Here is a 53,549-nt window from a genome sequence, read left to right on the forward strand (position 1 = left end):
GGCGATCGGGTCCCACGCGGGATCGCCCACAACCCGGGGCCGGTTGTCGAGGACAGCGAGGAAGTCGTCCGGATAGCCGACGGCTCCGACGTGGTGGAGCCGATCGCCCTCGATGACCTGGACCATGAGTCCCGCGGCGGCGAACGGCGGCAGCACGCGTCGGGCGACCACGTCCACCACGTCCTGCGAGGTGGTCGCCTTGGCGAGCTCCGCGGTCAGTTCGGTGATCCGGGCCGCCCGCTCGGCCGCCGCGCGCCGGGCCGCCTCCCGCTCCTCGGCCAGGCGCCGCTTCTCGGTGACGTCCTGGAAGTAGAGCGTGCGCCCGTCGGGCCCGGGCACCAGCCGCAGGTGGAAGCGCTGCCCGGAGTCCGGCATCAGTACGTCGAAGCCGGCCGGCTTCTCCTCGGCCGCGGCCCGGCGGCAGCGGCTCTCCAGGCCGGGGACCTGCCGGGCGGAGGGCAGGTCCCACAACAGGCGCCCGAACAGCTCCTCCTCCGAGAAGCCCAGGAAACGTTCCGCTTCCAGGTTGGCGAAGGTGATCCGCCACTCGTCGTCCACCGCGAGGAAGCCGTCGCTCATGTGCCTCAGCGCCCGGCCGAGCGCATCGCGGGCGCTGCGCGACTCGTTGGTCTCCCAGGCCACGCCCACCATGCGCAGCGGTTCGCCCTGTTCGTCGTACGTGGTCCGGCCGCGGGCCAGCGTCCAGCCGTACGTGCCGTCCGGGCGCCGTACCCGGTACTCGGCCTCGTACACGGCGCGGTCGAGTATCGCCCGCTCGGTCGCCGCCAGGGCCGGAGCCAGGTCGTCGGGGTGGACGATCCTCATCCAGCTCTCGATCCGGCCGGTGAAGTCGGCCGGCCGCATGCCGTACACCTCGAAGGCCGCCTCGTCCCAGACGAGTTCGCCGGTGCGGATGTCCCAGTCCCACGAGCCGACGCTGACCTCCTTCAGCGCCTGCCGCAGACGCTCCCCGCTCAGCTCAGTCCGCGCGGGCGAGGACGGTCGCGGCGCCTGCGCCATGCGGTCCTCGGTCCAGGCGACGACGGCGCGCAGGAACTCCCAGTGCTCCGGGGCGGGTTCACCGCGCTCCCCGGCCAGGACCGTCAGTGCGCCGATGCTGCGGTTGCCGCTGAACAGGGGCAGGGCGGCAAGTCCGGTGCCGGGCCAGGCACAGTCTGCCGCGTCCGGTTCCGCGGAGGGCAGCGGCAGCCACACGCCGCTGCCCCGGTGCAGGGCGCGGGCCGGGGCCAACGGGCTCTCCTGGTCGAGGATCTCCCAGGAGCGGGTGAGGGCGGGCGGCAGGCCGACGGCCGAGACCAGGCGCAGCGCGGACATGTGGCCGCGCAGGTGCAGGGTGCCGCCGAGCGCGCCCAACTCGCCCACCGCGTGCTGGAGTGCGAGCCGGAAGACCTCGCTCTCCGTCAGGCCGGGGGCCACGGTGTCGAGGAGAGCGAGGCGCGCGTTCATGTCGGGAACTTATCGTTCCTGTTTTCGTCCGAAACCTTTTTCACGGATTCTGACGTGCGGGTTCGCCGAGAGCGGGCGCAGGCATGCGGGGCGTGAGTGCGGGGTAACCCTCAGTCCTCCGCGGGCGGCTCCTGGAGCTTGGCGAGGGTCAGGACGTCGCCGCCGATGCCCCAGCCGCCGTCGGTGACCTCCTCGACCAGAACCATGGTGTTGGCGCGGGCGCGTTCGCCGTAGATGTCGACGTACAGCTCGGTGGTGCGGGTGACGATCTGCTCCTTCTGCTTCTCGGTGAGGGTGCCGGCGGGGATCTTGAAGTTCGCGAAAGGCATGGGCTGTTCTCTCTTTGAAGGGGTCAACAGGGGGGTCGGGGCGGTCAGATGATGCCGCCGTTGGCGCGGACGACCTGGCCGTTGAGCCAGTGGCCGGCCGGTGAGGCGAGGAAGGCGACGACCTCGGCGATGTCGGCGGGCGTGCCGAGCCGCTCCAGCGGGGGCATGGCCGCCAGGCGGGCGACGGTCTCCTCGTCCTTGCCGTCCAGGAACATGTCGGTGGCCGTCGGACCGGGCGCGACGGCGTTCACGGTGACGTCCCGGCCGCGCAGCTCACGGGCGAGGACCAGGGTGAGCGCCTCCACTGCGCCCTTGCTCGCGATGTAGGCGCCGTACGCCGGGAAGGCGAGCCCCACCTGGGACGTGGAGAACGTGACGATCGTCCCGCCGGGGCGCACCGTGCGGGCGGCCTGCCGGGCGACGACGAAGGTCCCGCGGATGTTGGTGCGGTGCAGCGCGTCCAGCTCGTCCAGGTCCAGGTCCGCGATCGGGCCCAGGAGCATCCGTCCGGCGGTGTGGACGACGACGTCGACGCCTCCGAACTCCGACTCGGCCCGGTCGAACAGCGCGGCCACCGCCTGTTCGTCGGCGACATCGGCCTGGACGGCGACGGCCCGGCCGCCGGCCGCGGTGATCTCCTTGGCGGCGGCTTCGGCCGGTTCGGCGCCGCCGGCGTATCCGACGACCACGGCGAAACCGTCCGCGGCCAGACGGCTCACGGTCTGCCGGCCGATGCCGCGGGAGCCGCCGGTGACGATGGCGACACGGGGGCGGCTCGGGTCCTGGGCGGGCGTGGTCCGGCTGTCCGCCGGAGCGGTGGGGGAGGGCATGCGGGCTCCTGTGAGAGTGCGTGGAAAGAGGGGGCGGCCCTGGTGTTGTCGCCGGGCTCGCCGTGTCCTCCACGATCGGCCCGCCGGCCGGCCGCAGCCAGGGCTGCGCTTACCCGGGGGTTGTCATCCCCTGGCTCCGCACCGCCGTCCGGGCGAGGATGGACGCGTGAACCTTTCCGCACTCGCCGCGTTCCTGAAGTCCCGCCGCGACCGGGTCCGCCCGGCCGACGTCGGCCTGCCCGCCGGCCCGCGCCGCCGGGTGCCCGGCCTGCGGCGCGAGGAGGTCGCACAGCTCGCCGGACTGTCCGCGGACTACTACACCGAGCTGGAACGCGGCCGCGGCGCCCAGCCCTCGGCCCAGGCCCTGGCCGCCCTCGCCCGGGCACTGCGCCTGACCGGCGACGAACGCGACCATCTCTTCCACCTCGCCGACCGGCCCCTCCCGCCCACTGCACAGGGCCCGACGGCACACGTCCAGCCCGCCCTGCTCGGCCTGCTGGACCGGCTCGGCACCACCCCCGCACGGGTCATCACGGACCTGCACGAGGCCCTCGTCCAGAACCAGGCGGCCACCGCACTCCTCGGTCCCCTGCCGACGGGACGCGGCCCGGCCGCGAGCTTCGTCCACCGCTGGTTCACCGACCCCGACGCCCGCGCGATCTATCCCGCCGACGACCATCCGCGCCACTCCCGGTCCTTCGTCGCCGACCTCCAGGCGACCGCCGCCCGACGCGGCAACGACACCGAGGTGGCCCGCATGGTGACGGCACTGCGGCGACGCAGCGAGGAGTTCGCCGCCCTGTGGGACACCCACGACGTCGCCGTGCGCAGGATCGAGCGCAAACGCATCGTCCACCCCGCGCTCGGCGTCATCGAGCTCGACTGCCACAACCTCTTCAGCGAGGACGGACGCCAGCGCCTGCTGTGGTTCAGCGCCCCGCCCGGCACGAAGGGCGCCGCCCAGCTGGAACTGCTGTCCGTGATCGGGACGCAGGACATGACCGGTGCGCACGACGTGGTGGCCGAGAACGAGCTCTCCGAGGGCACATCCCGGTACTGATCGATCACCCCACCTGCGGCACAGCCTTCCCGACCGCCCGGTCCCAGGTACCCCCGGTGACGCCCCGCTCCCGCAGCACCGCCTTGCGCACCTTGCCCGTCTCGGTGAGCGGCAGCGCCGGGACCGCCTCGACGTACCGGGGCACCGCGAACGCGGGGAGTCCGTGCGCGCAGTGCCGGGTGAGGTCCGCGGGATCCAGCACCATTCCCGGCCGTACGACCACCGCGACCATGACCTCGTCCTCGGCCAGTTCCGAGGCCACCGGGAAGGCGGCCGCCTCGGCCACCGCCGGATGGGAGCGGACGGCCGCCTCCACCTCGTAGGAGGAGATGTTCTCGCCGCGCCGCCGGATCACGTCCTTGATCCGATCGACGAAGCGGAACCGGCCGTCGGGGTCACGGACCACGCGGTCTCCGGTACGGCGCCACGAGTCGGGCTCCGGCTCGGGCCCTCCCAGATAGCCGGTCGAGAAGGCGTACGGCTGATGGGTGCGCACGAGGAGTTCGCCGGGCGTGCCGTCGGCGACCGGAGCGAGCGCCGTGTCGACCACGCGGGCGGAGAAGCCCGGGCGCACCGTGCCCATGGTGCCGGGGCGGCCCTCCTCGGCGGTGGCGCCGATGACCAGGTTCGTCTCCGTCGAGCCGAACCCGTCGACGACGGTGACGCCGAAGCGCTCGCGGAAGGGTTCCCAGAGGGGGCCCGGGGTGGCAGGGGCGAGCGCGCGCGTGGCCCGGTGTGCCCGGTCCTGCGGGCCCGGGGGCTGGGCGAGCAGCATGGGCACCATCGCGCCGAGCAGATAGGTGGTGGTGGCGCGCGCGTCGGACACCTGCGACCAGTGGCGCGAGGCCGAGAAGCGACCGCCGACCACGCAGCTCGCGCCCACCGTCATCGCCTGCGCCAGGGTGTTCAGCGCGTTGGTGTGGAACAGCGGCAGGCAGGTGAACAGCACGTCGTCGGTCGTGAGGTGCAGCGCGGACGAGACGTTACGACCCCACCAGACGAACTGCGCGTGCGGGCAACGCACTCCACGTGAGCGTCCCGTCGTGCCCGAGGTGAACAGGACGGCGGCGGTGTCCCGCGGACGGATCGGGGCGGGCGGCAGGGCCTCGGCGACTCCCGGACGCGGGACGTCCTCGTTGCCCGCCACCCACACGGGCCCGCGATGTCCGGACGCCACCGCCTCCCGGGCCAACTCTCGCTCCACGTACAGGAAGTGGGGCTGCGCCGTGTCCAGCGCCTGCCGCAGTGAGCCCCCGCGCAGAGCCGTGTTCAACGGCACCACGACCGCGCCGAGCCACGCGCAGCCGAGGACCAGATCGACGAGTTCGATCCGGTTGGACAGCAGCGCCGCGATCCGGTCGCCCGGGCGGCAGCCGTGCGCCGCGAGGGAGCCGGCCATGGTGGCCGCCGCATCACGGGTCTCCGCGTACGTGCGGGTCGTGTCGCCCACGCTCAGGAAGACCCGGTCGCCGAACCGCTCGGCCGCCGCCTCGACCAGACCCGGCACGGTCAGGCCGTTCATCGCAGGACGCCCGCCTCGTGCAGGTCCCGGACCCGCTCCGGGGACAGGCCCGCCATCTCGCGCAGCACCTCCTCGGTGTCGGCGCCGAGCAGAGGCGCCGGCCGGCGGATCGAGCCGGGCGTGCGGGTGAGGCGGATGGGCAGGCCCTCGTGCAGGAAGGCGCCCGCAGCCGGGTGCTTCATGCGGACGTAGAAGCCCCGCGCCCTCAACTGCGGGTCGTGCTCGACCAGTTCGCGGCCGTCCTGCACCGCTCCCGCCGGAACCCCCGCCTCCTGGAGGAGTTCCGCGGCGACATCGGCGGGCATGGCGCGCGCCCAGTCGCCGAGCGCCTCGTCGACCACCGTACGGTCCTGCCTGCGATCGTCCGCCGTGGGCAGGCGCTGCGCCAGATCCGGACACCCGATCACCCCGCACAGCGCCGTCCACTCCTCGTCCGAACGGACGCTGACGGCCAGCCAGCGGTCCGCGCCGAGGCATCGGTACACCCCCTGCGGGCTCCATCGCGGGTGCGTGTTGCCGACCGGAGTGCGGGCCGCCGTGAGCAGGCTGGTGCCCATGTGGGCGGCGATCGCCTCGAGTTGGGACAGGTCGATGTGCTGGCCGCGGCCGGTCTCCTCGCGGTGTTCGAGTGCGGCGACCGTCGCCAGCGCGGCCTGCAGCCCGGCCACGATGTCGCCGTGGCCGTAGATCACACCGACCACGTCGTCCGGTCCCCAGCCGGTCAGGCCGGTGAGCCCGGAACTCGCCGAGACCGTGTCCGCGTACGACACCCAGCCGGAGCGCGGTCCCGTGTGGCCCATGCCCGACATGCTGACGTAGACGAGACGCGGGTTGATCTCGCGCAGGGTGTCGTAGCCGAGGCCGAGGCGGGTCATGACCGTGGCGCTGAAGTTCTCCACCAGGACATCGCAGTTGGCGATGAGGTCGCGGAGTACCGATATGCCTTCGTCGGTGCGGGTGTCGAGGGCGAGGCTGCGCTTGTTGCGGTTGACCTCATTGAAGTAGCCGTTGGTGTCCGGGTTGTTGTGCGGGCCGCGGGAGAGGTGCATGAAGGGGGCGAAGCGGGTGGGGTCGGGACGGGAGACGGACTCGACCTTGACGACGTCCGCGCCGTGGTCGGCCAGCACCTTCGTGCAGTACGGGCCCGCCAGCACCCAGGTGAGGTCGAGGACGCGTACGCCGTCCAGGGCGGGGACGGCGGTGGAGGCGGTCGCGGCCGTGCGCAGGGGCGGCTCCTCGTCCAACAGGGCCTGATCGGCGCCGAGTTCGGGCAGCGACAGCTCGGTCACCCGGCGGCCCTCCGGGAACGCGAACGGGAAGCCGAGGTCGGTGCGGTCCCCGACCCGGGTGAAGAAGTCCCGCGCGGCGAGCTGCGGGTTGTCGGGCAGCTCGCACGGCAGGTCGACGGCCGCCCAGGGAAGCTTCCTGGCCTGGGCTCGCTCCGCGAACTCGGCCTTCGGCCACCGGCCCACGAAGTCCTGGACGACCTTGAAGACATGCTCCTGATGCCGCTTGCGCTCGACCGGGTCCTGCCACCGGGACTCTCCGAGATCGGCCTGCGCTCCCTCCTCCGTCATCCAGTCCAGCAGCGCGTCCCACATACGGGGGCTGCCGCCGAGCCCGCCCCCGAGGTGGCCGTCGGCCGCCCTGAACAGCCCGTGCGGGACCAGCGGATGCACACGCCCCGGCCGCGGCGGTACCCGGTCCTCGTGCAGGTAGGCCAGGGTGCCCGCCTCCAGGGCGGCGGCCACGCAGGCCTGCGCGGAGACGTCGATCAGCTGGCCCCGTGTGCGCCTTCCCGCTCTCAGACCCAGCAGAGCGGCGATCGCCGCGTTGACGCCCGCGAGGTGCTCCGCCTGGTTCTCGGGCAGGTGCAGCGGAGGACCGTCGGGGTCGCCGACCTGCGCGAGCATCCCGCCCAGCGCGGCCACGACCAGGTCGGTGCCCTGCCATTGACTGCGCGGGCCGACCAGGCCGAAGGGGGTCACGCGCACATGGACGAGATGGTCGAGGCCGGCCGTGTCGGCTCCGTCAGGCGTCCCGTCGAGCAGGACGTCGGCGCTCGACAGCAGGCGGCGCAGCGCGTCGGAGTCGGCGGGGTCCAGGGTCACCGAGCACTTTCCGGCGTGCCAGTGGGCGAAGGCGTCGGCGTCCTGGTGCCGGTCCGGGTCGCCGCCCGGGGGTTCCACCAGCACCACCTCGTGGCCGAGCCCGACCAGCAGGCGGCCCGCGAACCGGGCGAAGGGGCCGGTCAGTTCGACGATGCGCGGGGTCGATGCGCTCACTTGTCCTCCGTCAGCCGTGCCGCTGGTTCAGGAAGCCGCTGACCACGCTGTAGTAGTCGTACGGCCGTTCCTCCTGGGGGTGGTGGGAGGCGCGGTCCATCACGTGCAGACTGCCCCGGGGGATCATGCGGGCCAGCATCAGCGGATAGTCCGGGGTGAGGAAGGCGTCGTACATCCCCCACAGGAACAGTGTGGGGGCCTGGATGCGGCCGAGCTCGGCGGAGAGGTCCTGCCAGTCGCCGCGCGGGTTGTCCGAGGCGCCGGCCAGCGCGGTCTCCTCGGGGTCGAGGCTCTGCTCGTAGCGCAGGGTCACGGTCCCGTCGGGGACGGCCTCCGGGTCGTACCACTCCAGCCGTGCGATCAGTTCCCGCATCTTCTGCCGTGAGGGGCCGTCGCCGCCGTAGTACACGTCGCGGGCGTTGCGTCCGCGGCGGCCGCCCTCCGGGAGCGGGGCGAGCGGGCCGTGGAAGACGGGCATGCTGCCGGTGATGACCAGCGACCGTACGCGCTCGGGGTACTTGGCGGCCAGGTTGAGCGCGATGGTTCCGCCCCACGAGTTGCACACGAAGTCGGCCCGGTCGACGCCCAGTTCGTCCATCAGGGCCACCGTCTTGGCCGCGTGGTAGTCCCACATGGGGCCCTCGATGACGGGCTTCGCCGACTTGCCGTACTGCAGGATGTCGACCAGGAAGCAGCGTCGGTCCGCGGCGAACAGCGGGGCTGCCTGCCCGAAGTCCGACCAGCCCGTGCAGCCCGGGCCGCCGCCGTGCAGGAAGATCGTGGGGGCGCCCTCGCCCAGCTCGACGTAGTGGTACTTGACGCCGTCCGCCTCCGCGTAGGCGCCCTGCGGAGGCGCCTGAATGTCCATGAGATCCATGGGCGGATGGTGTCCGGTGCCGGATGCCGGTCCAAGCGGAGCGGTCCGCTGAGTGGGCCGGGTCCGTGGTTGGCCGGTGCCGTCGGGTCTAGCGTCGACGGCATGCTGGATCTTGCGGAGAAGCGGGCACGGGCGCTGCTCGGCCGGTGGCAGACGCGCTCGCTGGGCGTCGTACGGGCCGGGGCCGCCGCGGAGTTCGCGCGGGCCGTGGGGGAGTCCGCGCCGCGCCTGGTGGATCCGGCGCATCCCGCGTTCGTGGTCCATCCGATGTACGTCGTCAGCGTGCTGCGACCCGAACCGGGCGCGGACGCCGGGGAATTGAGGCGGGACGGCATGTACCGCGACGAGGTTCCCGGGACCGACGGGCTCGACGTGCGTCTCATGGCCGGTGGCCAGGAGGTGCGCTGGGCCGATGACGTGCGTGTCGGCGACCGTGTCGAAGTGCAGCGCGCTCTCACGGGGGTTGAGCGCAAGCACGCCGACTTGCTGTTGCTCACCGTCGTCAAGAAGTACTTCGCCGAGCGGGGGATTCTCGTCGAGGTCACGGAGAGGTTCATCGTGCGATGACGGAACACACGGACATACGGCAAGTGCGACCGGTCGAGCTCGTGCCCGACGAGGTCATCCTGCTGCGCTTCGGCGCGGTCACCCGCAACACGCACCGCATCCACTACGACACCGCGTTCGCGCAGTCGGAGGGGCTGGACGGGCCGGTGGTCATGGCACAGCTGCACGGCTGCCTCTTCCATCGGGCCGCCGCCCAATTCGCGGGGGAGACGGGACGGGTGCTCCGCGTTGGCTGGCAGAACCGTTCGCCCGCGTATCCCGGCGACCTGCTGCGTGTGACCGGCACCGTGCGCGAAGTCGACCCGGCCACCGGCGAGATCACCCTCGATCTCGCCGAGCACCGCATCGGGCTCGGCGACGGGGATGGCCCCGGCAACACTGTCTGTTGCCGGGGCCAAGCGGTGGTCGTCCTGGGCTAGGGGCCGTCCGGCGGATCGCGCCGGAGATGCGGGCAGGCCCCCGCGCGTCACGCCAGGTCGAGCACCGCCCTCCCGACCGCGGTCCCCTTCCGCAGTCGCTCCACCGCCTCGGGCAGCCGGTCGGGGCCGTACCGTTCGATCGGCAGGCTCAGTTCGCCTGCCGTCAGCTCGGTCAGCAACCGTTCTGCATCCGCGGCGACTTCCTTGCCCCGCGTCATCAGGTTCACGGGCACCAGGGACACGTCGGCCAGCAGAAAGTCCGCGAGGTCCACGGTGAACTCGCGCCCGGCGGTGTACCCGACCAGGGCCACTCGTCCGCGCGGGCGCACCAGCGGCAGGGCATCCCGCAGCACCGGCCCACCCACGGTGTCGATGACCGCGTCAACAGGCCCTCCCACGGCCTCTGTTGGCATGTCGGCCGCCAGAACCGCCTTGGCGGGCACGGGTACATGGTCCAGTTTCTCCGCGCGGCCGACCACGCCGATCACCTCGGCCCCGGCCCGCGCCGCGACCTGCACGGTGAGCGAACCGACCGCGCCCGCCGCGCCGGTGACCAGCACCCGCTCGCCCGGCTGGACGGCCGCCACCGAGTGCACGGCCGCCCAGGCCGTCCCGGCCGGTGAGAAGAAGCTGCACGCCAGAGCAGGGTCCGTACCCTCCGGAACGGCGATCACCGCCGCGTCGGGCACCAGCGCGTGGTCGGCCCAGCAGCCGTCCCGGCGCAGGCCGAGCCCCTTGCCGTTGACCCGCAGCAAGGACCCCTCCGGATGGGTGTCCGAGGCGAGCACGATCCCGGCCCCGTTGGTGCCGGGCACCGCCGGCAGCTCCGGCAGGATCCCGAACTTGCCGTCCACGACGTTGAGATCGAGATGTGCCACCTGCGAGGCCAGCATCCGCACGAGCGTGTGGCCGGGCTGCGGCTCGGGCACCGGCCGCTCCACCAGCCGGGGCAGCGTGCCGAATTCCTCCAGCACCAACGCCCGCGACATCTCACCGCTCACCGCCGCACGCCGTACCGACCCGCTCACAGCTTCACTCCATATCGACGCAGCACCCGAGAGGCCACGATCCGCAGCACCCGGTCGAACACGAACCCCAGAATCCCCAGCGTGATGATCCCGACGAACACCCAGTCGATGCGGCCGTAGTTGCGCGACGTCCAGATCAGCGAGCCCAGCCCGACCTGCGCGGCGACGATCTCCGCCGAGACGATGGTCAGGAAGCTGTTGCCCATCGCCAGCCGCGCCCCGGTGATGATGTACGGCACCGTCGAGGGCAGCACCACCCCGCGCAGGATCTGCCGTCGGCTCGCGCCCAGGCTCGCCGCCGCGCGCAGCTTCGACTCGCTCACCGCCATCACCCCCGCACTGGTGTTGAGGATGACGATGAAGACCGCCGTGTAGAAGATCAGCACGACCTTCGACGACTCCCCGATGCCCAGCCACACCACGGCCAGGGTCACGAAGGCGATCGGCGGGATGAACCGGAAGAACTCGATGTACGGCTCGAGGAGTTGGCGGACGATGCGGATCTGTCCGACGAGCAGGCCGGCCGGGACGCCCACCAGCAGGCCCAGGCCCCAGCCGATCAGGATGCGGCGGCTGGAGGCGATGATCGAGTTGGTGAGCGTGCCGTCGCGGGCGAGGTCGCCGGCCGCGGTGAGGGTCGCGTGCGGTGAGGCGACCAGCGAGGGGCCGTAGTGCGTCGCGAGCAGCTGCCAGATACCGATGCCGACGAGGACGGAGACGGCGTACAGGGCGAGGGTGCGCAGCCCGAGGCCGGCGGCCTGCAGGGCGCGGCGGTCGGTGCGCGGTTTCGCGGTGGCGTCGACGGTCACGGTCGTCATCGTTCGTCCTCCGGGTCGAGTCCCTGGTCGCGCAGGGCCTTGCGGACCTCTTCGCCGATGTCCTGGCGCAGCTTGTGGCGCAGTTCGAGGGCCGCTGGGTCGGACTCGTCGCGCGGCCGGGGCAGGTCCACCTCGTACACGGACTTGATCGAGGCCGCGGGGCCCGCCGTCATCACGGCGACGCGGTCCGCCAGCAGGATCGCCTCGTCGATGTCGTGGGTGACGAACACGACCGTGCAGCCGGAGGCCTGCCAGATGCGGGCCATCTCCTCCTGCATCACCTGCCGGGTCTGCGCGTCCAGCGCCCCGAACGGCTCGTCCATCAGCACCACTTGGGGCTGGTTGGCCAGCACGCGCGCGATCTGCACGCGCTGGCGCATACCGCCGGACAGCTGCCCCGGGAAGCGGTCGGCGCAGTGCCGCAGCCCGACCAGGCTCAGGTACTCGTCGGCGAGCGCGGTCTGTTCGGCGCGGGACTTGCCGCGCATCCGCGGGCCGAAGGCGACGTTCTGCCGGACGGTCAGCCAGTCGAAGAGCGCCTCGCTGCTCTGGAAGACCATGCCGAGCTCGGGGTCGGGTCCGGTGATCGGCGTGCCGTCGACCGTGAGGGCGCCCTGGTGCGGCCGTACGAAGCCGGCCAGCGCGGACAGCAGGGTGGACTTGCCGCAGCCGCTCGGGCCGAGCAGACAGAGGAACTCACCTGCGGCGATGTCCAGTGATATGTCACATACCGCGTGGAAGGAGCCGAACTTGATGTCGACGCCGTCGACACGCACGGCCGCCCCCCGCCCCCCGCCGTCCTGCTTCGCGGGCGGCAGATCGGCCTCGATGGCCTTCGTCATCACGATCCCTTCGTCTGCTGAGCGCTCTGCTGGGTGAACCAACCGCGCAGCGCCGTCCTCGCCACGTCCGCCGGGGACTTGGCGGTACCGGTGTCGACGTAGAACTTGGCGGTGGCGGTGTACGTCTTGAGGTCGGCCGAGGTGATGTCACGGACCCCGAAGTCGATGTCCCTGATCGCCTTGAGGGTCTGGGCGGTGGGGATCTTCGCGGCCTTCTGCGTGGCCGCCGCGGCGGCGTCCGGATCCGACTCGGTGCGCCGCGCCGCGTCCTGCAGCGCCTGCGCCACCTTCACCGCGATGCTCTTGTGGCCGCTCAGCCACTTGTCGTCCGCGATCAGCCATTGCGCGTACGACACCCCGTAGTCCCCGGTCGTCGACACGATCCGCCCGCCGAGCTCGACCCCCTTGGCCGGCCAGGGCTCCCACAGGACATAGGCGTCCACGTCGCCCTTCTGCAGGAGCGCCGGGATCTCGGGCGGGTCGGCGGTGACGAACGTGACCGACTTGGTGTCGATGCCCTTCGACTCCAGATAGCGGGTGGCCGCGAGCTGGGACAGGCCCGGTACGACGGCCATCTTCCGGATCTTCGACGGTGAGGTGACCTTCGGGCCGAGGACGACCTTGAGGTAGCGGCCGGACTGCTCGTAGACGAGGAGCGAGCGCAGGGCGGGGTTCTGCTGGAGCTGGCCGATGGTGGTGGTGTCCGAGTTGCCGGCCAACTGGACCTGGTTGCCGGCGAGCGCGTCGACGCCCTCGCCGCCGCGCCCGAACTGCACGAGCTGGACGTTGACACCGTGCTTGGCCCACAGCCCCTGGGCGTCGGCGAGGAAGAAGGGCGCGAAGGACGGGTCGATGCCGACGGCCACGCGGACCGTCGGTCCGGAGGCTCCCTTCGCGGCCCCGGCGGACGAGTCGGTGGTGGCCGCGCTGCAAGCGCTGAGCAAGACCAATGCGGCGGTGACGAGGGCGACGACGCCCGTCACGGGACGTCCTCTGCTGGCCTGTGGCTCCATGAGCACCTCGGGTGGTTTGGCGGAGACCGCCGATTCCGGCTGGTACGTCGGCAGGGTGCGGGCCCTTGGACCGGCCCCTTGGACCGGCCCTGTGAACTGGCCTGAATTGGCGCGATTCGCCGCACCGTAGAACGCCGCCGGGCGGACGCGCATGAAGGACGGTCCGCTCAGCGGGACGTACGGGCCTAAGAACCAAAGCCGCGCCGACGGTCTGCTCACCGGAACGGTTCCGTAGGCCCCCGCCGTCCGCCCCCTCGATGCTCGAGGCCATGCATCGACGCCGGCAGGAGGTCACGCACCATGACGACGGGTGAAGGCTCGCTCGCCCCCAAGAAAAGAAGCCGATCGGCGCCCGGTCGGCAGGACTGGGCGTCGTGGCCCCACTACGACGGGGCGGCCGAGGGATTCCGCGGCTACTGGTACCCGGTCACCTGGGCCGGCCACATCACGAACAAGCCGCAGCCGTTCACGATCTGCGGCGAGAAGATCACGCTGATCCGTGACGGCGGCACGGCCTACGCCCTGCACAACCGCTGCCCGCACCGCGGAGTGCCGCTGTCCGAGGGCGACCAGCAGTTCCCGGGCACCGTCAGCTGCCCGTACCACGGCTGGACGTTCGACCTGCCCACCGGCAAGCTCGCCGCGGTCATCACCGACGGCCCCGACTGCCGGCTGACCGGCAAGCTCGGCGTGCAGACGTACGCGGTGGAGGAACGCCTCGGCATGGTCTGGGTGTACATCCCGATCGCCGACGAGGAACCGCACGACATCGACTCCCAGCTCCCCGAGGAACTCGTCGACAACCCCTTCGTGATGGGCGGCCGCATCGAACCCCGCGGCGGCAACTGGCGCTTCGCCTGCGAGAACGGCTTCGACGAGGGCCACGCCAAGTACCTGCACCGCACGGCCCTTTGGCGCCTGTTCAAGCCCATGCCGACCTGGAACATCACCCGGATCGTGCCCAAGGGCCGCTGGATCTTCCGCGTGCAGGACGAGGTCCACTGGGAGGCCGACTTCCCCGGCCTGGGCCGCTGGTCCAACAAGCGCTGGTGGAAGCTGCAGCCGCCGAAGGAGACCTTCAACATCGGCAACACCGGCGCCGCGGACAGCATCAACCCGACGATCGAGGCCCAGGACTTCCCCGGCTTCGCGTCCCTGTCCATGCCGGGCGTGCTGCGGATCGTCTACCCCAAGTTCATCCACTACGAGTTCTACGTCCCCGTCGACGCCGACCACCACAACTACGTCGGCGTGATGGTCAACTTCACCGAGGGCTGGAAGACGCTCGGCTTCTACGCCAAGTACCTGGGCGCCATCCGCTGGCTGTTCCACGGCCAGTTCTCCGGACAGGACGCCTGGATGGTCGACGTCACCGACGCACCCCCGGAGAAGCTCTACCGCCCCGACGTCTCGCTGACCGCCTGGCGGAACCTCAGCGAGGAGGAGTACGGCAAGAAGCTGGCCGCGGCGGGCGTCAATTCCCCTGCACAGGCAGGCGCCAACTCCCCTGCACCGAAGGAGGCGTGAGCATGCGCCGCACCCTGTTCGCCGTCCTGGCCGGAGTCGCCCTCGCCATCGGGCTGCCCCGGGCCAGGAAGCGCTTCGAGCGCACCACCATGACCCAGGTCCACAGGATCAACCAGTGAGCGGCGACGGCCTCGCCGGACTGGACGCGCAGCGCGCCACCTGGGTCCAGGAGGCCTGGCGGCACGTCACCGCCGACCGGCTGCGCGAGCTGATCATCGGGCTCGTCGACATCCCGAGCCCGACCGGCGACGAGGGCCCCCTTGCCGCGCACATCGCGGAGTCCCTGAAGGCCGCCGGATGCCGTGCCGCCGTACAGCCCCTCGACGACCGCCAGGCCAACGCCTGGGCCCGCCTCGACGGCGACGGCACCGGCCCCGACCTGATGCTCTACGCCCCGATCGACACCCTGACCGTGGGCGAGGAGAGCGAGGATGTCCCGTGGATCGGCCCGGAGTTGAGGGACGACATGCGCCCGCAGGCCACCGTCTACGACGACCTCGTGACCGGCCTCGGCGCCTCCAACCCCAAGGGCCACGCGGCCTGCGTGATGATGGCCGCCGAGGCGATCGCCCTCGCGGGCATCCCGCTCACCGGCGACCTGGTGGCCGCGTTCGGCGCGGGCGGCATGCCCACCAACGCCCGCCCGGACAGCACCAGGCTCAACACCGGGCAGGGCGCGGGCTGTTCGTTCCTCCTGGAGCAGGGCGTGTGGACCGACTACGCGGTCATCGCCAAGCCCGGCTGGACCGTCTCCTGGGACGAGGTCGGCCTGGTCTGGTTCGAGGTCACCGTCCCCGGCACCCACACCTACGTCGGCTCCCGCCACCGGCTGCCGTACGACAACGCCATCGCCCGGGCCGGCGAGGTCGCCCGGCACCTGGAGGAGTGGTTCGTCGAGTACGCCGAGCGCCACACCGACGGCACGGTCGCCCCGCAGGGCATCGTCTCCTCCGTACGCGGCGGCTGGCCGCGCATGGCGGCGGTCACCCCGGCCGCCTGCACGCTCCGGGTGGACCTGCGCATCGGCCCGGACACGACGCCGATGCAGGCCAAGCGGGAGTTCCTCGCCGCCCTCGACAAGCTGCCGTACGACGACGTGAGCGCCGAGATGATCCTCGCGATCCCCGGGACACGCACCGACCCCGGCAACTGGATCTTCCGCAGCGCGGCCGCCGCCTGGGAGGCCTTCGAGGGGCGCCCGCACGAGGTGATCCGCGGCAACAGCGGCGCCACCGACGCCAACATCCTGCGCGCACGCGGCATCCCCAGCGTGCGGGTCGGCATGCCGAAGGTGACCGAGGCGCCCTTCGACATCGACTTCGCACGCGGCATGAACACCGTGTCCGTACGGGCCATGCAGCAGCTCACCCGCCATCTGGTCCGCACGGCCGTCGACACCGTCACCCGCTCCCGCGCGGAGCTGGAAGGAGACCCGGCATGACCGAGATCGTCCTCGGGGTCGGCGCCTCGCACAGCACGCTGATGAACACCCACTGGGAGCAGACCCTCCACAAGGACCGCGCCGAACGCTTCCGCGACGCCCTGCGCGCGGCTCGCGACGACCTCGCCGCGGCCCGCCCCGACACGGTGATCCTCGTCGGCTCCAACCACTTCCGCGGCTTCTGGCTGGATCTGATCCCCAGCTTCACGATCGGCGTGGGGGAGTGCATCGCCAGCGGCGAGTCCGGCACCCCGAAGGGCCCGCAGCCGGTGGATGTCCCGCTGGCCCAGTACATCGCCAACTCCCTTGTGGAGGGCGGTCGTTTCGACGTCGCCTTCTCCGCCCGGCTGCAGATCGACCACGGCCAGTCGCATGCGATCCAGTACCTGCTGGAGGGCCTCGACGTGGAGATCGTGCCGCTCGTCGTGAACGTCTTCGCACCGCCGCTGCCGACGCTGGAGCGCTGCGAGCAACTCGGACGCGCCATCCGGGAAGCCGTGCTGGCCTTCCCCGAGGACCGCCGCGTCGCCGTCATCGGCTCCGGCGGCCTCTCGCACCGCCTGCCCTGGCCCGACTGGCGCGAACCGCACGGCGACGACGAGGAGTTCATGGTCGGCGCCTGGCTGAACGGCCGCGAGAACTGGCAGGACTACGACGCCCGCCGCCGCGAGATCATCCGCGCCGCCGAGGCCGCGATCAACCCGGAGTTCGACGAGGCGTTCCTGTCCCTGCTGGAACGCGGACACGCCCACCTCGTCACCCGGTTCAGCACCGAGGAGCTGGAGAAGACGGCCGGCAACGGCGCGCAGGAGATCCGCACCTGGCTGCTCGCGGCCGCCCTGCTCGACCACGCCCCCGCACGACGACTGGCGTACGAGCCGCTGCCCGAGTGGCTGACCGGCATGGCCGTCGCCGTCCTCGACCCCGCACACCACAACAGCGAGAGGCCCGCATGAGCATCTGGACCGAACTGGCCGGCACCGACTTCCGCCACGCCTACGTCGACGCCGGCGGCATCCGGACCCGCGCCCTGCAGGCGGGCCCCGAGGACGGCGAGCACGTGGTGTTCCTGCACGGGACCACCGGCCACCTGGAGGCGTTCGTCAAGAACATCCCGGCCCACGCCTCGGCCGGCTACCGCGTCCACGCCATCGACATGCTCGGTCACGGCTACACCGGCAAGCCCGACCGCCCCGGCGAGATCCCGGCGTACGTGGAGCACCTGGTCGCCTACCTCGACGCCGTCGGCGCCGAACGCGCGCACCTGGTCGGCGAGTCGCTGGGCGGCTGGGTGTCCTCCTGGGCGGCGAGCGAGTACCCGGACCGCGTCGCCTCGCTCCAACTGCTGTGCATGGGCGGCACGAAGGTCAACCCGGCGGTGATGGAGCGCCTGAAGACCTCGACGCGGGCCGCCGCGCTGCAGGACGACATCGCCCTCACCCGCGAGCGGCTGCGGCTGCTGTGGGCCGAGTGGGACGAGGAGCTCGGCGACGAGCTGACCCAGGTCCGCTACGACATCTACCACCGGCCAGAGTTCCAGCGGAACCTGCACAACCTGCTGGCCTTGCAGGAGGTCGAGACCCGGGAGCGCAATCTGCTGCGCCCGGACCGCATGGCCAGGATCAAGGCTCCCACGCTGGTGGTGTGGGCCAACAAGAACCCTTTCGGGGACGTGCCGGAGGCCGAGGCCATCGCCGCCGCGATCCCCGGCGCCCGGCTGGAGATCTTCAACGAGTGCGGGCACTGGCCGCAGCACGAGAAGGCGGACCTGTACAACCCGCTCAGCCTGTCGTTCCTGGCAGAGGCCTCGTGAGACGGGGGTTTCCGGAATCCACCACCCATGGTTCCGTGTAGGGGCCAGATCCAGCCATCAGCCGCGTTGTGAGGTAGGCAACGGATTGACCGGGAGGTTCTTCCCATGACCGTGACCGCGGTCGGCCGCGCCGACTCCGCACCCGCCGGCACCGCATCCGCAGTGCCCCGCGGGTCCGCCATCCCTCGAGGGTCGGCCATCCCCCGAGGAACCGCCGTCCCGCGGGAGGAATCCCCCGGCCCCGACTCGATGAACTCGGTCCTGGGCAAGGTCAGACCGATCCTGGAGGCCTTCACCGCCGAGGACGCCAGCCTCTCCCTCGCCGAACTCGTGCGGCGGACCGGCGTGGCCAAGGCCACCGTGCACCGTCTCGCACAGGAACTGGTCGTCTGGGGGCTTTTGGAGCGGGATGGCTGCGACTACCGGCTGGGGCTGCGCCTGTTCGAGATGGGCCAGCGCGTGCACCGGCAGCGCATCCTGCGCGAGGTGGCCCAGCCGTACATGGAGGACCTGCTCCTGGCGACCCAGGAGACGATCCACTTCGCCATCCACGACAGCCTGGACGTCGTCTACCTGGAGAAGATCTTCCCGCACCGGGGCCTGAACGAGGAGTCGCGGGTGGCGGGCCGGCTGCCGCTGTACTGCACGGCCACCGGCAAGGCCATCCTCGCCTTCTCCCCGCCCTCCCTCTTCGCCGATGTCGTCCGCAACGGGCTGAAACCCTTCACCCGTCACACGGTCACCTCCCCGGGCCGCCTGCGCGCCCAGCTCGAGAAGATCCGCGCCGAGGGCATCGCCGTCGAGGCGGAGGAGATCCGCCTCGGCTACAGCAGCATGGCCGTACCGGTGTGCGGCAGCCAGGACGACCTCGTGGGCGCCCTGTCCATCACGGCCCCCACCTACCGCATGGACCTCTCCGGTCACGCCGTCGCCCTGCGCACCGCGGCCCTCGGCATCAGCCGGTCCCTGCGGTGAGCCCGGCCCTCGACGAGGTGCTCGCCAGGGCCCGCAAGCTGATCGGGGAGTGGGAGAGCGAGGACTGCGGGGTGCTGTCCGTCAAGGACTTCTGCCGGTACGCGGCCGCCCTCAACGACACCGACTACATCCGCCGGGCCCGCGCGCAGGAGGCGGCCGGGGAGCCCGTCCTCGCGCCCGCGCTCTTCCTCGCCGGGACGATGAGCTGGCAGGACGGCCCCGCCGAGGACGCACTGCGCCCCGACGGACTCGCCGCCCGCGAATCACCCTGTACCCAGGGGCTGCCGGTGAGGCAGGTGCACGGCGGCCAGTCGGTACGGCTGCTGCGGGCGGCCGTCGCCGGGACCCGCGTGACGGCCCAGCGGGCGGTGACGTCGGCGGACCAACGGCGGGGCCGATCAGGGGAGTTCGTCCTGCTGGGCGTCTCCACCCGCTTCACCGCGCCGGACGGTGCCGAACTGATGGTCATGGACGAGACGATCGTCGTACTCGACGCCGTCCCCGAAGAAGACAGTGGGGCCGCCGCATGACTGCACCCGCAACCGGACAGATCTGCCCGCCCCGCCACTACACCCACAGCCACGTCCAGCTCTTCCGCTTCAGCGCCGTGTCCTGGAACGCCCATCGCATCCACTACGACGCCGAGTTCGCCGCCTCCGAGGGCCATCCCGGTGTCGTAGTGCAGTCGACGCTGCACGGCGAGATGCTCGGCCGGTACGCCCTGGAGTGGGCCGGGCCCGGCGCGACCCTGGAGTCGGTGAGCTGGCGCAACAAGGCCATCGCCGTGGCCGGCGAGTCGCTCACCTGGACCGCGACGGTCGGTGCCGCCGAGCCCTGTGACGGGGGAGTGCGGGTCACCCTCGACGTCGAGGTGGTCAAGGACGACGGCGCTCCCTGCGTCACAGGGCACGTCGAACTCACCCGGCGTGCTGCTCGTACCAGCCCTTGAGCAGAACGGTGTCGAGGTCCGGAGACTTCTTGATGAGCTTCTGCGCGAGCAGGAAGTCGACGATCTTCTTCGATTCGGTGAAGTCGCTGTCATTGATGCCGCGGGACGCGAAGGTGATCTCCGGGAGCACTTTCTCGGTCTGCGCGACGGGCAGTTCGGCCTGCTGGTTGGACGCCTTCGCCGCGGCGGCGGGGTCCTGGGTGACGAGCTTGTCCCCCTCGGCGACGGCCTTGAAGACCTTCCCGGCCGTGTCCTGGTTGTCCTTGAGCCACTTCTGGTCGGTCAGCAGCCACTGCGCATAGCGCACCCCGAAGTCACCGATCCTGCCCGCGAGATGGCCGCCCCCGGCGACCCCCTTGGCGGCCCACGGATCGAACAGGATGTACCCGTCGATCGAGCCCCGCTCCAGCATGCCGGGCATCTCCGGAGCCGAACTCTGCAGGATCTTCACGGACTTCGGGTCGATGCCGTTGTGCTTGAGGTACTCGTGCGTCGCGTACAGGCCGAGCCCGCCGATCGACGCCATGGTCCTGATCTTCTTCGGCGAGGTGACGCCCTTGCGCAGCACCACCTTGAGATAGCTGTCGGAGGACTGGAAGACACCCAGGGAACGCAGCCGTGGGTTGGTCACCATCAGCGGCAGCGCGGTCGAGTCGGCGTTGGCCGAGATCTGCGCGGTGCCCGCGGACACGGCCTCGGCGGCCGCGGGACCGCCCTCCGTCTTCACCAACTCGACGTTCACGCCCGCCTTTTCGAACAGCCCGCGCTCCTCGGCCAGATAGAACGGGGCGTAGGAGGCGTCCACACCGAGCGCGACGCGCACGGTCGGCTTCCCCGCCGCGGCCACGCCCGCGGAGTCCGTGCTCCCGGCCGTACAGGCCGCGGTCAGGGCGAGCGTTGCCGCACAGGCGGCGGCCACGGCGGCCCGCTTGCCGTCTCTGTTCATGCGCATGGGTGGTGTCCTTCCGAGCGGCGGAAAACCTGCGATGCGAAATAGCTGGGATGCCGACGTTCCCAGCCCACGCCCGGACGCCTAAGCGAAGCGTCCCGCCCACCGAACCGTCCCGCCCACCGGACCGAAACCATTTGTCGGGACCCGGCCCGTTCCTACGCTCCCGGGTCATGAGTGTTCTCACCGACGTGCCGACGAGCACGGACGACCCCTCGCGCACGATCGAGACGGACATCCTGATCATCGGCGCCGGCCCCGCGGGGCTCTACGGCGCCTACTACGCCGGCTTCCGCGGGCTGCGCGTCGCGGTCATGGACGTCCTGCCCCAGCGCGGCGGCCAGATCAGCGCCATGTACCCCGAGAAGCCCATCTTCGACATCGCCGGGTTCCCGGCCGTCCGCGGCCGCGACCTGGTCGCGAACCTGGTCGCGCAGGCCGAGCCGTACGGCCCCCGCTACCTCCTCGGCCACCGGGCCGCCGTACTCTCCCACGACCCCGACGGCAGCCCGGTCGTGCGCAGCGACCAGGGCGCCGTGGTCCGGGCCGGAGCGGTCGTGATCACCGGAGGCGTGGGTACCTTCACGCCGCGTCCGCTGCCCGCGGGCGAGGACTACCTGGGCCGCGGCCAGGTCTACTTCGTACCCGACCCGGCCGACCACACCGGCCACGACGTCGTGGTCGTCGGCGGCGGCGACAGCGCCTTCGACTGGGCCGCCACCCTCGCCCCCGTCGCCCGTTCGGTCCGTCTCGTCCACCGCACCGACCGCTTCCGCGCCCACCGCGCGAGCGTCGACAAGGTCCGCACCCTCGGCATCGAGATCATCACCGACACCGAGGTCAGCGCCCTGCACGGCACCGCCACCGTCGAACAGGTCGAACTGCGCCACCGCACCACCAAGGCCACCCGCCTGCTCCCGGCACACACCGTCGTCGCCGCCCTCGGCTTCATCGCCGACCTCGGCCCCCTCCAGCACTGGGGCCTGACCCTCAACGCCCGCAAGATCGCCGTGGACACCCACATGGCCACCAACCTGCCCCGCGTCTTCGCCGCCGGCGACATCACGGACTACCCGGGCAAGGTCCGCCTGATCTCCGTGGGCTTCGGCGAGGTCGCCACCGCGGTCAACAACGCGGCCACCGTCATCGACCCGGAGGCGGCGCTCTTCCCGGGCCACTCCACCGAGAAGGAGCACTGAGCCCACCATGGCCTACGTCATCGGCTCGTCCTGCGTCGACATCATGGACCGTTCCTGCGTCGAGGAATGCCCGGTCGACTGCATCTACGAGGGCGAGCGCAAGCTCTACATCAACCCCACCGAGTGCATCGACTGCGGCGCCTGCGAGACCGCCTGCCCCGAACAGGCCATCACCGTCGACCGCCTCGCCGAACCCGAGCACCGCGCCGACAACCGCCGCTTCTTCGAAGAGACCCTGCCCGGTCGTACGACGCCGCTGGGCACCCCGGGTGGGGCCGGCGGCCTGGGGCCGGTGGGCGTCGACACGCCGCTGGTGGGCGCCAGGTGATCGCGGCCGAGGTGACCAAGGCGGCGGAGAGCCTTCGGGCGGCGACACGCGCCAACGCCGCACGCCCGTCCGTCCGTTCGCCTCTCGGCGACGGCGACATCGAGGCCGCGTACGTGGCGCTGTGGGCGAGCGCGGCGCGGTCCGGGAGCGCCGGTCACTGCTTCGCCGGCCGCAGGACCGGCCTGGCCGCGCTCGGCACCCAAGGGCAGTTGGTCGGGCAACTCGGCTGTGTGCAGGTCGAGTTCACGCGTGAGGGAGATATGACATGAGCGCACTGCGGATCGGCATCCGCGTCCCGCCCTGCGACCGCGCGGACCGCATCACCGACACCGTGCGCCGGGCGGAGCAACTCGGCTTCGACGACGTCTGGTTCCCCGACTCCCAGCTGCTGTGGCGGGACGTGTTCACCACCCTCACCGCCGCCGCCCTGGGCACCGAACGGATCGGCCTCGGCACCGCCGTCACCAACCTCGCGACCCGGCACCCGGCCGTCCTCGCCTCGGCCGCCCGCAGCGTCGCCGAACTCGCCCCCGGCCGCTTCACGCTGGGCCTCGGCGTGGGCAACAGCTCCGTCGGCCCCATCGGACTGCGCCAGACCACCTCGGCGGCGATGCGCGCGGGAATCGACATGCTGCGGGCCCTGCTCGCCGGCGAGGTCTGGGACTTCGAGTCCCCCACGGGCGGCAAGGTCCGCTCACGCCTGCGCGACCCGCGCCCCGAGGTGCCGCTGCACCTGGCCGCGAGCGGCCCGAAGAATCTGCGCCTCGCCGGTGAGATCGCCGACGGCGTGATCCTGCTCAGCGGGGTCTCACCCAAGACCCTCGCGCAGGCGGCCGCCCGGGTCCGTGAGGGTGCCGAGGCCGCCGGACGCACGGCTCAACTGCCGCTCACCGTCTCGGCGTTCTGTGCGGTGACCGACGACATCGAGGCCGAGGCCCGCCAGATCAAGCCCATCTGCGCCTCCATCGCGCAGAACGGCGGCGCCCCCTTCCTCGCCCTCGCGGGAATCGACGTCCAGGTGCCGGCGACGGTCTCCGGCGTCTACCCCGACCTCGTCCACGCCGAGGACTGGAAGGCCGCCGTGGACATCTGCTCGGCCTGGGTCAGCGACGAGGCCGCCCTGCGGTTCGCCCAGGAGTTCTGCCTGTTCGGCAGCGCCGAGCAGATCACCGACCGGCTCCGCGCCCTGCACACCAGCGGCGTCACCGGCGTCTTCCTGCAGCACGTCGGCTCCTACGACCCGCCCACCGGCCTCGTCGAGGCCGTCGGCACCTCCGTACTGACCCACCTGAAGGGGAACGACCGATGACCTTGCGCAAGGGCTATGTCCCCAGCGGCTTCGGCCAGTTGCACTACGTCGAGTGCGGCACCGGCGAACCCGTCCTGCTGCTCCACCAGACCCCGCGCTCCTGGACCGAGTACCTCGACGTACTCCCGCTCGTCGGCACCGCCCACCGGGCGATCGCCATGGACACCCTCGGCTTCGGCGCCTCCGCCAAGCCCGAAGGCCCGCACTCCATCGAGCGGTTCGCCGACGCGGCCGTGGCTCTGGTCGACGAACTCGGCCTGGAACGCTTCCACTTGGTCGGCCACCACACCGGCGGAGTCATCGCGGTGGAACTCGCCGCCCGCCTCCCCAACCGCGTCGCGAGCCTCCTGCTCTCCGCCACCCCCTTCATCGACGACGAGAAGCGCCGAACCGCCGCCGAGCGCAAGCCCGTCGACCTGGTCGACCCCAAGCCGGACGGCTCGCACCTGGTCGAGCTGTGGAACCGCCGGCGCGGCTTCTACGAGGAGGGGCAGGAGGCCGCCCTCAACCGGTTCATGGTCGATGCGCTGACCGTCCTGGACCGCGTCGAGGAGGGCCATGTCGCGGTGCGCGGCTACGAGATGGACCACCGCCTGCCCGACATCACCGCCCGCACCCTCGCCGTCTGCGCCCCCGGCGACCACTACTCGCTGCCCGCGCTGGAGAAGTTCGCGGCCGCCCTCGGCTGCGAGACCCGCGTGCTGTCCGGCGGCCACGTGCCACTCCCCGAGCAGTTGCCCGGGGAGTTCGCCAAGGTCGTAGTGGAATGGGCGGCAGCCGCGTAACGCGGCCTCCGCGCTCACGGGAGGCCGATGTGCGCCCCGGGCCCCAGCGGCAGGTCGAAGCCGTAGAAGATGCCCAGGATCGCCAGCCACACCACCAGGAACGGCACCGTGAAGATCGACAGCCGGGCGATGAGCGTGCCCAGCCGGGCCTCGGGTTCGTAGCGGCGCAGCAGGGCCAGCAGCAGGAAGACGTACGGGTTCATCGGCGTGATGATCCCGGTGGCCGAGTCGCCGATGCGGAACGCGGCCTGGCTGAGCGCCGGGCTCATGCCCAGCAGCATGAACGCCGGCACGAACACCGGCCCGACCAGCGACCACAGGGCGGAGCCCGAGACGATGAACAGGTTGAGACAGGAGGCCAGCAGCACGAAGGCGACCAGCGCCCAGAAGCCGGTCAGGCCGATCGAGTCGAGCCCGGCCGCGGCCTTGACCGCCAACAGGATGCCCACGTTGGACCAGTTGAACAGGGCGATGACCTGCGCGGCGACGAACATCAGGACGATGTAGCCCGCCATGTTCCTCACCGAGTCGGTCATCGCCGTGACCACGCCCTCCGAGCCCGACAGCGCCTTCACCGTGAACCCGTAGGTCAGCCCGGCCAGCAGGAACGCCCCGAACAGCACCGGCACGATCCCGGTCAGCAGGGGCGAGGGCACGAGCGCTCCGCCCTCGCCCCGCAGCGGCGCCCCCTCGGGCAGCCACAGCGACAGCACGCCGCCCACGTAGAGGACGACGACGAGACCGGTGAGCAGCAGGCCCCGGCGCTGGACCGGCGTGAGCGTGAGGTTCTGCTCCTCGGGCTCGTCGTCGGAGGCCTCGTAGGTGCCCAGGCGGGGTTCGAGGACGCGGCTGATGAGGAAGCCGCCCAGCAGACCGAGGACCAGGCTGCTGGAGGCGGTGAAGAAGTAGTTGATGAGCAGGTTGAGGTCGAGGCCCTTGGCGGCCGGCAGCACCGAGGCCGCCTGCTGGGTGATGCCTATGTACAGGGCGTCCAGCGAGCCGATGGTGAACCCGGCCGCATAGCCCGCGCCCACGCACGCGAACCCGCCGATCAGACCCGCCACGGGATGCCGCCCGGCGCTCTTGAACACCACGGCCGCCAGCGGCGGCAGCACGATCGCGGCGACGTCGCTGATCATGTGCGCCTGGCAGGCGACCAGCGCCACCAGGTACGGCAGCAGCGCGCGCGGTGCCCGGGCCAGCGTGGCCCGCATGACGGTCTCGAGCAGCCCGGCCTTCTCCGCGACCCCCACCGCCATGATCATGAGCAGCACGGCGGCGATGGGCGGGAACGTGGCGAAGTTGGTGACGAGGTTCTCCGTCAGCCAGCGCACGCCCTCGCCGGTGAACAGTCCGGTGATCGGCTTGGTGTCGGTGGTGCCGGGCACGGTGACGTGCACATCGGCCAGCGCGAGCGCCGTGGAGATGACGGCCAGGATCACGAACAGGGCGGTGAACAGGACGATCGGGTTGGGCAGTGCGTTGCCCGCTCGCTCGATGAGCGCGAGCACCCGGTCGATGCCGGTGGGCCGCTGCTTGTCCGGGGACTCGCCGGCCGGGGCGGGGAGGTCGGTCAGTGACGACATCAGAGCCGCCCTTCGGTTGGCAGGAGGTCCTTGCGTACGACGCCGTCCTGGACGACACAGAGGATGTTCGCGGGATCGCCCAGCACGCCGATGTCCTTGAGGGGATCGCCGTCGCAGACGATCAGGTCGGCGGTGCGGCCGGCGGTGAGGGTGCCCAACCGGTCGGCGACGCCGAGGAGTTCGGCGGAGGTGCGGGTGCCGGCGACGATGGCGGCCATGGGGTCCATACCGAGGTCCACCAGATAGCTGAGTTCCATGAGGTTCACGCCGTGCGGGCCGACGGCGGCGTCGGTGCCCAGCGCGATCCGGGCACCGTACTCGACGGCCCGCGCGATGTTCTCCTTGGTGGCCCCGGACCAGCGGACCTTCTTCTGGTAGTGGTAGTCCGGCATCGTGTCCTTGTTGATGCCGGCGTAGACGGTGGACAGGGTCGGCACGACGAACACGCCCCGCTCGCCCGCCATGTCCAAGGCCCGCTCGTCCAGGCCGTATCCGTGCTCGATGCTGGTCACCCCGCCGCGGATGGCGTTGAGGATGCCCGCGTTGCCCTGCGCGTGCGCGGCGACCGGCTTCTCGCCGTGCCGGCGGGCCTCGTCCACGACGGCCCGGATCTCCTCCTCCAGCAGGCCCTCGTCGTCCGGGTCGTCGTACGGGCTGCCCATGCCGCCCGTGGCACAGACCTTGACCAGGTCGGCTCCGTCGCGCAGCACCCGCCGTACGGCCAGCCGGGCCGCTGCGGTGTCGTCGGCGATCTCCGACATCCCGGCGCTGAGATCGGTGCCGTCGGGCAGGCGTACGTCGGCGTGGCCGCCGGTGTGGCTGATGATGCGTACGGCCGTGTGCAGCCGCGGGCCGGCGATCCGCCCGGACTCGACGGCCGTACGGAATCCCGCCGACAGGCCGCCCAGGTCGCGGGCGGTGGTGATGCCGGCGTCGAGGGTCTGCTTCAGCCGTCCCGCGGTGTCCAGGGTGACCAGGACCGGGTCGAGTTCGGCGCGCCGGCTGGGCGGGGAGCCTTGGGCGTAGGCGAGGTGGACGTGGCAGTCGAAGAAGCCGGGCAGTACGGTGCGGCCACCGGCGTCGACTGCGCGCTCCTCGCCGGCCGGGGGAGCGGTTGCGGCGGGACCGGCGTAAGTGATGGTGCCCTGGGCATCGATGGTGACCACGGCGTCGTCCACGGGGGCCGAGCCCGTGCCGTCGATCAGCCGGGCGTGGTGGACCCTGAGGGCGGTCCGGGTGGTGGTATCCGTCATGGGGTGCGGTCACTCCTCCGTCGTCGGCAGCAGGCGAAGGGAGTGTGGAATGCGGAAGAAAACCTGGTGTGACGATGCAGGTATCCCGCCGGATTCGTCGGGCGCGTGCAGAGAAGCGCCGCCCCTGGGCGTGCAGGATTGTGCCGCCGCGGAACTCGACGAGCTGGACAGGGGCATCGTGCACGCCCTGCAGATCCATCCCCGGGCGCCGTGGACCCTCGTAGGGGAGGTGCTGGGCGTCAACCCGGTGACCGCGGCGCGGCGTTGGCATCGGCTGGAGGAGACGGGCCTCGCCTGGGTGACGGCCTACCCGCGGGTGTCCGACACCCGGGTCGTGGTGACGGGCACGGTCGAGGTCGACACCGAGCCGGGCCTCGTCGAGGACGTGGCGCAGTCGCTCGCCGCGGATCCCGCCGTGGCCAACCTCAAGCTGACGGCGGGTGGACGCGACCTGGTGGCGACCGTGCAGGCCCGCAGCCTCGACGGGCTGGCCCGGCTGACCACGTCCATGTTCCAGCGGACGCCCGGCGTGCGGGCCAGCCGCACCCATGTGTCGACCGGCGTCCCCACCGAGGGCAGCCGCTGGCGACTGCGCAGCCTGGACGAGACCCAGAGCGCCCGTATCGAGGCGGCGCTGGCCGCGACCCGCATCCCCGCGCGCCCCGCCGACATCCACTGGGACGACCTCGACGCCCGCCTCCTGGAACTGCTGAGCACCGACGGGCGCATGTCCCTGCGCGACCTGTCCGCGGCGACCGGCACCAGCCTCACCACCGTGCGCCGCAGACTGCAGTCCCTGCTCGCCTCGCGCCTGAGCCTGCGCTGCGACCTGGCCCGCCCGCTGTCGGGATGGCCGCTGTCCGCCGTCTACTTCGCCTCCGTGCCCGGCCAGTACGTCGAGGAGACCAGCCGGGTGCTGGCCGGCGTGCGCGAGGTCCGCTCCTGCTCGATCACCGCCGGACCGCACAACCTCGTGATCGACGTCTGGCTGCGCGACCTGCACGACGTCCACGCCTTCGAGGCGCACCTGTCCCGCAAGCTCCCGCGCCTGACCGTCGCCGACCGCTCGGTGGTGCTGCGCACGGTCAAGCACATGGGCCGTCTGCTGGACCACGACGGCCGCTGCGTCGGAGTCGTACCGCTGCGGCATCCCCATGGCATCGGGCGACCCATCCCCGTATAGTCAACAATGCGAATAGGTAATTAGTAGGCTGACCCGGTGCGCGGTGGGGGCGGAAGGCGGTCGACCCGTGGCAGACAGTGGATACCTGCGATACGTCGCCCTGGGCGACAGCCAGACCGAAGGACTCGGCGACGGCGACGAGATAGCGGGCCTGCGCGGCTGGGCGGACCGTCTCGCCGAGCACATCGCCCGCAGCAGCCCGGGCCTGCTCTACGCCAACCTCGCCGTACGCGGGCGGCTCGCCGGGCAGGTGCACGCCGAGCAGCTGGCGCCCGCCCTCGCACTCAAGCCCGACCTCGCCACGGTGGTCGCCGGGCTCAACGACGTGATGCGGCCCCGGTTCGACGCGGACGAAGTGGCCGGTCATCTGGAGGCCATGTTCGCCGCGCTCACCGCACAGGGCGCCCGCGTCGCCACGCTCACCTTCCCCGACATCGGCCAAATCGCCCCACTGGCCCGGCCGCTCGCCCCGAGGGTCGTCGCCGTCAACTCCCGCATCCAGGAGGCCGCCCGCCGGCACGGCGTCGTCGTGGTCGACTCCTCGCCGTATCCGGTGGTCACCGACCCCCGGATCTGGAGCGCGGACCGCCTGCACGCCAGCCCCCGCGGCCACGCCCTCATCGCCGCCGCGGTCGCCCACGCCCTCGACCTGCCGGGCAGCGACGACAGCTGGACCCGGCCGCTGCCGCCCGAGGCCGCGCGCTCGCGCCTGCGCGCCGTCGGCACCGAACTGCACTGGGCCGGCACCTTCCTGGGCCCCTGGCTCGTCCGCCGCCTGCGCGGCCGCTCGTCCGGCGACGGGCGCCAGGCCAAGCGCCCCGCCCTGCTCCCGGTGACGCCTTAGTCACCCCATTGACTAATCAACAAGCTGTTAAGTTGGGGCAATGGCTCTGCGCAACGCGGTGATGGCCGCGCTTCTGGAGGGTGAGGCGTCCGGATACGACCTCGCGAAGGGCTTCGAGGCCTCCGTCGCCAACTTCTGGATGGCCACCCCCCAGCAGCTCTACCGCGAGCTGGAGCGGATGGAGACCGAAGGGCTCGTCTGCGCCCGCGTCGTCCAGCAGGAGCGCCGGCCCAACAAGCGGCTCTTCTCCCTCACCGAGGCCGGCCTCCAGGTCCTGCGCGAGTACGTCGGCGAGACTCCGGCCAAGCCGCTGGCCCTGCGGGACGAGCTGATGGTCAAGGTCCAGTGCGTCGACATCGGAGACAGCGCGGACTTCGAGGCCGTACGGGCCGCGGTCGCCGAGCGCCACGAGCGGTCCACCGCCAAACTGGCCCGCTACCAGCGCATGCAGGAGCGCATGCTCGCCGGGCGCAGCGAGGAGGAGTATCTCGCCACCGCCGAGCGCATCGGCCCCTACCTCACGCTGCTCGGCGGGATGGCCCTCGAGCGGGCCAACCTCCAGTGGGGCGAGACGGTGCTGAAGAGGCTCGAACAGCGCGCGGCCGCACTCGGCGGTCCGGCGGGTGACTGACGCACCGCCGTCACGCCTTGCGGCCCACACCCCCGAAGTCGTCGACCTCCCCGGGCTCCGTGCCCGCGGGCAGCGGCCGCCAGCGGGACACCGACACCAGCCCCGGGTCGAGCAGCTCCAGGGAGTCGAAGAACCGGGCGAGCTGCTCCGGGCTGCGGTTGATGCGGGGGTTGTCGCCCGCCTCGTTCCACTGCTCGATCATCGTGCGCATCGCCTCCGGGTCGAGCACCTCCGTGTCGTCGCACAGCACCAGGTAACTCCCCGAAGGCAGCGCCCCGACCAGCCGCCCGACGATGTCGTACGCGGTGTCGTCGACGATGTGGGCCGTGATCCCCAGCAGCACCAGGGCGATGGGCCGGGTGAAGTCCAGTGTCTTGGCGGCCGCCTGCAGGATGCCCTCGGGGTTGCGCAGGTCGGCGTCGATGTAGTCCGTGCTGCCCTCGGGCGTGCTGGTGAGCAGCGCCTCGGCGTGGGCCAGCACGACGGGGTCGTGGTCGACGTAGACGATCCGCGTCTCGGGCGCGATCCGCTGTGCCACCTCGTGGGTGTTGTCCGCGGTGGGCAGGCCCGTGCCGACGTCCAGGAACTGGCGGATGCCCGCCTCGCGCACCAGGTGCTCCACCGCCCTTACGAGGAACGCGCGTTGAGCCCGGGCGATGTCCAGGATCTGCGGATTCGCCGCGACGATCTGGTCACCGACCAGACGGTCGATCTCGTAGCAGTCCTTTCCGCCCAGCCAGTAGTTCCAGATCCGGGCGGAGTGCGGAACACCGCTGTTGATCGACGAGGCGTCAAGTGGCATGAGAACTCCCGCAGTTGGTGCCACAGTCCGAGCCGCTGGTGGCCTGTGGCCCACCTCACCGCCTGCCGCATGATCCGTCAAGTGCGATGGCCCGACGGCTCCTTGGTCACCTGCCCGACGGCGTCGTGGCGGCCGGCGAGGACGGTGGACGGGAGCTGCCGGCGACCGTGGGCGGCGCAGTGGTGTCCGGCAGCCTGGTCCCGCCGCCCGGCGGAATCGCCGTGATCACCATGACGGCGGCCACGGCGGCCGCGGCGAGCAGCAGCAGGACGGTGAGCAGCCGGGACAGGCGGTCGCGCGGCGGCTTCTGCCCGGGCTGCCCGGGCTCGGGCGCCGCGATGAGGGAGGCCAGCTCCGCCACCACCTCGTCCCCGCCCGGCCGCTGACCCGGGTCCCTGGCCAGGATCCGGCCCAGCAGCGGCGTCAACGGGCAGTCCGCGTCCGGCAGTGCGGGCTCCTCGTACACCACAGCCAGCAGCGTCACCGGTGCCGACGCGGGAGAAGGGGGAGTGGCCGGTCAGGGCCGCGCAGCGGGTGGCGCCGAGGGCCTACCAGTCGGACGCAGGGCCCGGGCTGGCGCCGGTGGCGCGCTCCGGCGGTATGTACTCCGGGGAGCCGAGGATCAGACCGGCTCCGGTGAGGGCCCGGGCATCCTGTACGGCCGCGATCCCGAAGTCGCTCAGGACGACCCGGCCGCCCGGGCCGAGCAGCGCAGTGCCGGGCTTGGCGCCGCGATGCAGTACCCCGGCGGCATGTACGCGGCGCAGTGCCTGGGCGAGCGCCAGGCCGAGGCGTGCCGTCTCGCGCGCACTCAGCGGCCCGTGCTCGGCGACGGTCCGCTCCAGCGAGGGCGCCTCCACCAGCTCCATGACGATCCACAGCTGGTCGCCTTCCTCGGCAACGTCGTAGACGCGGACGACGCCCGGGTGGTCGACGCGGGCACTGGCCCGCGCCTCGCGCAGCGCACGCTCGCGACGGGTGCCCGGATCCTCGTGGCCGTCCAGGTCGTCGAGGCGCAGTCTCTTCACCGCGACCGGACTCTGAAGCATCTCGTCGCGTGCCCGCCACACCCGTCCCATGCCGCCCTGTCCGACGCTCTCCGTAAGGTGGCAGCGACCCCCGATTCGCACGGGTGTTCACCTCCCCCGACTTCTCCGACAGCACAGTTCGCCCGATGCGCGGCAGGGCGCAGTCACGGCGGGTGCCGCCGGGGCTCGCGTCACCCGGTTCCGGGATTCACTCGTTCGGCGGGTGTCGTACCTTCGTCGTACCTCGGAAGAGGTGGCGGTTACTCCAGTTGATGCTGGGCCCCTGGACGCGGCGCGTCAGCGAAGTACGCTCGCGAGCACCCATCCATTTCTGCCGGAAGGCGGTGCTCCATGGCTGAGCGGACGTCCAGGACGGGGCTGATCGGCGAGCTCTCGTCCGAATTCCTGGGCACCATGATCCTCATCCTCTTCGGCTGCGGCGTGGTCGCACAGGTAGTAGCCGCCGGGATCGGTGACCACGACAGCATCGCCTGGGCCTGGGGCCTCGGCGTCACCATGGGTGTGTACGTCGCCGCGAGGCTCAGCGGCGCCCACATCAACCCGGCGGTGACCCTGGCCCTGGCCTGTTTCAAGGGCTTCTCCTGGAAGAAGGTCGGGCCCTACGTGCTGGCGCAGACCGCGGGCGCGTTCGTCGCCGCCCTGCTGGTGCGCTGGAACTACACGGAGGTACTGGCCAAGGCCGACCCGGGCCACACCATCAAGACGCAGGGTGTCTTCTCCACCCTGCCCGGCAACGGCTCCCTGCCTGTCAGCGAGTGGGGCGCCCTGCGCGACCAGGTGATCGGCACCGCGATCCTGGTCCTGGTCATCTTTGCCATCACCGACCTGCTCAACACCCCGCCCGGCGCCAACCTGGCCCCGCTCATCATCGGCCTCCTGGTCGTGGCGATCGGCATGGCCTGGGGCACCGACGCCGGTTACGCCATCAACCCCGCCCGCGACTTCGGCCCCCGCCTCGCCAGCTACATCACCGGATACGGGACCGCATGGCGCGATCAGTACGGCAACATCTACTTCTGGGTGCCCATCGTCGGACCGCTGGTCGGCGGAGTCGTCGGGGCCGCGATGTACCGGTGGTTCATCAGCCCGTTCCTGGCCTCCGGGGAGGAACCGCAGGAGCCGGGCCGGGTCCCGACACCGGAGGGAGGAAGCGCCGGCTGACACACGGGGAAGACCCGCGGGAGCGGAGCGGGCGTCGGTGCCAGGGCCTGTCCGGCGGATCAGGCCGGCCACCACGACGCCCGCTTCGGCCATGGCGGCGCACACCCGTCGAGGGCGGTTGGGCGCGCCGTGCCAAGATGAACGTGCCGTTTCGCCCGCCGAGCCGTCCCGCTCACCGATGCACCGAGGTTGACCCGTGACCAAGCCCGCCGCCCGCGAGCCGCTGCGCCGCAACTCGCGGTCCAACCGGGCACGCATCCTGGCCACGGCCCGCCGGGAGCTCGGCCGCAACCCCGACATCACCCTCGAGGAACTCGCCCGCGCCTCCGGCGTCGTACGACGCACCCTCTTCGGCCACTTCCCCGGCCGCGCGGCCCTGCTGGAAGCGCTCACCGAAGAGGCCTCCGAGGCGCTGCGCGAGGCGATCGTGCGCGGATCCCGGCCCGAGGAGCCGACCGAGCGGGCGCTCGCCTACTTCGTTTTCTCCATCTGGCCGGTGGGCGACCGCTACCGGATGCTCCTCGGACTGGCCCGCCGTGACCTGGGCGCGGAGCGCGTCACCGAGATCCTCGCCCCGGCCCGCGACATGGTCACCGCCCTCCTGCAGCGCGGCCAGCAGGACGGCGTGTTCCACACCCACCTGCCCGCCGCCGTGCTCAGCGCCGGACTCGAGGCGATGACCGTCGCCCTGCTGGAGGACGTGAACACCGGCGCGCTCGAGGACGACGGCACCAAGACCGCCATCGCCACGCTCATCGCCGCCGGTGTGCCCGAGAAGCAGGCGAGCGCCGTGGTGCAGGAAGTCGCCGCGACCCTGCCGCCCCCGGAGCCCGCCGCGGACGCGTGAGCTCCGCTCACGGATGATCTCGTACCGGGCACGGATCGGTTGCGGCCCGGCCGTCCCGCCACCGCGACAGCTCGGCTGCGGCAGCATGACCAGACATGAGCAGAGACCGCTACGTCGACTTCCTGCGCGCGTGGGCGATCGTCCTGGTGGTGCTCGGCCACTGGCTGATCACGGCCCTGCTCCACGGCCCGGACGGTGAACTCACCGCTCCGGAGCTGCTGGCGACCGTGCCCTGGACCCAGTGGCTGACCCTGCTGTTCCAGATCATGCCGCTGTTCTTCCTGGCCGGGGGCCACGCCGCGGGCGGCTCCTGGGCGCGTACGCGGGCGGCGGGCGGCACGGCCACCGGCTGGGTGGGACGACGTGCCGTACGACTGCTCCTGCCGACGGCCCTCTACGGCGCCCCGGTCCTGCTCGCCGTCGCGATCTGCTCGGCGGTCGGCGTGGACCCGGACACCCTCGCGCTGGTCGGCTGGGCCATGGCGATGCAGTTCTGGTTCCTGCCGGTGTACCTGCTGCTCAGCGCCCTGACACCGGTGCTGCACACGGCCCACCGGCAGTGGGGGCTCGCCGTCCCCGCGGCCATGGGCGCGATCGCCCTGGCCGCCGACACACTGGTCCTCACCGTCCACGCCCCCTACGTCGGCCTGCTCAACTACGTGCTCGTCTGGGGCGTCGCCTACCAACTCGGCTTCTGCTGGCGCGACGGCCTGCTCACCGAGCGCCGCCCGCTGCTGCCGGCCGCCATGGCCGCCGGCGGCGCACTGGCCTTCGCGGCCCTGGTCGCCGTCGGCCCCTTCCCGGTCAGCCTGATCCTGGTGACCGGCCAGAACCCCAGCAACACCAACCCGCCCTCGGCGGCGATGCTCTCCTGGGCGGTGGCCCAGGCCGGCGCCTGCCTCCTCGCCGCGCCCGCGATACGGCGCCTGCTGGACCGCGAACGGGTGTGGCGGGCGGTGCGCCCCGTCGGCGGCGTCAGCATGACGCTGTACCTGTGGCACATGCTGCCGGTGCTGATCGTCGCCGCCGCGTTCTACCTGACCGGCCTCGCCCCCGAACCCGCCCTCGACTCCGCCGCCTGGTGGGCACTGCGCGCGCCCTGGCTGCTGGTGCTGGGCGCCGTCCTGACCGGCGTCGTGACGGGCCTGCGCCCGCTGGAGGGCACCCTGATCAGGCAGTACGAGCGCAGCCGCCCGGACGCCGCCCCGTACCGCCCCTGGCTCCTCTGGTCCGGTCTCGCCGCCTGCGCCATGGCCCTGACCCGCTTCGCCACCCAGGGCTTCGCCCCCGACGGCCGCTTTCCCGCACTGCCCGCGCTGGGCCTGGCCGTGGGCACCGCGCTGATGCTCCTCCACCGACGGCCGGCGGACGGCCGCAGCGAACGCGCGGAGAACACCGAGGGCCCGAAGGGCGCCTTGGAGGAGGCGGCCTGACGGCCGTGAGTGGCCTCTCATCGGACCGTCCCCCGGCCCCCGCCTAACTACTCACTGACGTGCAATCAGCTCGCCGCGCTCCTGGCCCGGTGAGGCGGCGCGTTGTTCACCCCTGCCTCGGGACCGGCCTCATCGCCCTCCACTGGAGAAGCGGTGAACGGGCCTCGCAATTTGCACAGTGGTGGGCAATAAACTAGTCTGCACATCGATGGGCAATTAACTCGTCCCGCTAGGAGCCCCCCATGCCCTTCCCTGTGAACACACCCGTCGAGAAGATGACCGGGCCGTACGCGCGGCGCTGGTGGGCCCTGCTCGTGCTCTGCCTGAGTCTGCTGATCGTGGTCATGGCGAACACCTCGCTGATCGTGGCCGCCCCGGACATGACCAAGGATCTGGGCCTGAGCAGCAGTGACCTGCAGTGGGTCATCGACGGTTACACCGTCCCGTACGCCGCGCTGATGCTGGTCCTGGGCTCGATCGGCGACAAGTACAGCCGCCGCGGCGCCCTCGTCACGGGCCTGCTGATCTTCGCCGGCGGCTCGGTCATGGGCAGCCTGGTCGACCGGACCGAGCTGGTGATCACGGCTCGGGCGATCATGGGCGTGGGTGCCGCGGTGGTCATGCCGGCCACGCTGTCGCTACTGGTCGCGATCTTCCCGAGGGCCGAGCGAGCCAAGGCCATCACGGCCTGGACCGCCACCTCCGGCCTCGCCATCGCCGTCGGCCCGCTGGTCGCCGGCTGGCTCCTGGAGGACCACGCCTGGGGCTCGACCTTCCTGATCAACGTGCCCATCGCGGTCGCCGCCGTCGTCGGCGCCCTGGCGCTGGTCCCGCCCTCCAGGGCGGCGAAGATGGGCCGTATCGACTACGTGGGCGGCCTGCTCTCGATCGTCTCCGTCGGCAGCCTGGTCTACGCGACCATCGAGGGCCCGCACTTCGGCTGGGGTGTCGGCCCGATCACCGCGGCCGTGGTGGCCGGCGTGGGTCTCCTGGCCTTCGTCGCCTGGGAGTTGCGCCACCCGCACCCCATGCTGGACGTCCGCAAGTTCCGTCTGCGCCCGTTCAGCGGCTCGATGCTCGCGGTGCTGTTCTTCTTCTTCGGGACCTTCGGCGCGATCTACTACGCCACGCAGTTCCTGCAGTTCGTCCTCGGCTACGACGCGCTGGAGACCGGCACACGGCTGCTGCCGCTGGCCGGAGCCGTCTTCGTGGGCGCCGCGATCACCGGCTGGCTGACCCCGAAGCTGGGCATGAAGCCGATGGTGACGGCCGGCATGGTGATCGGCACGGCGGGCGTCTTCCTGCTCACGCGGATCGAGTCGGGCTCCACGTACACCGACTTCCTGCCGACGATGCTGATGCTGGGCTTCGCGATCGGACTGAGCGTCTCCCCGGCCACCGACACGATCATGGGTTCGTTCCCGGAGAGCGAGCTGGGTGTCGGCGGCGGTGCCAACGACACCGCGCTGGAGCTGGGCGGCTCGCTGGGCATCGCGATCCTCGGCTCGCTGCTGGGCACCGCCTACCGCGACAAGCTGACCGACATGGTCGGCGGCCACCTCCCGGCCGCCGCGCTGGACACCGCCAAGGATTCGGTCGGCGGCGGCCTCGCGGTCGCCGGACAGGTCGCGAAGAACCCCACCGGCGGGGCGCAGCAGGCACAGGCCCTGGTCGACGCCGTACACGAGTCCTTCGCCCACGGTGTTGCGCAGACCAGCCTGGTGGGCGGGATCATCATGGCCGCCGGAGCGCTGATCGTCCTCGCGGTGCTGCCCGGCCGCAAGGCCGCCGCGAAGCACCCGACGGAGGAGCCTGCGGTGGAAGCCGAGCGGGAGCTCGCCGACTCCCTGTAGGGACCTAAGTGACGCCCTCGGGCGCCACTGCACACGCCGACTCCCTCGCCCGGGAACTTCCCGGGCGAGGACGTCGGTTCACATCACCAACGGTCTGCTGCGGCGTGTGCGTTGAATGCGGCATCGACGGAAACTGATGCTGCATGATGTGATTGAATCTTCAAACGGAGGCCCGATAGGGTGTGCACATGCCCACAACGCCACGCTGGCTCAATGCAGAGGAGCGACGCGCCTGGCTGGCCTACGTCGACTTCTCCACGCTGCTCGCCGACCATCTCAACCGCCAGCTGCGGCGCGACGCCGGCATGACGCACGCCGACTACAGCCTGCTCGCCCACCTCTCCTCCATGCCCGACGGCACCCTCGGCATGTCCGAACTCGCCCAACGACTCAAGATCACCCGCAGTCGGCTCACCCATGCGGTGAACCGGCTGCGCGAAGTCGGCCTGGTGGACCGGCGCGAGGACCCCGCCGACGGCCGCGGACAGCTCGCCGTCCTCACGGACGAGGGTCGCGCCCTGCTGGAACGGGCCGCCCCCGGCCACGTGGAGGCCGTGCGCCGGGCGGTGTTCGACGCCCTCACCCCACAACAGGTACGGCAGTTCGCGGAGATCGGCGAAGCCATCAGCGACGCCCTGCACCGGGCCGAGAGCACGCAGACCGATCCGACGGTGCTGCCGTGGCGGCGGCGGTAGCGGCTAGGCCCGGCTCTCCATCGCCTCCACCAGCCGCCCCAACGCCTTGAGCACCCACTCCCGATCCTCGCCGAGACCCGCCAACAGCTCCACCTCGGCGGCGAGTTGACGGGGGAAGAGCTGGTCGACGGCCTCGGCCCCGGTCTCGGTGATGGTCACCAGCGCGGCGCGGCGGTCGGCGGGGTTGGGGATGCGGGTGATGAAGCCGCGGTTCTCCAACTTGGCCAGCGTCTTGCTGACGCCCGCGCGGGACAGGCCCAGGCGCTCGGCCAGGCGGCGCGCGATGACCGGGTCGGTGGCGTGGCGCAGGAGGATGAGCAGGTCGACCTCGGGCGCGGTGAGCGGGGCGCCCGCGTAGAGGGGTTCGACGGCCTGGTTCAGCAGTGCCGAGGCGTGCTTGAGCAGTCCCACCAGCTCCATCGGTGAGGTGTCGAGGCCGGGATTGTGCTCGGCCCACTGCGCGCGGACCTCGAAGGGGGAGGCGGGGGAGGAGGGCATGCGGCTCGCCTTCTCGCTGTGCGGACGCTCTCACTGTACGGGTGTTCTCACCGACCGGAACGCTCTTTGTTAACCAGTGAACCATCGGTTACCGTTTCGCTCATGGCATCCCCGTCCCCCTGGCCGTCCTCCTCCCCGTCCGCCGCCGCGCGCGCCACCGAGGCGGCCGACCCACAGCCGGGCCCCGGGCGGTCCACCGCCGTTCTGGTCGCGGTCCTCGGTTCGCTGACCGCGGTCGCGCCGCTCGCCACCGACATGTACGTGCCCGGCTTCCCTGCCATGGGGGACGCGCTCGGCGCGAGCAGCTCGGCCGTGCAGCTGACCATGACCGCGTTCCTGGCCGGGTTCGTCGTCGGACAGCTGCTGATCGGGCCGCTCAGCGACGGGATCGGACGGCGCCGGCTGCTGATGGCGGGGCTGACCGGATTCATCGTGCTCTCCTTCGTCTGCGCCGCCGCCCCGAACGTCGGCGTGCTGACCGGTGCCCGCTTCCTGCAGGGCGTGACCGGCGCGGCGGGCACGGTGCTGGCCCGGGCCGTGCTGACCGACCGCTTCCACGGCCCCCGACTGCCCCGCTACTTCGCCGTGTTGTCCCAGATCATGGGCGTGGCGCCGATTGCCGCGCCGGTGCTCGGCGGGGCCATCCTCACCGTGTCCAGCTGGCGCGCGGTGTTCGCCGTGCTGGCCGTGCTGGGCGTCCTGCTCCTGCTGGGCGTGGTGTGGCGGGTGCCGGAGTCGCTGCCGCCGGAGCGGCGGCACGGCGGCGGGCTCGGCGGCACCTTCCGTGCCATGGGCGGGCTGGTCGCCCGCCGCACGTTCATGGGGTACGTCTTCGTCCTCGCCTTCGTCTCCGCGGCACTGTTCACCTACATCAGCGGCTCCAGCTTCGTCTTCGAGAACCTGCACGGGGTGTCGTCGACGACGTACTCCCTCATCTTCGCGAGCAACGCCGCCGGCATGCTGATCGCCGGCGCGGTCTTCTCCCGGCTGGTCGGTCGGGGCGTACGGCTCAACTCGCTGCTGACGGCGGGGGTTTGCGTCGCCGCGCTCGGTGCCCTGACCCAGGTGCTGCTGGTGCTCACGGTCGGAGAGACCCTCGCCGGTACCTGGGTCACGCTGTTCGTGACCGTCGGCGGCATCGGCATGACCTTCCCGGCGTCGATGAGCATCGGCCAGGCCCTCGGCCGCCGCACCCCCGGCGCCGCCTCCGCACTCCTGGGCGGCCTCCAATTTCTCTTCGGCGCTCTCGCCTCGCCCCTGGTCGGCCTGTTCGGGGAGGACAGCTCCCTGCCGATGGCGCTCATCATGCTGACTGCCGTGGCAGCGGCGGGAGTTGCACTGGTGGCTCTCGCGCGGCCGTGGCGGGGGGAGGGCGAACCGGGCGCCGCGTGACGGCCGCGGACCAAGGCTCGCCCATGAACCAGTCGGCACGACGGCCTCCCGCAGTGATGATGTCCTCAAAGCGCGTCCGGGCGGCCTCCAGGGCATCGCGCAACTCACAGCAGCGGGGCCGAGGGCGACGTGATGTCGGCGCAGCCAGACCTTTCGGGCCCCAACACCTAGGGTCCACATGAACGCGAGCCACCCCGGCAGGAACTTCGGCCACTCGGCCCACCAGGAGTCAGCGGCTGCAGCAGTCATGCACGCGATGGTGGAGACCTGGAGATCATCCGTGGGGCCAATCAGCAAAGGTGGTGCTCGTGGGGTGGGAGGGAGTGCCGGCTCAGGGATGATCAGATGACGTTCAGGGACCGGCGCGCGTGGCTGATCAGGTTCTGTGCATCGGCGCCGAAAACGGCCGACTCCCGCAGGGTCTTCCAGACCTTGAGGTGGGTAGCGACGCTGTCCGCGTCGTCGAGCCAGAGTTCGGCGTGCCAGTTCTCGACGACGACCTGTTGTTCGTCGTAGACCCAGAATCCGCCGCCGGGCGGGATCTTCAGGGATGCGCCGATCGGCACGATCCCGAGTTCCACCGTGTCCAGGCCGATCACGCCGGAGAGCCGGTCGAGTTGCGCGGCGAGCACCGAAGGCGGGCAGATCAACGCGCTCAGTACCGGCTCCCACAAGAGAATGTGGTACTTCCGGCCCGCGCTGTAGAGCCCTTCCTGGCGCTTCATGCGGGAGCGCACGGCCGCCTCGATGTCCCGGACAGAGCCATGCAGTTCGGTGAATCGGCTGAGAATCGCCCGAGCATAATCGGGCGTCTGGAGCACGCCGACGATCCACGACGACTCCCAGGCGTGGAGCACGGCCGCCCGCGCCTGCGCCTCGTTGTGCGCGTCCTGGACGGCCTTGTGACCGGCAGCGAGCTGGCGCCGCCAACTGCGGATGTGGGACTCAAGTCCCCTGAGACGGGCTATGAGTTCCCCGTCCGCCTCCGGCCGGCCGGTCGCCTCGGCCCAGGCCCGGAGCTCATCGGCCGTGGCGGTCTGCTTGCCGTTCTCCAGCTTGCTGATCTTCGATTGGGGCCAGCCCAGCCGCTGGGCGAGCACCGTGCCGGTGAGCCGACCGCCAGGGGCGGATTCGCGCAGCTCTCGCAGGCGCTCGCCGAGCGCCGCGCGTGCCTGCTGGAAGTCGGTGCCCACCGGTCCTGATCACTGCTCCTCGGTGCTCAAGTCGGCCGCGAACTGCTCGCAGGGGACAGCGTGATGCATGGCCGCGTCCCGGACCATGGCGTACCTGATCACCTCAGCCGGTTCGGTGATCAGCTCGACGTCGGAGAAGTTGTCGTCGGCGTCGAAGCGGAGGAGCGCGACGAGCCGGGAGTCGAAGATCCAGAAGTCCTCGGCGGGGAGCCTCAGGCGGTCAGCCTCGACACGCGAGAGATTGCGGATGTCCTCGCCCAGGGCGGCGTTCTTCTCGGCGTGCGCGAGCAGGTAGCGCTGTCCCTGAGTGGCGGGGTCGTCGACGATGCGCACCCGTCCGACCCGCGCGCCGCCTGCGGTCTTCTCACGGATCGTCACCGACCACGGGGTGGTCAGGTCCCAGGTCGGCGTCTCGCCCCGGACGAACTGCGCCCACGTGCCGGTCGCCTCGTCGGAGGCGTACCGGCGCCGGGTCTCCAGCCGCCAGGCGGTGTGCTCGAACCGCTCGAAGAGCTGTCCGAAGCGGTCCAGGCCGATGATCATCGCGTCACGCGTCACGTCCTTGGGCCCCCAGTCCACGAGCAGTTCACGAGGTACGACGATCGGCACCTCTCCCTCTCCGAGATGCCGGAGCTGCGCAATGTCCTCGGGGTCGGTGAGCGGCGAGCCGTGAACGATGACCTCGCCGCTGTCCAGATCTTCGTGCACGGACGGGCAGCCGCCCTCGCCGCTGCCTGTGCCGTTGAAGCGCAATCGCCTCATGATCGGTGCCCCTCTCATAGGGTTTTGGATCAGCCTTGCGCCACCGCTTGCTCGTCGGCTACACCTCACCTGCCGCGATATCAGAAAGCCTGTGCATATCTCATTCCTATCCAAGAATATCCGTGAATATGTGCTAGCTGGCTCAACTGCCCCGCCGTGACGGTGAGTTCATGACCACTGCACAGAAGTCGGGCAGGACCGAAGTCGTCGAGGCGGTCGAGGTGCTGCGTGGAGCGCTGACGGCGGCGGGGATCGTCCTGCCGTCCCTGGGAGCCGACACGGCTTCCCCTGCCCTGAACCTGATCAACCTGGGGCGGGTGCGCGCGGACGTCGCGCTGCGGCTCGCCGACATCCTCCGGCGGGGGTGCGGCTCATGAGCGCGCCAATCACCGACGAGGTGACCCTGTCGGCCGAATGCACACTGGCGCAACGGCCGGGCTACGAAGACCTGCACGGCGAGTGCAGGCAGATCACGGATGTCGAGCTGCCGCACTCAAAGGGCCTGTTGCTGATCCGCCGATGCGGTTGCGGGTGCCACCGGCCCGGCGGTGATCAGGAATGAGCCTCCACGTCTGCCGTGCCTGCGACGGCTTGATCACCAACCCGGCCGACGGCGTGATCGTCATGCATGAGCTCAGCAACTCCGGTCCGGGCTGGGACGTCTGGGCCCACAGCGACCACGCCGACGACGTCGAGCTGATCGACCCGGACCTGCTCCGGATCATGACCCGTGTCTGGGCCGCCACGGCGGCGGCCGAGTAGCGTCTCGCCCCAACAGACTGAAGCCCGGCCGGGTTCCCCCATCCGGCCGGGCTTCGCCATGCTGTGCTCAGCCGACGGATCGGGGGTCAGCCTGGGCTCCCGCTCATCCAGCTCGGTGATCTCGCCCTCGGTCTCCTCGATCATGGCAGCGCCGCACGGGGAGACTGCGGCATCGGCGGGGCCTCCAGCTCGGCCAAGCGAGCGGGCTGCCACGCGGACGAGGGAGTCGACGCGGAGCGTCGGCGACCGACTAAAACGCCGCTGAGTGTCCCCCTTTGGGGGTGCGTGCCAAGGTCCGCGACGCCGGGCTGATCCAAACGCCAAGGCCTACGCCGGCCGGCGCTGGGTTTACCGACACCGGAGCTGGCTACGCGGCCGACATGTACTACCTCGTCGTACAAGAAGTCGTACGAGAACCCGCATCCGGGAGGTGCCCATGACCCGGAAGATACGCGACGTCATGTCGCCCGGAGCGGCCTCCGTGGAGCCCATGACCACGGTGGCGCGCGCGGCCCGGGTGATGCGCGAGCAGGACATCGGTGACGTCCTGGTGGCCTACGACTGCGATCTGTTCGGTGTGCTCACCGACCGGGACATCGTGGTCCGGGCCCTTGCCGAGGGGCGCGATCCGGAGAGCACGACCGTCGGTTCCGTGTGCACGCCGCCGCCCGTGGCGACCCTCTCGCCGGACGACACGACCGACCTGGCCGTGGAGCTGATGCGCCGCCATGCGGTGCGCCGTCTGCCGGTCGTCGAGCGCGGTGGCTGCCCGGTCGGCATGGTCAGCCTCGGCGACCTCGCCACCACCGAGGATCCGCACTCCGCGCTGGAGGACATCAGCAAGGCGGCACCGAACCGTTGAGGGTGCCGTCGCGCCCGAGCATGACGTGGAAGCCGTGGCTGATCCGGTTCAGCGTGGTGCACAGCCATCGGCGGTCCGCGTCCGGCGCGGGCTCCAGCCGCATGCGGCGGGCCTGCAGCGCCGGCATGCGCAGGCCGGTCAGCCGCCCGGTGTCCGCGGCGAGCGTGACGAGGTAGGCGATGCGCAGGTCGTCGCGGTACTCCTCGTAGCCACCGATGCCTTCGTAGTCGTCGATGAAGTCGCCGCAGCCGTAGAGGATCAGCCGGTCGCGGTACACCTCGGCCGGGCGCGGGTGGTGCGAGGAGTGGCCGTGGACCAGGTCGACGCCGCCGTCCACCAGGGCGCGGGCGAAGCGGACGTGTGCCTGGGGGACGCGGTAGCCCCAGTTCGAGCCCCAGTGCACCGACACCACCGCGAGATCGCCTTCATGTTTCTCCCGCCGCACCTGCTGGACCACGTTCGCCGCGGCGGCCGCCGACACCTCGGGCACGTAGGCGATTCCGGACCGCTCGGAGGTGGCCGCCCAGTCCGGCGGGATGCCGCTGGAGCGGGCCCCGAGGGCGAAGAGCAGCACCCGGCCGCCGGTGCCGAGGGGCACCGCCGTGGGTGCGTGCGCCTGCTCGGCGTCGCGGCCAGCTCCTGCCGTCCGCAGGCCCGCGCGGGTGAGCGAGCCGAGGGTCTCGGTGAGGCCTGCGCGGCCGAAGTCCAGTACGTGGTTGTTGGCCAGGACGCAGACGTCCGGGGCGGCGACGGTGAGGGCGGGCAGGTTGGCCGGGTGCATGCGGTAGTGGATGAACTTGTCGGGCGCGAAGGCGGAGCTGCGCGTCACCGACGTCTCCAGGTTGACGATCCGGACGTCCGGGGCGGCCTCCGCCAGCAACGGGAGCGCCTCGCCCCACGGCCACGACGGAGGGACAGGCGCGGGGATCGGACCGTTCGCCGCCTGCGCCAAGCGGACGTAGGAGCGGGCGTCCTGGACGTAGCCCTCCCGCAGTTGCGGATCGCCGGGATGGGCGAGGATCTGGTCGACGCCGCGGCCGAGCATCACATCGCCGCACAGGAACAGCGTCACCGTGCCGCCGCCCATGGTCCGCTCACACGTCGACGGTCACCGCGCACGACCAGCCGTACGGGTCCGGCCCGAACCTGAGGCCGTGCCAAGCGACGATCTTCGGGGCGGGGCCGACGACCTCCACGTCCGCGAGTGCGGCGACCGCCAGGCGCACGTCGAGGCCCTCGTCGTCGGTGTCCGCCTCCACGTCGACGGGCACCTGGCCGTGCACCTCCATGCGATGGACGACCTCGTCCAGCAGCGCGATCAGCAGATCGTCGTCGTCGGTCTCGGGCAGTCGCAGATGCATCACCGCGCCGGCCCGCACCGCCGTGATGTCGGCGAAGCACTCCACCAGTCCGAGCACCGCCTCCGCCATGCAGCGCTCGCGGCTGGTGCCCCAGGCGTCGATCCGGATGTCCGTGGCGTGCGGCACCGAGCGGTGACCGCTCGAGCCCTGCCGCCGGGCCGCAATGTCGTCGTCCGTGTCGCCGACCATGGTCCGTCCCCAGGTCCTGTCGGGCCCGTCTGCTCAGGCCCGTGCGTCCGGTCCCATCATCTCGTCGAGATGCGTGACCTCGCCCGTGTCGTACGCCCGCGTCCGGCGATGGCGGCGATGCGCCGCCCCGTTCACCATCATCAGGGCCAGGCAGAAGATCAGCGCCAGCGCGAGGCCGGAGCTGAAGACGGCCAGCATGTTCATGGTGGCGATCTGGTGATCGAGCACCGTCACGGTGTACTCGGGGCCCCCGGACAGGTTGTCTGCGATCGCCAGGGCGGTGAACGCGCCCGTCGCCCCGAGGAGAAGCAGTCCGATGAACAGCATCCGAGTCATCTCCTCGAACGTGGTTTGTCACTCTCCGGGTACCCGTGACTCAGCAGGTCATACGACCCGTCGGGCCGCCTACCACGAGAGGATGATGGCGATGATCACCCAGTTGATCACGGTGCCGACCGACGGCGTGGAGCTGCCGGGCGATCTTGCCCTGCCGGACTCGGCCCGCGCGGTCGTGGTGTTCGCCCACGGCAGCGGCAGCTCCCGGCACAGCCCCCGCAACCGCGCGGTCGCCGCCGAACTGCACACCGCCGGACTGGGCACCGTCCTGACGGATCTGCTCACCAGGGACGAGGACCGGCACGACGCGTCGACGGCGCGGCACCGCTTCGACATACCCCTCCTGGCCCGCCGTGTGGTCGACGTCGTCGACTGGCTGGAGACCCAGCCCGCCACCGAGGACCTCCCGGTCATCCTGTTCGGCGCCAGCACCGGGGCGGCAGCGGCCCTGGCGGCCGCCGCCGCGCGACAGCGGCGCACCCTGACCGTCGTGTCGCGCGGCGGGCGCCCCGACCTGGCCGCCGACGCGCTGCGCGACGTACGGGCTCCGGTGCTGCTGATCGTCGGCGGCCGGGACCCGGAGGTGCTGCGGCTGAACCAGGCGGCGGCCCGGGAGCTGAGCGGCCCGCACTCCCTGCGTGTCGTGCCCGGTGCCACGCACCTGTTCGAGGAGCCCGGAGCGCTGGAACAGGTCGCGGACATCGTGAAACGCTGGTGCGAGGACCGCCTCGACGCCGTGCGCGAGGCCGCACCGCAGACGTGACGGGCACCGGCCGCGCCCGATGCCGGTGGTAAGGGCGGGCCGCGTGCATCGACCGGCGCGCAACGGGTACGCGCCGGAGCGAGGGGGCCGTCTCCGTGCGGGAAGGAGAGGCGACCACGATGCAGTTCCATGACCGCAGACAGGCCGGACGGGAACTGGCCGGACGGCTGCGGATCCAGCAGGAGCAGGGCGCCCTGCCGGACCCCGTCGTCCTTGCCCTGCCGCGCGGCGGCGTCACCGTCGCCCAGGAGGTGGCCCGCGCGCTCAACGCCCCGCTCGACGTGCTCGTCGTACGCAAGATCGGCGCCCCGTTCCAGCGGGAACTCGGCGTCGGCGCGATCGTCGGCGACGACGAACCGCTCTACGACGAACGCGCCCTGCAGCAGCTGGGCCTCACCGAGAAGACACTCGCCCCCGTGGTCGAACGCGAACGCAAGGAACTCCACCGCCGCGAACGGCTCTACCGCCAGGGCCGCCCCGCCCCCGCCCTGACCGGCCGCACCGCGATCGTCGTCGACGACGGCCTGGCGACCGGGTCCACGGCCCGCGCCGCCCTGCGGTACGTACGGCGCCAGCAACCCCAGCGGCTCGTGCTGGCCGTGCCGGTCTGCTCACCGGAGGCAGCGGAACTGATGCAGGCCGAGGCCGACGAGGTGGTGTGTCTGCAACGGCCGGTGACCTTCATGGCCGTGGGCCTGTGCTACGAGCGGTTCGAGCAACTGACGGACGAGGACGTGCTGAAGGCGCTGCACATGACCGCCGATCATTGAGGCCACGACCTCGAGGCGTCTCGACCTTCGGTTTCCGGGACGTTCCCGCGGTCAGCCAGCTTCTATCTGTGGGCGGTCGAGCAGGACCTCGGGACATCGAGCGTGAGATCAGCGCAGACGGCAGATCATCTCGGTCGGAGCAAGGAGACCGTCCTCGATGTTCCGGAGCGCCTTTGCGAGCTTGGTCGATGCGTCGGTGCCCATGGCCACGCTGTTCGGGGCGCCCGCGTCACGAAGCGACTGGGCGGCTTGAGCGCGGTGATCGTGCTCGGCGACGATGTCGAACCCGGCCTCGTGCAGCAGCGACCGGTATTCCTCGGGGCGGGCCAGGAAGCTGTGTTCGGGCTCCGAGGCCCACGGCAGTGGGTAGCCGACGCGGGTGGGATCGCCGAGGAGCATGACGTCGTACACGATGAAGAGGCCGTTGTCGGTCAGGACGCGGCTGATCTCGGCGTCGGGAAACTGCTCGCGGACGGTTTCGGCCTTCCTGGCGGTCGCGACCACCTGGTGGCCGGCGGCGAGGGCGGCTCGGGTGATTTCCAGGCCGAAGCCCCGGGACGATCCGGTGATGAACCAAACGCTCATTGTCTTCTCCAGTGTTGAGGTGTTCAGAGGGTGGGCAGGCCGAAGGCGGCGCGGTTTTGGGCGATGAATCCCTCGACGTCGAGGGGGTCGCTGCCGCCGATCGTCTTCACGAGGTCGTTGGCGCCGGCGAAGACGCCGTTGCGGTAGTCGAGGGCCACGGCGAGCAGGTGCTGGATCAGGTGGTCCGGCGCGCCGCGCCTGCGCAGGATGGCGGCGAATTCGTCGAGTTCGATGGGCACGTAGGTGACTTCGCGGTCCAGCGCCCGCGACATCTTCTCGGCGATCTCGTAGTGGTCGAGTTCCTCGGCTCCGTACAGCGGGTAGACCTGGCCGGCGTGCGGGGCGGGGTCTTCCAGGACGGCCGCGATCACCTTCGCCTGGTCGCTTTCCGCGATGGGGGCGTGGCGTCCGTCGGCGAACGGCAGGCGCAGTTCGCCGGTTCCGTCGGCCCAGGTGTCGATCAGCCACTGGGCGAAGAAGGTCGGCCGGAGGTGGGTGGCGGGGACCGGGGAGTGGTCCAGGACGCGTTCGGCGACCCAGTGCTGGCGTGCAGCGTTGCTGGCGGTGGTGCGGCGGGCGGAGACCTGCGACATGTTCACGATCGCCTGGACGCCGTTCTCCTCCGCGGCCTGGGCCACGTTCGCGGTGGCGTCCAACAGGCCGGGGCGGATCGGATAGGTGAAGTACAGGGCGTCGATCCGCTTGGTCGCCCGGGCCAGGGAGTCCAGGTCGAGGACGTCGCCTTCCACGACGTCGGCTCCGAGGCCGGCGAGCCGCTCGGCGCGCCCGTCGCGGCCGCGGACGAGTGCGCGGACCCGGTGACCGCGCTGGAGCAGGAGTTCGGTGGTGTGGCGGCCGGTCTTGCCGGTGGCGCCGATCACGAGGAGGTTGCGTGCCATGAGGGTGATCTCCGTTTGTGGACGTTTCTTGAGAGGGAGCCGCCCTCTGGTCAGGGCGTGTGGCGGACCCGGAGGGCGAGCATCGCGGTGGCCGCGGCGATTCCGGCGCCGGCCTGGACGAACCAGGCATGGTCGAACCGTGGTCATCGCCTGGGGAGTGAGGGCCACGAGCAGGGCCACGCCCCATTTCTGTCCGCCCCTCCCAGAAGAATGGGCTTGGCAGCCCTTTTTGACTGCCTCCAGGGAACACCTCGCAGAATGGGCTGTCAAGCCCTTTTTTGCGGTACGATGGTGACCATGACCACGAACAGCGACGCCCCGGGCCGGAAGCTGACCGCCAAGGGCCTGGCCACGCGCGAACGCATCGTCCGGGCGGCGGCGGAGCTGATCTACGAGCACGGGGCGCAGAACACCAACAACGAGCAGATCCGCGCGGCCGCCGGGGTCAGCGGCTCACAGCTGACGCGCCACTTCCCCACCAAGGAGTCCCTGGTGCGCGCGGTGCTCGCCTGGCAGGCCGACACCATCGTCGCCCGCCACCGGGCCCCCGAGCTGGGCGAGTTGGACAGCTTCGCCGCCCTGCGCCGGTGGGCCGACTCCTACATCGCCTCGCAGGACATGCTGCGCGGCGGCTGCACGTTCGGCTCCCTGGCCGCCGAGGTCGTCAAGGCCGAGCCCTCCCACCGGGGCGCGGTGGCCGACGGCTTCGAGCGGTGGCAGGAGCTGTTCAAGCGCGGCCTGAGCAGGATGCGCGAGCGCGGCGAACTGCGGCCGGAGGCCGACCCGAGCGCGCTCGCCCACCTGCTCACCGCCGCATTCCAGGGCGGAGCGCTGCTGGACCAGGCGGCCGGTGAGTCCGCACCCCTGCGTGACGCGCTGTACGGGGCCCTGGCCTACGTCGAGTCATTCGCCGCAGAGCGCTGACCGCACCGCGGAGTGCGGCCCCCGGAGCGAGCGGCGTCAGGAAGCGTCGGAGACGGCTGGGCGGGTCATCTGCCGGGACCGGGCGCGTGCCGTGAGCGGAAGTCCCGCGAAAGCCTGATCGGCGACGCGCTCCAGCGCAGCCGTGTCGAACCCGGCCCTGGCCAGTACTTCCATGCCCCGGTTGTTCGCCATGAGCAGTCGGCTGATCGCGGAGGCGTCCGCCTCGGGGTCGAGATCGCCATGGCGCTGCGCGGCCTGAACGCACTCGCTCAGTGAACCTTCGATTCGGGAGAGGGCCTGCCTGACGCGTGCGGTGGCCTGCGGATCGTGCTCGTCCCCCTCGACGACGAAGCCGGTCACCATGCAGCCGAGCCCGTCGGGGTCGTCATGCACAAATCGCGCTGACCTCACGAGGTATGCGTGCAGCCGTTCCAGCGCGGTGTCGTCGGGGCCCTCGAGTACGGCCACCCAGACGCTCTCGTTGCGCTCGCAGTAGGCCTCCAGCGTCCGCAGGTACAGCTTGCTCTTGTCGCCGAAGGCGGCGTAGAGGCTGCCGCGGCCAAGGCCGCCGGCCTTCGCGATGTCGTCGACGCTCGTGCCGGCGTATCCGGTGCGGCGGAACTGTCGCTCGACGGCCTGTACGACCTTGTCCTTGTCGAATCCTGGTGGGCGCCCCATGCAGGCCAGCCTACAGGCCGCGCAAGCATTCTTGACATTCCGTTCCAGAACTTCTTACGGTTCCTGACAGATCGGTCCAGAACTCTGGCGCCGGTCCCTCACGGCATCCCGCAGAACGGATGAGACGCATGTCTTCGCAAGATCAGATGGCCCCTCCACTGACCCAGAGGGGAGGCGGAGGACCATCCTCGAACGCCCGCCCGGCGCTCATCCTCGCCGTGCTGGCCATGGCGAGTTTCCTCGGCCAACTCGACGTGTGGATCACCAACGTCGGCCTGCCGAACATCGGGCAGGGCCTGGGCTCGACCTCCTTGTCGGACCTGAGCTGGGTGCTCAATGGCTACGCGATCGTCTTCGCCGCCCTGCTCGTCCCCGCGGGACGGCTCGCCGACCGCTTCGGACGCAAGAGCGGCTTTCTTTTCGGCATGGGCGTCTTCGTGGCGGCGAGCCTCGGGGCGGCCCTGTCCGGCAACGTATGGGTGCTGGTCGTCTTCCGCGCCCTCCAGGCGGTGGGCGCCGCCCTGCTGACCCCGGCCAGCCTCGGCCTGGTGCTGACGAGCGCCCCCGCGGACAAGGTGGAGCGGTACGTCAAGATCTGGTTCACCGCAGGCTCGCTGTCCGGGGTGTGCGGACCGATTTTCGGCGGGCTGCTGGTCCAGGCCTCCTGGCGGTGGCTGTTCCTGGTGAACATTCCCGTCGGGCTGCTGGCCATCGCGATGGCCGCCCGACTCGTGGCCAACGGCAGGCACGAACAAGACGCCCGCATCCCCGACGTGCTCGGCGGCGTCCTGCTGATCGTCATGGTCGGCGGCCTGGCGCTCGGCGTGGTGAAGGCGCCCGACTGGGGCTGGTCGGACACCCGGGTCGTCACGTCCCTGGTCGTGGCGGTGGTGGGGCTGGCGGCGTTCCTGCTCCGCTCATCTCGGCACCAGGTGCCCGTGGTCGACCTGTCTCTCTTCCGGGACCGGATCTTCGCCTCGGCGAACCTCGCCGGCATGCTGCAACTGGCCTCGTTCGCAAGCCTCCTGCTGTCGACGATCCTCTGGCTGCAAAGCCACTGGCACTACTCCGCGATCAAAACCGGATGCGCCAGTCTGCCCGGTCCGATCGGCTTCGCGCTGGCTGCCACCGCCAGTGAAACCCTCCAGCGCCGCTTCCGGATCCCGGCCGGCGTCATCGCGGCGGTCGGCAGTGCGATCGCCTCTGCCGGCATCCTGCTGTTCGCCGGTCTCCTGCACAACGACCCGAACTACGCTTCCGGAGTCCTCCCGTGCTGGCTGCTCTTCGGGTTCGGCGCCGGCTTGGCGCTTCCGACCGTCGTCTCCTCCGCGACGGTCGGTCTGCGCTCCGAGCAGGCCGCTACGGGCAGTGCCATCGTGACCATGTCGACTCAGATCGGTTCGGTCGTCGGCATCAGCATCCTGGTCGCCATGCTCGGCACCGCCTCCGGTGGGGCCTCTCTGGAGACCTACCGGCACGCATGGCTGGTCACCATGGCCCTCATGGCTGCCGCGGCTGTGGTGTCACTGGGCGTCTCGCAGAAGCAGAAAACGGCGGGGGCAGTCCGATGACGGCGTCCGTTCCGGCTCAGGCCTCCCGCGCCGCGCCCCCCGGCAGCGGGCGGGCCCGCTGGCTCGGCCTTGTGGTGGTCTGTCTCGGCGTCATGATGGCCTTCGTCGACGTCACCTCCACCATCTCGGCCCTGGGCGACATACAGAGCGATCTGCACGTCACCGCGAGCACGCTGGTATGGATCACCAGCGCGTACAGCCTCGCCGTCGTGAGCTTCGTGATGTCCGCCGGGACCTTCGGCGACCTCGTGGGGCGGCGGCGGGTGTTCCGCCTGGGTGCCGCCGTGTTCCTGGCCGGCAGCCTGGCCGCCGTTTTCGCCGACAGCGCCGGCATGCTCATCGCCGCACAGGCGATCGCGGGCCTCGGCGGCTCGGCCGTGTTGCCGACGAGCCTGGCGATCGTCAGTGCCACCTTCACCGACCCGCACGAGCGCACCGCCGCGATCGGCATCTGGGCCGCCTGCTCCGGAGTGGGCCTGGCCGTCGGCCCGATCCTCGCCGGAGCCCTGCTCGAACACTTCACCTGGCACGCCGTCTACATCGCCAACATCGTCATCGCCGGCGCGGCCCTCCTCCTGACCCCGCTCTTCGTGGCCGAGTCCCGGCACCCCACGCGCAAGCCCGATCTCGCGGGCCTCGTCCTGGGCACGGTGGTGACGGCCTCGGCCACCTACGCGATCATTCAGGGCGGGGCCACCGGGTACACCAAGGCGCCGATCATCACCATGTACGTCGTCTTCGCCGTATCCCTGTTCCTGTTCGTACGCGTGGAGCTCCGCAACCCCGACCCCATGCTGGACCTGAGGCTGTTTCGGAGCGCTTCCTTCTCGGCCGTCATGGGCGTAGCTGCCGTCAGCGTCTTCGGACTGGTCGGTGTCGCCCTGCTGAGCGTGCTCTACATGGAACGTGTGGGACAGACCGGTCCCCTCGACGTCGGCGTGCGCCTGCTGCCGCTGTTCGGAACATTCCTCCTGGTCACCGTAGTGGCCGCCCGGGTGCTGGTGCGCCGGGTCGGTCTCACGCTCCTGATCACTGCGGGTCTGCTCCTCATCGGAGCCGGGTCCCTCGCGCTGCTCGCGACCGATGCCTCGGGAGGTTACGGGGCGATGTGGCCCGGCCTGCTGGTGGCGGGCATCGGAGCGGGGCTGCTGACGGCACCGTCGACGGCTGCCGCGGTCAACAGTGTCCCGCCGCAGCAGGAGGGCATGGCGGCAGCAGCGGTGAACATGGCTCGTCAGCTGGGAACGGTGCTCGGCCCCAGCGTGCTCGGAACCGTCGTCACCAGTCGCTTCCCCCGGAACCTGAATGAGCGTCTCGTCGAGGCAGGCGTCCCGTCGCCGCAGGCGGACAGGATCGTGGAGGGTGCGTCACACGGCGGCGGCGGGACGGGCCTTCCCGCATCCCTCGCTCGCGTGGTGGGAGCGGCGGTGCCGAGGGCGTTCACCGACGCCGTGCACTTGGGCAACGTCATAGGCGGAGTCGTACTGATCGTCATGGCCGTGCCTGCGGCGCTGTTCGTCCGCCACAAGCTTCACAGTCCCCGGACACCCGCCGAAGCGTCAGGCAAGGGGCCGGACCTCCGGGCGACGACGTGATCAACCGTCGGGCCACTTCACCCCAGACTGAAACCGTGCGCCTGACGCCACGCGTCAGCGTGCGCGGGAAAGGGAGACACCGGGCATGGCCAAACTCCTGCTCAGCATCCACGTGCTGGCGGCGATCCTGCTCATCGGGCCGGTCACCATTGCGTCGAGCCTGTTCCCGCGTGTTGCGCGCCAGGCACTGGCCGACGGACCCGAGCGGCAGTCGGCCGAGGGATCGGTCCGGCTGCTGTACCGGATCTGCCGGGTCTACGCCGTGGTGGGCATCTCCGTCCCGGCCTTCGGTATCGGCACCGCACAGGTGATGGGTGTGATGGGCAGCGCCTGGCTCATCGCCTCCATGGCGCTGACCGCGGTGGCCGCCGTCCTGCTGGGCATCGCGGTGCTCGGCACCCAGGACGACGTGGTCACCCTGCTCGACCAGCCCGACCGGACGTCGAGCGCCACCGAGTCCCTGATCGCCCGGCTGCCCCGCCTGTCGATGATCACCGGCCTGTTCGCCCTCGCCTGGCTGATCGTGGTGGTCCTGATGATCGTCCGCCCCGGCTCGACGACAGGCGCATGACGGCCCGGCCACCGCAGTCCATGGCCTTGAGGCCTCGAAGGGCCGAGGGAAAGGCCGGGCCGCCGCCCGGGGGGGGGGGGGGCCGCTTGGGGGTGGGGGGGGCGGCGGCGCCGGCCCCCCCAAACAAAGAGGCGCGCCCACCCGGAGGAAGAGCCCCGGCGGCGGGCCC

The 53,549-nt window shown here is 71.3% G+C and carries 59 protein-coding genes (1 of these 59 running past the window's edge); 34 read left to right on the forward strand and 25 right to left on the reverse strand.

The genetic code is table 11. The annotated features are described in order from the left end of the window. From ABZ880_RS29950 to ABZ880_RS29960, 3 genes are all read right to left on the reverse strand, one after another. A protein-coding gene (locus tag ABZ880_RS29950; RefSeq protein WP_361268802.1) for a SpoIIE family protein phosphatase crosses the window boundary here: on the reverse strand, window positions 1-1,467 show its 5' portion. Its footprint begins 1,452 nt before the window's first position; only the first 1,467 of its 2,919 coding nucleotides appear in the window; its start codon is at window positions 1,465-1,467; the stop codon falls past the left edge of the window. A 110-nt stretch (window positions 1,468-1,577) separates the two neighbouring features. Beyond that, entirely contained in the window at window positions 1,578-1,796 is a 219-nt protein-coding gene (locus ABZ880_RS29955) for a 4-oxalocrotonate tautomerase family protein (protein WP_361268805.1), read from the reverse strand. A gap of 44 nt (window positions 1,797-1,840) precedes the next feature. Further along, the gene (locus ABZ880_RS29960; protein WP_361268808.1) at window positions 1,841-2,626 is read right to left on the reverse strand and encodes an SDR family oxidoreductase; all 786 of its coding nucleotides are present in this window, start codon (window positions 2,624-2,626) and stop codon (window positions 1,841-1,843) included. 166 nt (window positions 2,627-2,792) lie between these two features. Here ABZ880_RS29960 and ABZ880_RS29965 point away from each other — a divergent pair, with 166 nt between their 5' ends. Then, window positions 2,793-3,686 carry a helix-turn-helix transcriptional regulator gene (locus ABZ880_RS29965; protein ID WP_361268810.1) on the forward strand — a complete coding sequence of 298 codons (894 nt, stop codon included), beginning with the start codon at window positions 2,793-2,795 and terminating at the stop codon, window positions 3,684-3,686. Window positions 3,687-3,690: 4 nt separating this feature from the next. On the opposite strand, the gene ABZ880_RS29970 is transcribed toward ABZ880_RS29965, so the two are convergent. The 3 genes from ABZ880_RS29970 to ABZ880_RS29980 are packed head-to-tail and all read right to left on the reverse strand — an operon-like array spanning window position 3,691 to window position 8,370. Then, the gene (locus ABZ880_RS29970; protein ID WP_361268813.1) at window positions 3,691-5,208 is read right to left on the reverse strand and encodes an AMP-binding protein; all 1,518 of its coding nucleotides are present in this window, start codon (window positions 5,206-5,208) and stop codon (window positions 3,691-3,693) included. Further along, the gene (locus tag ABZ880_RS29975) at window positions 5,205-7,493 is read right to left on the reverse strand and encodes a CoA transferase (protein WP_361268816.1); all 2,289 of its coding nucleotides are present in this window, start codon (window positions 7,491-7,493) and stop codon (window positions 5,205-5,207) included. The genes ABZ880_RS29970 and ABZ880_RS29975 overlap by 4 nt, the downstream gene beginning before the upstream one ends. A gap of 10 nt (window positions 7,494-7,503) precedes the next feature. Continuing rightward, window positions 7,504-8,370 (reverse strand): alpha/beta hydrolase, encoded by an 867-nt coding sequence (locus tag ABZ880_RS29980; RefSeq protein ID WP_361268819.1) that lies wholly within the window; start codon window positions 8,368-8,370, stop codon window positions 7,504-7,506. Window positions 8,371-8,472: 102 nt separating this feature from the next. Here ABZ880_RS29980 and ABZ880_RS29985 point away from each other — a divergent pair, with 102 nt between their 5' ends. Next, window positions 8,473-8,937 (forward strand): MaoC family dehydratase N-terminal domain-containing protein, encoded by a 465-nt coding sequence (locus tag ABZ880_RS29985; RefSeq protein WP_361268822.1) that lies wholly within the window; start codon window positions 8,473-8,475, stop codon window positions 8,935-8,937. Continuing rightward, a complete protein-coding gene (locus tag ABZ880_RS29990) occupies window positions 8,934-9,356 on the forward strand; it encodes an acyl dehydratase (protein ID WP_361268824.1) in 423 nt (140 codons plus the stop codon). The genes ABZ880_RS29985 and ABZ880_RS29990 overlap by 4 nt, the downstream gene beginning before the upstream one ends. A gap of 47 nt (window positions 9,357-9,403) precedes the next feature. Here the strand turns inward: ABZ880_RS29990 and ABZ880_RS29995 are convergent, their stop codons facing one another. From ABZ880_RS29995 to ABZ880_RS30010, 4 genes are read right to left on the reverse strand one after another with little or no spacing between them, the layout of a single operon-like run. After that, window positions 9,404-10,384 (reverse strand): zinc-binding dehydrogenase, encoded by a 981-nt coding sequence (locus ABZ880_RS29995; protein WP_361268827.1) that lies wholly within the window; start codon window positions 10,382-10,384, stop codon window positions 9,404-9,406. Further along, on the reverse strand, window positions 10,381-11,202 hold the full coding sequence (locus ABZ880_RS30000) for an ABC transporter permease (RefSeq protein ID WP_361268830.1): 822 nt from the start codon (window positions 11,200-11,202) through the stop codon (window positions 10,381-10,383). Before ABZ880_RS30000 ends, ABZ880_RS29995 begins: the two co-directional genes overlap by 4 nt. Then, window positions 11,199-12,044, reverse strand: a complete 846-nt coding sequence (locus ABZ880_RS30005) for an ABC transporter ATP-binding protein (protein WP_361268832.1) — start codon at window positions 12,042-12,044, stop codon at window positions 11,199-11,201. Before ABZ880_RS30005 ends, ABZ880_RS30000 begins: the two co-directional genes overlap by 4 nt. Continuing rightward, window positions 12,044-13,027: an ABC transporter substrate-binding protein gene (locus ABZ880_RS30010; RefSeq protein ID WP_361268834.1), complete on the reverse strand. Its 984-nt coding sequence runs from the start codon at window positions 13,025-13,027 to the stop codon at window positions 12,044-12,046. The genes ABZ880_RS30005 and ABZ880_RS30010 overlap by 1 nt, the downstream gene beginning before the upstream one ends. Window positions 13,028-13,357: 330 nt before the next feature. Between ABZ880_RS30010 and ABZ880_RS30015 the strand changes: the two genes are divergently transcribed. The 7 genes from ABZ880_RS30015 (at window position 13,358) to ABZ880_RS30045 (ending at window position 19,762) form a co-directional block, all read left to right on the forward strand. Next, entirely contained in the window at window positions 13,358-14,584 is a 1,227-nt protein-coding gene (locus ABZ880_RS30015; protein ID WP_361268837.1) for a Rieske 2Fe-2S domain-containing protein, read from the forward strand. A 115-nt stretch (window positions 14,585-14,699) separates the two neighbouring features. After that, entirely contained in the window at window positions 14,700-16,025 is a 1,326-nt protein-coding gene (locus tag ABZ880_RS30020; protein WP_361268840.1) for a deacylase, read from the forward strand. Then, on the forward strand, window positions 16,022-16,981 hold the full coding sequence (locus tag ABZ880_RS30025; protein ID WP_361268843.1) for a catechol 1,2-dioxygenase: 960 nt from the start codon (window positions 16,022-16,024) through the stop codon (window positions 16,979-16,981). The genes ABZ880_RS30020 and ABZ880_RS30025 overlap by 4 nt, the downstream gene beginning before the upstream one ends. Continuing rightward, the gene (locus tag ABZ880_RS30030) at window positions 16,978-17,838 is read left to right on the forward strand and encodes an alpha/beta fold hydrolase (protein WP_361268846.1); all 861 of its coding nucleotides are present in this window, start codon (window positions 16,978-16,980) and stop codon (window positions 17,836-17,838) included. Before ABZ880_RS30025 ends, ABZ880_RS30030 begins: the two co-directional genes overlap by 4 nt. A gap of 105 nt (window positions 17,839-17,943) precedes the next feature. Next, the gene (locus ABZ880_RS30035; protein WP_361268849.1) at window positions 17,944-18,813 is read left to right on the forward strand and encodes an IclR family transcriptional regulator; all 870 of its coding nucleotides are present in this window, start codon (window positions 17,944-17,946) and stop codon (window positions 18,811-18,813) included. Next, entirely contained in the window at window positions 18,810-19,343 is a 534-nt protein-coding gene (locus ABZ880_RS30040) for a MaoC family dehydratase N-terminal domain-containing protein (protein WP_361268851.1), read from the forward strand. Before ABZ880_RS30035 ends, ABZ880_RS30040 begins: the two co-directional genes overlap by 4 nt. Continuing rightward, window positions 19,340-19,762 carry an acyl dehydratase gene (locus ABZ880_RS30045; protein ID WP_361268854.1) on the forward strand — a complete coding sequence of 141 codons (423 nt, stop codon included), beginning with the start codon at window positions 19,340-19,342 and terminating at the stop codon, window positions 19,760-19,762. The genes ABZ880_RS30040 and ABZ880_RS30045 overlap by 4 nt, the downstream gene beginning before the upstream one ends. On the opposite strand, the gene ABZ880_RS30050 is transcribed toward ABZ880_RS30045, so the two are convergent. Continuing rightward, on the reverse strand, window positions 19,731-20,714 hold the full coding sequence (locus tag ABZ880_RS30050) for an ABC transporter substrate-binding protein (protein WP_361268857.1): 984 nt from the start codon (window positions 20,712-20,714) through the stop codon (window positions 19,731-19,733). The two genes, ABZ880_RS30045 and ABZ880_RS30050, sit on opposite strands and share 32 nt — an antisense overlap. A 170-nt stretch (window positions 20,715-20,884) precedes the next feature. On the opposite strand from ABZ880_RS30050, the gene ABZ880_RS30055 reads away from it, so the two are divergent. From ABZ880_RS30055 to ABZ880_RS30075, 5 genes are read left to right on the forward strand one after another with little or no spacing between them, the layout of a single operon-like run. Continuing rightward, window positions 20,885-21,910 carry an NAD(P)/FAD-dependent oxidoreductase gene (locus tag ABZ880_RS30055; protein WP_361268859.1) on the forward strand — a complete coding sequence of 342 codons (1,026 nt, stop codon included), beginning with the start codon at window positions 20,885-20,887 and terminating at the stop codon, window positions 21,908-21,910. Between the two features lie 7 nt (window positions 21,911-21,917). After that, a complete protein-coding gene (gene fdxA, locus ABZ880_RS30060; RefSeq protein WP_361268861.1) occupies window positions 21,918-22,238 on the forward strand; it encodes a ferredoxin in 321 nt (106 codons plus the stop codon). Beyond that, window positions 22,235-22,507 carry a hypothetical protein gene (locus ABZ880_RS30065; RefSeq protein WP_361268864.1) on the forward strand — a complete coding sequence of 91 codons (273 nt, stop codon included), beginning with the start codon at window positions 22,235-22,237 and terminating at the stop codon, window positions 22,505-22,507. Before fdxA ends, ABZ880_RS30065 begins: the two co-directional genes overlap by 4 nt. Next, window positions 22,504-23,547, forward strand: coding sequence for an LLM class flavin-dependent oxidoreductase (locus ABZ880_RS30070; RefSeq protein ID WP_361268867.1), 1,044 nt, complete (start codon window positions 22,504-22,506; stop codon window positions 23,545-23,547). The genes ABZ880_RS30065 and ABZ880_RS30070 overlap by 4 nt, the downstream gene beginning before the upstream one ends. Continuing rightward, the gene (locus ABZ880_RS30075; protein ID WP_361268869.1) at window positions 23,544-24,332 is read left to right on the forward strand and encodes an alpha/beta fold hydrolase; all 789 of its coding nucleotides are present in this window, start codon (window positions 23,544-23,546) and stop codon (window positions 24,330-24,332) included. The genes ABZ880_RS30070 and ABZ880_RS30075 overlap by 4 nt, the downstream gene beginning before the upstream one ends. Before the next feature lie 14 nt (window positions 24,333-24,346). Here the strand turns inward: ABZ880_RS30075 and ABZ880_RS30080 are convergent, their stop codons facing one another. Both ABZ880_RS30080 and ABZ880_RS30085 read right to left on the reverse strand, forming a co-directional pair. After that, on the reverse strand, window positions 24,347-25,918 hold the full coding sequence (locus ABZ880_RS30080; protein WP_361268872.1) for an AbgT family transporter: 1,572 nt from the start codon (window positions 25,916-25,918) through the stop codon (window positions 24,347-24,349). Further along, on the reverse strand, window positions 25,918-27,171 hold the full coding sequence (locus ABZ880_RS30085; RefSeq protein WP_361268875.1) for an amidohydrolase family protein: 1,254 nt from the start codon (window positions 27,169-27,171) through the stop codon (window positions 25,918-25,920). Before ABZ880_RS30085 ends, ABZ880_RS30080 begins: the two co-directional genes overlap by 1 nt. A gap of 130 nt (window positions 27,172-27,301) precedes the next feature. On the opposite strand from ABZ880_RS30085, the gene ABZ880_RS30090 reads away from it, so the two are divergent. From ABZ880_RS30090 to ABZ880_RS30100, 3 genes are all read left to right on the forward strand, one after another. Next, window positions 27,302-28,354, forward strand: a complete 1,053-nt coding sequence (locus ABZ880_RS30090; RefSeq protein ID WP_361268878.1) for an Lrp/AsnC family transcriptional regulator — start codon at window positions 27,302-27,304, stop codon at window positions 28,352-28,354. 67 nt (window positions 28,355-28,421) lie between these two features. Next, window positions 28,422-29,198 (forward strand): SGNH/GDSL hydrolase family protein, encoded by a 777-nt coding sequence (locus ABZ880_RS30095; RefSeq protein WP_361268881.1) that lies wholly within the window; start codon window positions 28,422-28,424, stop codon window positions 29,196-29,198. 40 nt (window positions 29,199-29,238) lie between these two features. Then, entirely contained in the window at window positions 29,239-29,829 is a 591-nt protein-coding gene (locus tag ABZ880_RS30100) for a PadR family transcriptional regulator (RefSeq protein WP_361268883.1), read from the forward strand. A 10-nt stretch (window positions 29,830-29,839) separates the two neighbouring features. Here ABZ880_RS30100 and ABZ880_RS30105 read toward each other — a convergent pair whose 3' ends face one another. The 3 genes from ABZ880_RS30105 to ABZ880_RS30115 all read right to left on the reverse strand — a co-directional run bounded on the left by ABZ880_RS30105 (window position 29,840) and on the right by ABZ880_RS30115 (window position 31,710). Next, window positions 29,840-30,631, reverse strand: a complete 792-nt coding sequence (locus tag ABZ880_RS30105) for an SAM-dependent methyltransferase (protein WP_361268886.1) — start codon at window positions 30,629-30,631, stop codon at window positions 29,840-29,842. A 106-nt stretch (window positions 30,632-30,737) separates the two neighbouring features. Next, a complete protein-coding gene (locus ABZ880_RS30110; RefSeq protein WP_361268889.1) occupies window positions 30,738-31,115 on the reverse strand; it encodes a hypothetical protein in 378 nt (125 codons plus the stop codon). Window positions 31,116-31,179: 64 nt separating this feature from the next. Beyond that, entirely contained in the window at window positions 31,180-31,710 is a 531-nt protein-coding gene (locus ABZ880_RS30115; RefSeq protein WP_361268980.1) for a serine/threonine-protein kinase, read from the reverse strand. 300 nt (window positions 31,711-32,010) lie between these two features. Between ABZ880_RS30115 and ABZ880_RS30120 the strand changes: the two genes are divergently transcribed. The 5 genes from ABZ880_RS30120 (at window position 32,011) to ABZ880_RS30140 (ending at window position 37,669) form a co-directional block, all read left to right on the forward strand. Continuing rightward, window positions 32,011-32,841, forward strand: a complete 831-nt coding sequence (locus tag ABZ880_RS30120) for an MIP/aquaporin family protein (RefSeq protein ID WP_361268891.1) — start codon at window positions 32,011-32,013, stop codon at window positions 32,839-32,841. Window positions 32,842-33,037: 196 nt separating this feature from the next. Continuing rightward, window positions 33,038-33,688: a helix-turn-helix domain-containing protein gene (locus ABZ880_RS30125; protein ID WP_361268894.1), complete on the forward strand. Its 651-nt coding sequence runs from the start codon at window positions 33,038-33,040 to the stop codon at window positions 33,686-33,688. Between the two features lie 95 nt (window positions 33,689-33,783). Next, window positions 33,784-35,121, forward strand: a complete 1,338-nt coding sequence (locus ABZ880_RS30130) for an acyltransferase (RefSeq protein ID WP_361268897.1) — start codon at window positions 33,784-33,786, stop codon at window positions 35,119-35,121. Window positions 35,122-35,363: 242 nt separating this feature from the next. Then, window positions 35,364-36,974, forward strand: coding sequence for an MFS transporter (locus tag ABZ880_RS30135; protein WP_361268900.1), 1,611 nt, complete (start codon window positions 35,364-35,366; stop codon window positions 36,972-36,974). Between the two features lie 188 nt (window positions 36,975-37,162). Further along, the gene (locus ABZ880_RS30140) at window positions 37,163-37,669 is read left to right on the forward strand and encodes a MarR family winged helix-turn-helix transcriptional regulator (RefSeq protein WP_361268903.1); all 507 of its coding nucleotides are present in this window, start codon (window positions 37,163-37,165) and stop codon (window positions 37,667-37,669) included. A gap of 3 nt (window positions 37,670-37,672) precedes the next feature. Here the strand turns inward: ABZ880_RS30140 and ABZ880_RS30145 are convergent, their stop codons facing one another. Further along, complete coding sequence (locus ABZ880_RS30145) at window positions 37,673-38,167, reverse strand: MarR family transcriptional regulator (protein WP_361268905.1); 495 nt, start codon at window positions 38,165-38,167, stop codon at window positions 37,673-37,675. Between the two features lie 102 nt (window positions 38,168-38,269). On the opposite strand from ABZ880_RS30145, the gene ABZ880_RS30150 reads away from it, so the two are divergent. Next, window positions 38,270-39,559, forward strand: coding sequence for a multidrug effflux MFS transporter (locus ABZ880_RS30150; protein ID WP_361268908.1), 1,290 nt, complete (start codon window positions 38,270-38,272; stop codon window positions 39,557-39,559). Between the two features lie 341 nt (window positions 39,560-39,900). Here ABZ880_RS30150 and ABZ880_RS30155 read toward each other — a convergent pair whose 3' ends face one another. Together ABZ880_RS30155 and ABZ880_RS30160 are read right to left on the reverse strand one after the other, a co-directional pair. Then, the gene (locus ABZ880_RS30155) at window positions 39,901-40,752 is read right to left on the reverse strand and encodes a helix-turn-helix transcriptional regulator (protein WP_361268911.1); all 852 of its coding nucleotides are present in this window, start codon (window positions 40,750-40,752) and stop codon (window positions 39,901-39,903) included. 9 nt (window positions 40,753-40,761) lie between these two features. Further along, window positions 40,762-41,517, reverse strand: coding sequence for a DUF6879 family protein (locus tag ABZ880_RS30160; RefSeq protein ID WP_361268983.1), 756 nt, complete (start codon window positions 41,515-41,517; stop codon window positions 40,762-40,764). A gap of 167 nt (window positions 41,518-41,684) precedes the next feature. On the opposite strand from ABZ880_RS30160, the gene ABZ880_RS30165 reads away from it, so the two are divergent. The 4 genes from ABZ880_RS30165 (at window position 41,685) to ABZ880_RS30180 (ending at window position 43,138) form a co-directional block, all read left to right on the forward strand. Next, the gene (locus tag ABZ880_RS30165) at window positions 41,685-41,891 is read left to right on the forward strand and encodes a hypothetical protein (protein ID WP_361268914.1); all 207 of its coding nucleotides are present in this window, start codon (window positions 41,685-41,687) and stop codon (window positions 41,889-41,891) included. Next, window positions 41,888-42,076 carry a hypothetical protein gene (locus tag ABZ880_RS30170; RefSeq protein WP_361268917.1) on the forward strand — a complete coding sequence of 63 codons (189 nt, stop codon included), beginning with the start codon at window positions 41,888-41,890 and terminating at the stop codon, window positions 42,074-42,076. The genes ABZ880_RS30165 and ABZ880_RS30170 overlap by 4 nt, the downstream gene beginning before the upstream one ends. Next, window positions 42,073-42,276, forward strand: a complete 204-nt coding sequence (locus ABZ880_RS30175) for a hypothetical protein (RefSeq protein WP_361268920.1) — start codon at window positions 42,073-42,075, stop codon at window positions 42,274-42,276. The genes ABZ880_RS30170 and ABZ880_RS30175 overlap by 4 nt, the downstream gene beginning before the upstream one ends. Before the next feature lie 436 nt (window positions 42,277-42,712). Further along, complete coding sequence (locus tag ABZ880_RS30180) at window positions 42,713-43,138, forward strand: CBS domain-containing protein (RefSeq protein ID WP_361268922.1); 426 nt, start codon at window positions 42,713-42,715, stop codon at window positions 43,136-43,138. Here ABZ880_RS30180 and ABZ880_RS30185 read toward each other — a convergent pair. The 3 genes from ABZ880_RS30185 to ABZ880_RS30195 are packed head-to-tail and all read right to left on the reverse strand — an operon-like array spanning window position 43,113 to window position 45,024. Next, a complete protein-coding gene (locus tag ABZ880_RS30185; RefSeq protein ID WP_361268925.1) occupies window positions 43,113-44,225 on the reverse strand; it encodes a CapA family protein in 1,113 nt (370 codons plus the stop codon). The genes ABZ880_RS30180 and ABZ880_RS30185 overlap by 26 nt on opposite strands. Before the next feature lie 7 nt (window positions 44,226-44,232). After that, window positions 44,233-44,688, reverse strand: a complete 456-nt coding sequence (locus tag ABZ880_RS30190; RefSeq protein WP_361268928.1) for an archease — start codon at window positions 44,686-44,688, stop codon at window positions 44,233-44,235. Between the two features lie 33 nt (window positions 44,689-44,721). Continuing rightward, window positions 44,722-45,024, reverse strand: a complete 303-nt coding sequence (locus ABZ880_RS30195) for a hypothetical protein (protein WP_361268931.1) — start codon at window positions 45,022-45,024, stop codon at window positions 44,722-44,724. A 91-nt stretch (window positions 45,025-45,115) separates the two neighbouring features. Between ABZ880_RS30195 and ABZ880_RS30200 the strand changes: the two genes are divergently transcribed. Both ABZ880_RS30200 and ABZ880_RS30205 read left to right on the forward strand, forming a co-directional pair. Continuing rightward, window positions 45,116-45,787 (forward strand): alpha/beta family hydrolase, encoded by a 672-nt coding sequence (locus ABZ880_RS30200; RefSeq protein ID WP_361268933.1) that lies wholly within the window; start codon window positions 45,116-45,118, stop codon window positions 45,785-45,787. A gap of 119 nt (window positions 45,788-45,906) precedes the next feature. Then, window positions 45,907-46,557, forward strand: coding sequence for a phosphoribosyltransferase (locus ABZ880_RS30205; RefSeq protein ID WP_361268937.1), 651 nt, complete (start codon window positions 45,907-45,909; stop codon window positions 46,555-46,557). A gap of 108 nt (window positions 46,558-46,665) precedes the next feature. Here the strand turns inward: ABZ880_RS30205 and ABZ880_RS30210 are convergent, their stop codons facing one another. Further along, on the reverse strand, window positions 46,666-47,142 hold the full coding sequence (locus ABZ880_RS30210) for a hypothetical protein (protein WP_361268939.1): 477 nt from the start codon (window positions 47,140-47,142) through the stop codon (window positions 46,666-46,668). Window positions 47,143-47,165: 23 nt separating this feature from the next. Beyond that, window positions 47,166-48,041 carry an NmrA family NAD(P)-binding protein gene (locus ABZ880_RS30215; protein ID WP_361268941.1) on the reverse strand — a complete coding sequence of 292 codons (876 nt, stop codon included), beginning with the start codon at window positions 48,039-48,041 and terminating at the stop codon, window positions 47,166-47,168. Between the two features lie 297 nt (window positions 48,042-48,338). On the opposite strand from ABZ880_RS30215, the gene ABZ880_RS30220 reads away from it, so the two are divergent. Next, window positions 48,339-48,965 carry a TetR/AcrR family transcriptional regulator gene (locus tag ABZ880_RS30220; RefSeq protein ID WP_361268944.1) on the forward strand — a complete coding sequence of 209 codons (627 nt, stop codon included), beginning with the start codon at window positions 48,339-48,341 and terminating at the stop codon, window positions 48,963-48,965. A 36-nt stretch (window positions 48,966-49,001) separates the two neighbouring features. Here the strand turns inward: ABZ880_RS30220 and ABZ880_RS30225 are convergent, their stop codons facing one another. Then, a complete protein-coding gene (locus ABZ880_RS30225; protein WP_361268947.1) occupies window positions 49,002-49,643 on the reverse strand; it encodes a TetR/AcrR family transcriptional regulator in 642 nt (213 codons plus the stop codon). A gap of 128 nt (window positions 49,644-49,771) precedes the next feature. Between ABZ880_RS30225 and ABZ880_RS30230 the strand changes: the two genes are divergently transcribed. From ABZ880_RS30230 to ABZ880_RS30240, 3 genes are all read left to right on the forward strand, one after another. Further along, window positions 49,772-51,214 (forward strand): MFS transporter, encoded by a 1,443-nt coding sequence (locus ABZ880_RS30230; protein ID WP_361268950.1) that lies wholly within the window; start codon window positions 49,772-49,774, stop codon window positions 51,212-51,214. Next, window positions 51,211-52,809 (forward strand): MFS transporter, encoded by a 1,599-nt coding sequence (locus tag ABZ880_RS30235; RefSeq protein ID WP_361268953.1) that lies wholly within the window; start codon window positions 51,211-51,213, stop codon window positions 52,807-52,809. The genes ABZ880_RS30230 and ABZ880_RS30235 overlap by 4 nt, the downstream gene beginning before the upstream one ends. An 85-nt stretch (window positions 52,810-52,894) precedes the next feature. Beyond that, window positions 52,895-53,380, forward strand: coding sequence for a DUF2269 family protein (locus ABZ880_RS30240; protein ID WP_361268956.1), 486 nt, complete (start codon window positions 52,895-52,897; stop codon window positions 53,378-53,380). Window positions 53,381-53,549: the final 169 nt, after the last annotated feature.

This window comes from Streptomyces sp. NPDC047043, assembly GCF_040644055.1.
Classification (GTDB): Bacteria; Actinomycetota; Actinomycetes; order Streptomycetales; family Streptomycetaceae; genus Streptomyces.

What these genes read in the sequence shown, in the direction of transcription:
- ABZ880_RS29955 (WP_361268805.1), bottom strand. Translation starts at nt 1,796, where the DNA reads ATGCCTTTCGCGAACTTCAAGATCCCCGCCGGCACCCTCACCGAGAAG.
- ABZ880_RS29960 (WP_361268808.1), bottom strand. Translation starts at nt 2,626, where the DNA reads ATGCCCTCCCCCACCGCTCCGGCGGACAGCCGGACCACGCCCGCCCAG.
- ABZ880_RS29970 (WP_361268813.1), bottom strand. Translation starts at nt 5,208, where the DNA reads ATGAACGGCCTGACCGTGCCGGGTCTGGTCGAGGCGGCGGCCGAGCGG.
- ABZ880_RS29980 (WP_361268819.1), bottom strand. Translation starts at nt 8,370, where the DNA reads ATGGATCTCATGGACATTCAGGCGCCTCCGCAGGGCGCCTACGCGGAG.
- ABZ880_RS29985 (WP_361268822.1), top strand. Translation starts at nt 8,473, where the DNA reads ATGCTGGATCTTGCGGAGAAGCGGGCACGGGCGCTGCTCGGCCGGTGG.
- ABZ880_RS29990 (WP_361268824.1), top strand. Translation starts at nt 8,934, where the DNA reads ATGACGGAACACACGGACATACGGCAAGTGCGACCGGTCGAGCTCGTG.
- ABZ880_RS30000 (WP_361268830.1), bottom strand. Translation starts at nt 11,202, where the DNA reads ATGACGACCGTGACCGTCGACGCCACCGCGAAACCGCGCACCGACCGC.
- ABZ880_RS30005 (WP_361268832.1), bottom strand. Translation starts at nt 12,044, where the DNA reads ATGACGAAGGCCATCGAGGCCGATCTGCCGCCCGCGAAGCAGGACGGC.
- ABZ880_RS30015 (WP_361268837.1), top strand. Translation starts at nt 13,358, where the DNA reads ATGACGACGGGTGAAGGCTCGCTCGCCCCCAAGAAAAGAAGCCGATCG.
- ABZ880_RS30025 (WP_361268843.1), top strand. Translation starts at nt 16,022, where the DNA reads ATGACCGAGATCGTCCTCGGGGTCGGCGCCTCGCACAGCACGCTGATG.
- ABZ880_RS30030 (WP_361268846.1), top strand. Translation starts at nt 16,978, where the DNA reads ATGAGCATCTGGACCGAACTGGCCGGCACCGACTTCCGCCACGCCTAC.
- ABZ880_RS30035 (WP_361268849.1), top strand. Translation starts at nt 17,944, where the DNA reads ATGACCGTGACCGCGGTCGGCCGCGCCGACTCCGCACCCGCCGGCACC.
- ABZ880_RS30045 (WP_361268854.1), top strand. Translation starts at nt 19,340, where the DNA reads ATGACTGCACCCGCAACCGGACAGATCTGCCCGCCCCGCCACTACACC.
- ABZ880_RS30050 (WP_361268857.1), bottom strand. Translation starts at nt 20,714, where the DNA reads ATGCGCATGAACAGAGACGGCAAGCGGGCCGCCGTGGCCGCCGCCTGT.
- ABZ880_RS30055 (WP_361268859.1), top strand. Translation starts at nt 20,885, where the DNA reads ATGAGTGTTCTCACCGACGTGCCGACGAGCACGGACGACCCCTCGCGC.
- fdxA (WP_361268861.1), top strand. Translation starts at nt 21,918, where the DNA reads ATGGCCTACGTCATCGGCTCGTCCTGCGTCGACATCATGGACCGTTCC.
- ABZ880_RS30070 (WP_361268867.1), top strand. Translation starts at nt 22,504, where the DNA reads ATGAGCGCACTGCGGATCGGCATCCGCGTCCCGCCCTGCGACCGCGCG.
- ABZ880_RS30075 (WP_361268869.1), top strand. Translation starts at nt 23,544, where the DNA reads ATGACCTTGCGCAAGGGCTATGTCCCCAGCGGCTTCGGCCAGTTGCAC.
- ABZ880_RS30080 (WP_361268872.1), bottom strand. Translation starts at nt 25,918, where the DNA reads ATGTCGTCACTGACCGACCTCCCCGCCCCGGCCGGCGAGTCCCCGGAC.
- ABZ880_RS30085 (WP_361268875.1), bottom strand. Translation starts at nt 27,171, where the DNA reads ATGACGGATACCACCACCCGGACCGCCCTCAGGGTCCACCACGCCCGG.
- ABZ880_RS30100 (WP_361268883.1), top strand. Translation starts at nt 29,239, where the DNA reads ATGGCTCTGCGCAACGCGGTGATGGCCGCGCTTCTGGAGGGTGAGGCG.
- ABZ880_RS30105 (WP_361268886.1), bottom strand. Translation starts at nt 30,631, where the DNA reads ATGCCACTTGACGCCTCGTCGATCAACAGCGGTGTTCCGCACTCCGCC.
- ABZ880_RS30115 (WP_361268980.1), bottom strand. Translation starts at nt 31,710, where the DNA reads ATGGGACGGGTGTGGCGGGCACGCGACGAGATGCTTCAGAGTCCGGTC.
- ABZ880_RS30120 (WP_361268891.1), top strand. Translation starts at nt 32,011, where the DNA reads ATGGCTGAGCGGACGTCCAGGACGGGGCTGATCGGCGAGCTCTCGTCC.
- ABZ880_RS30130 (WP_361268897.1), top strand. Translation starts at nt 33,784, where the DNA reads ATGAGCAGAGACCGCTACGTCGACTTCCTGCGCGCGTGGGCGATCGTC.
- ABZ880_RS30135 (WP_361268900.1), top strand. Translation starts at nt 35,364, where the DNA reads ATGCCCTTCCCTGTGAACACACCCGTCGAGAAGATGACCGGGCCGTAC.
- ABZ880_RS30140 (WP_361268903.1), top strand. Translation starts at nt 37,163, where the DNA reads ATGCCCACAACGCCACGCTGGCTCAATGCAGAGGAGCGACGCGCCTGG.
- ABZ880_RS30145 (WP_361268905.1), bottom strand. Translation starts at nt 38,167, where the DNA reads ATGCCCTCCTCCCCCGCCTCCCCCTTCGAGGTCCGCGCGCAGTGGGCC.
- ABZ880_RS30150 (WP_361268908.1), top strand. Translation starts at nt 38,270, where the DNA reads ATGGCATCCCCGTCCCCCTGGCCGTCCTCCTCCCCGTCCGCCGCCGCG.
- ABZ880_RS30165 (WP_361268914.1), top strand. Translation starts at nt 41,685, where the DNA reads ATGACCACTGCACAGAAGTCGGGCAGGACCGAAGTCGTCGAGGCGGTC.
- ABZ880_RS30170 (WP_361268917.1), top strand. Translation starts at nt 41,888, where the DNA reads ATGAGCGCGCCAATCACCGACGAGGTGACCCTGTCGGCCGAATGCACA.
- ABZ880_RS30175 (WP_361268920.1), top strand. Translation starts at nt 42,073, where the DNA reads ATGAGCCTCCACGTCTGCCGTGCCTGCGACGGCTTGATCACCAACCCG.
- ABZ880_RS30180 (WP_361268922.1), top strand. Translation starts at nt 42,713, where the DNA reads ATGACCCGGAAGATACGCGACGTCATGTCGCCCGGAGCGGCCTCCGTG.
- ABZ880_RS30185 (WP_361268925.1), bottom strand. Translation starts at nt 44,225, where the DNA reads ATGGGCGGCGGCACGGTGACGCTGTTCCTGTGCGGCGATGTGATGCTC.
- ABZ880_RS30190 (WP_361268928.1), bottom strand. Translation starts at nt 44,688, where the DNA reads ATGGTCGGCGACACGGACGACGACATTGCGGCCCGGCGGCAGGGCTCG.
- ABZ880_RS30195 (WP_361268931.1), bottom strand. Translation starts at nt 45,024, where the DNA reads ATGACTCGGATGCTGTTCATCGGACTGCTTCTCCTCGGGGCGACGGGC.
- ABZ880_RS30200 (WP_361268933.1), top strand. Translation starts at nt 45,116, where the DNA reads ATGATCACCCAGTTGATCACGGTGCCGACCGACGGCGTGGAGCTGCCG.
- ABZ880_RS30205 (WP_361268937.1), top strand. Translation starts at nt 45,907, where the DNA reads ATGCAGTTCCATGACCGCAGACAGGCCGGACGGGAACTGGCCGGACGG.
- ABZ880_RS30210 (WP_361268939.1), bottom strand. Translation starts at nt 47,142, where the DNA reads ATGAGCGTTTGGTTCATCACCGGATCGTCCCGGGGCTTCGGCCTGGAA.
- ABZ880_RS30215 (WP_361268941.1), bottom strand. Translation starts at nt 48,041, where the DNA reads ATGGCACGCAACCTCCTCGTGATCGGCGCCACCGGCAAGACCGGCCGC.
- ABZ880_RS30220 (WP_361268944.1), top strand. Translation starts at nt 48,339, where the DNA reads ATGACCACGAACAGCGACGCCCCGGGCCGGAAGCTGACCGCCAAGGGC.
- ABZ880_RS30225 (WP_361268947.1), bottom strand. Translation starts at nt 49,643, where the DNA reads ATGGGGCGCCCACCAGGATTCGACAAGGACAAGGTCGTACAGGCCGTC.
- ABZ880_RS30230 (WP_361268950.1), top strand. Translation starts at nt 49,772, where the DNA reads ATGTCTTCGCAAGATCAGATGGCCCCTCCACTGACCCAGAGGGGAGGC.
- ABZ880_RS30235 (WP_361268953.1), top strand. Translation starts at nt 51,211, where the DNA reads ATGACGGCGTCCGTTCCGGCTCAGGCCTCCCGCGCCGCGCCCCCCGGC.
- ABZ880_RS30240 (WP_361268956.1), top strand. Translation starts at nt 52,895, where the DNA reads ATGGCCAAACTCCTGCTCAGCATCCACGTGCTGGCGGCGATCCTGCTC.